51 protein-coding genes and 1 pseudogene (2 of these 52 only partly in view) are annotated in these 55,911 nt (G+C 71.4%); 24 read left to right on the plus strand and 28 right to left on the minus strand.

All coding sequences use genetic code 11. The features are described 5' to 3' along the window. The 5 genes from AS857_RS27965 to AS857_RS27980 all read right to left on the minus strand — a co-directional run. On the minus strand, nt 1–507 hold the start of the coding sequence (locus AS857_RS27965) for a peptidoglycan D,D-transpeptidase FtsI family protein (RefSeq protein ID WP_063278437.1). The gene continues 957 nt to the left of window position 1, outside the view; the window shows 507 of its 1,464 coding nt (coding positions 1–507); it begins with the start codon at nt 505–507; its stop codon lies off the left edge, out of view. Nucleotides 508–606: 99 nt separating this feature from the next. Continuing rightward, nucleotides 607–735 (minus strand): morphogenic membrane protein MmpB, encoded by a 129-nt coding sequence (gene mmpB / locus AS857_RS41990; protein ID WP_275477384.1) that lies wholly within the window; start codon nt 733–735, stop codon nt 607–609. A 72-nt stretch (nt 736–807) separates the two neighbouring features. Then, nucleotides 808–2,220: an eCIS core domain-containing protein gene (locus AS857_RS27970; protein WP_058045968.1), complete on the minus strand. Its 1,413-nt coding sequence runs from the start codon at nt 2,218–2,220 to the stop codon at nt 808–810. Nucleotides 2,221–2,290: 70 nt separating this feature from the next. Continuing rightward, nucleotides 2,291–2,500 carry an acyl-CoA carboxylase epsilon subunit gene (locus AS857_RS27975; protein ID WP_058045969.1) on the minus strand — a complete coding sequence of 70 codons (210 nt, stop codon included), beginning with the start codon at nt 2,498–2,500 and terminating at the stop codon, nt 2,291–2,293. 20 nt (nt 2,501–2,520) lie between these two features. Next, the gene (locus tag AS857_RS27980; RefSeq protein WP_058045970.1) at nt 2,521–4,110 is read right to left on the minus strand and encodes an acyl-CoA carboxylase subunit beta; all 1,590 of its coding nucleotides are present in this window, start codon (nt 4,108–4,110) and stop codon (nt 2,521–2,523) included. Nucleotides 4,111–4,275: 165 nt separating this feature from the next. Between AS857_RS27980 and AS857_RS27985 the strand changes: the two genes are divergently transcribed. The 5 genes from AS857_RS27985 to hutH all read left to right on the plus strand — a co-directional run bounded on the left by AS857_RS27985 (nt 4,276) and on the right by hutH (nt 10,439). Continuing rightward, entirely contained in the window at nt 4,276–5,142 is an 867-nt protein-coding gene (locus AS857_RS27985; protein ID WP_058045971.1) for a biotin--[acetyl-CoA-carboxylase] ligase, read from the plus strand. 91 nt (nt 5,143–5,233) lie between these two features. Further along, nucleotides 5,234–6,487 carry an adenylate/guanylate cyclase domain-containing protein gene (locus AS857_RS27990; RefSeq protein WP_107105667.1) on the plus strand — a complete coding sequence of 418 codons (1,254 nt, stop codon included), beginning with the start codon at nt 5,234–5,236 and terminating at the stop codon, nt 6,485–6,487. A 111-nt stretch (nt 6,488–6,598) separates the two neighbouring features. After that, on the plus strand, nt 6,599–7,393 hold the full coding sequence (locus AS857_RS27995) for an enoyl-CoA hydratase/isomerase family protein (RefSeq protein WP_058045973.1): 795 nt from the start codon (nt 6,599–6,601) through the stop codon (nt 7,391–7,393). 250 nt (nt 7,394–7,643) lie between these two features. Then, the gene (locus AS857_RS28000) at nt 7,644–8,759 is read left to right on the plus strand and encodes a GGDEF domain-containing protein (RefSeq protein ID WP_058047113.1); all 1,116 of its coding nucleotides are present in this window, start codon (nt 7,644–7,646) and stop codon (nt 8,757–8,759) included. Between the two features lie 141 nt (nt 8,760–8,900). Next, nucleotides 8,901–10,439, plus strand: a complete 1,539-nt coding sequence (gene hutH, locus AS857_RS28005; RefSeq protein ID WP_058045974.1) for a histidine ammonia-lyase — start codon at nt 8,901–8,903, stop codon at nt 10,437–10,439. A 69-nt stretch (nt 10,440–10,508) separates the two neighbouring features. Here hutH and AS857_RS28010 read toward each other — a convergent pair whose 3' ends face one another. Beyond that, on the minus strand, nt 10,509–10,793 hold the full coding sequence (locus tag AS857_RS28010) for a hypothetical protein (RefSeq protein WP_058047114.1): 285 nt from the start codon (nt 10,791–10,793) through the stop codon (nt 10,509–10,511). 335 nt (nt 10,794–11,128) lie between these two features. Between AS857_RS28010 and AS857_RS28015 the strand changes: the two genes are divergently transcribed. The 3 genes from AS857_RS28015 to AS857_RS28025 all read left to right on the plus strand — a co-directional run bounded on the left by AS857_RS28015 (nt 11,129) and on the right by AS857_RS28025 (nt 15,193). Beyond that, the gene (locus AS857_RS28015) at nt 11,129–12,406 is read left to right on the plus strand and encodes a L,D-transpeptidase (RefSeq protein ID WP_058045975.1); all 1,278 of its coding nucleotides are present in this window, start codon (nt 11,129–11,131) and stop codon (nt 12,404–12,406) included. Between the two features lie 136 nt (nt 12,407–12,542). Then, entirely contained in the window at nt 12,543–13,775 is a 1,233-nt protein-coding gene (locus AS857_RS28020; protein ID WP_107105668.1) for a GNAT family N-acetyltransferase, read from the plus strand. A 164-nt stretch (nt 13,776–13,939) separates the two neighbouring features. Further along, complete coding sequence (locus tag AS857_RS28025; RefSeq protein ID WP_245700557.1) at nt 13,940–15,193, plus strand: DUF2786 domain-containing protein; 1,254 nt, start codon at nt 13,940–13,942, stop codon at nt 15,191–15,193. Nucleotides 15,194–15,215: 22 nt separating this feature from the next. Here AS857_RS28025 and AS857_RS28030 read toward each other — a convergent pair whose 3' ends face one another. After that, the gene (locus AS857_RS28030; RefSeq protein ID WP_058045977.1) at nt 15,216–16,004 is read right to left on the minus strand and encodes an AraC family transcriptional regulator; all 789 of its coding nucleotides are present in this window, start codon (nt 16,002–16,004) and stop codon (nt 15,216–15,218) included. Between the two features lie 55 nt (nt 16,005–16,059). Here AS857_RS28030 and AS857_RS28035 point away from each other — a divergent pair, with 55 nt between their 5' ends. Both AS857_RS28035 and AS857_RS28040 read left to right on the plus strand, forming a co-directional pair. Then, a complete protein-coding gene (locus tag AS857_RS28035; protein ID WP_058045978.1) occupies nt 16,060–16,638 on the plus strand; it encodes a class I SAM-dependent methyltransferase in 579 nt (192 codons plus the stop codon). Between the two features lie 138 nt (nt 16,639–16,776). Then, nucleotides 16,777–17,151, plus strand: coding sequence for a DUF1330 domain-containing protein (locus tag AS857_RS28040; RefSeq protein ID WP_058045979.1), 375 nt, complete (start codon nt 16,777–16,779; stop codon nt 17,149–17,151). 189 nt (nt 17,152–17,340) lie between these two features. Here AS857_RS28040 and msrA read toward each other — a convergent pair whose 3' ends face one another. After that, on the minus strand, nt 17,341–18,000 hold the full coding sequence (msrA, locus tag AS857_RS28045) for a peptide-methionine (S)-S-oxide reductase MsrA (protein ID WP_058045980.1): 660 nt from the start codon (nt 17,998–18,000) through the stop codon (nt 17,341–17,343). Between the two features lie 37 nt (nt 18,001–18,037). Next, nucleotides 18,038–19,120, minus strand: coding sequence for a hypothetical protein (locus AS857_RS28050; protein WP_058045981.1), 1,083 nt, complete (start codon nt 19,118–19,120; stop codon nt 18,038–18,040). A gap of 143 nt (nt 19,121–19,263) precedes the next feature. Between AS857_RS28050 and AS857_RS28055 the strand changes: the two genes are divergently transcribed. Continuing rightward, the gene (locus AS857_RS28055; protein WP_058045982.1) at nt 19,264–20,409 is read left to right on the plus strand and encodes a cystathionine gamma-synthase; all 1,146 of its coding nucleotides are present in this window, start codon (nt 19,264–19,266) and stop codon (nt 20,407–20,409) included. A gap of 144 nt (nt 20,410–20,553) precedes the next feature. On the opposite strand, the gene AS857_RS28060 is transcribed toward AS857_RS28055, so the two are convergent. Next, complete coding sequence (locus AS857_RS28060) at nt 20,554–21,054, minus strand: MarR family winged helix-turn-helix transcriptional regulator (protein WP_058045983.1); 501 nt, start codon at nt 21,052–21,054, stop codon at nt 20,554–20,556. Between the two features lie 216 nt (nt 21,055–21,270). Here AS857_RS28060 and ilvA point away from each other — a divergent pair, with 216 nt between their 5' ends. The 3 genes from ilvA to AS857_RS28075 all read left to right on the plus strand — a co-directional run bounded on the left by ilvA (nt 21,271) and on the right by AS857_RS28075 (nt 24,703). Further along, nucleotides 21,271–22,563 carry a threonine ammonia-lyase gene (gene ilvA, locus AS857_RS28065; RefSeq protein ID WP_079110685.1) on the plus strand — a complete coding sequence of 431 codons (1,293 nt, stop codon included), beginning with the start codon at nt 21,271–21,273 and terminating at the stop codon, nt 22,561–22,563. Nucleotides 22,564–22,769: 206 nt separating this feature from the next. Next, on the plus strand, nt 22,770–23,846 hold the full coding sequence (locus AS857_RS28070; RefSeq protein ID WP_058045984.1) for an ATP-binding cassette domain-containing protein: 1,077 nt from the start codon (nt 22,770–22,772) through the stop codon (nt 23,844–23,846). Further along, a complete protein-coding gene (locus AS857_RS28075; protein ID WP_058045985.1) occupies nt 23,843–24,703 on the plus strand; it encodes an ABC transporter permease in 861 nt (286 codons plus the stop codon). The genes AS857_RS28070 and AS857_RS28075 overlap by 4 nt, the downstream gene beginning before the upstream one ends. Nucleotides 24,704–24,781: 78 nt before the next feature. On the opposite strand, the gene greA is transcribed toward AS857_RS28075, so the two are convergent. Both greA and AS857_RS28085 read right to left on the minus strand, forming a co-directional pair. After that, nucleotides 24,782–25,279 (minus strand): transcription elongation factor GreA, encoded by a 498-nt coding sequence (gene greA / locus AS857_RS28080; protein WP_058045986.1) that lies wholly within the window; start codon nt 25,277–25,279, stop codon nt 24,782–24,784. Nucleotides 25,280–25,469: 190 nt separating this feature from the next. Further along, on the minus strand, nt 25,470–25,880 hold the full coding sequence (locus AS857_RS28085) for a DUF4307 domain-containing protein (RefSeq protein ID WP_058045987.1): 411 nt from the start codon (nt 25,878–25,880) through the stop codon (nt 25,470–25,472). Nucleotides 25,881–26,004: 124 nt separating this feature from the next. Here AS857_RS28085 and mca point away from each other — a divergent pair, with 124 nt between their 5' ends. The 3 genes from mca to AS857_RS28100 all read left to right on the plus strand — a co-directional run bounded on the left by mca (nt 26,005) and on the right by AS857_RS28100 (nt 29,779). Next, nucleotides 26,005–26,874 (plus strand): mycothiol conjugate amidase Mca, encoded by an 870-nt coding sequence (gene mca / locus AS857_RS28090; protein WP_058047117.1) that lies wholly within the window; start codon nt 26,005–26,007, stop codon nt 26,872–26,874. A 4-nt stretch (nt 26,875–26,878) separates the two neighbouring features. Then, nucleotides 26,879–27,103: a hypothetical protein gene (locus AS857_RS28095; RefSeq protein ID WP_058045988.1), complete on the plus strand. Its 225-nt coding sequence runs from the start codon at nt 26,879–26,881 to the stop codon at nt 27,101–27,103. A 612-nt stretch (nt 27,104–27,715) separates the two neighbouring features. After that, nucleotides 27,716–29,779, plus strand: coding sequence for a thioredoxin domain-containing protein (locus AS857_RS28100; protein ID WP_058045989.1), 2,064 nt, complete (start codon nt 27,716–27,718; stop codon nt 29,777–29,779). Nucleotides 29,780–29,968: 189 nt separating this feature from the next. Here the strand turns inward: AS857_RS28100 and AS857_RS28105 are convergent, their stop codons facing one another. The 3 genes from AS857_RS28105 to trhA form a co-directional block, all read right to left on the minus strand. Beyond that, nucleotides 29,969–30,592 carry a TetR/AcrR family transcriptional regulator gene (locus AS857_RS28105; RefSeq protein WP_058045990.1) on the minus strand — a complete coding sequence of 208 codons (624 nt, stop codon included), beginning with the start codon at nt 30,590–30,592 and terminating at the stop codon, nt 29,969–29,971. Nucleotides 30,593–30,602: 10 nt separating this feature from the next. Further along, on the minus strand, nt 30,603–32,150 hold the full coding sequence (locus AS857_RS28110) for an MFS transporter (RefSeq protein WP_058045991.1): 1,548 nt from the start codon (nt 32,148–32,150) through the stop codon (nt 30,603–30,605). Between the two features lie 164 nt (nt 32,151–32,314). Then, nucleotides 32,315–33,073, minus strand: coding sequence for a PAQR family membrane homeostasis protein TrhA (trhA, locus tag AS857_RS28115; RefSeq protein ID WP_079110854.1), 759 nt, complete (start codon nt 33,071–33,073; stop codon nt 32,315–32,317). A gap of 264 nt (nt 33,074–33,337) precedes the next feature. Here trhA and AS857_RS28120 point away from each other — a divergent pair, with 264 nt between their 5' ends. After that, entirely contained in the window at nt 33,338–35,179 is a 1,842-nt protein-coding gene (locus AS857_RS28120) for a phosphoenolpyruvate carboxykinase (GTP) (protein ID WP_058045992.1), read from the plus strand. 103 nt (nt 35,180–35,282) lie between these two features. On the opposite strand, the gene AS857_RS28125 is transcribed toward AS857_RS28120, so the two are convergent. From AS857_RS28125 to AS857_RS28140, 4 genes are all read right to left on the minus strand, one after another. After that, nucleotides 35,283–35,702 carry an SCO4983 family protein gene (locus tag AS857_RS28125; RefSeq protein WP_058045993.1) on the minus strand — a complete coding sequence of 140 codons (420 nt, stop codon included), beginning with the start codon at nt 35,700–35,702 and terminating at the stop codon, nt 35,283–35,285. A 99-nt stretch (nt 35,703–35,801) separates the two neighbouring features. Next, on the minus strand, nt 35,802–37,013 hold the full coding sequence (locus AS857_RS28130; RefSeq protein WP_058047119.1) for a pyridoxal phosphate-dependent aminotransferase: 1,212 nt from the start codon (nt 37,011–37,013) through the stop codon (nt 35,802–35,804). Nucleotides 37,014–37,089: 76 nt separating this feature from the next. Continuing rightward, nucleotides 37,090–38,721: an N-acyl-D-amino-acid deacylase family protein gene (locus tag AS857_RS28135; RefSeq protein WP_058045994.1), complete on the minus strand. Its 1,632-nt coding sequence runs from the start codon at nt 38,719–38,721 to the stop codon at nt 37,090–37,092. Between the two features lie 364 nt (nt 38,722–39,085). Continuing rightward, on the minus strand, nt 39,086–40,366 hold the full coding sequence (locus tag AS857_RS28140; protein WP_058045995.1) for an amino acid deaminase: 1,281 nt from the start codon (nt 40,364–40,366) through the stop codon (nt 39,086–39,088). A gap of 227 nt (nt 40,367–40,593) precedes the next feature. On the opposite strand from AS857_RS28140, the pseudogene AS857_RS28145 reads away from it, so the two are divergent. From AS857_RS28145 to AS857_RS28160, 4 genes and pseudogenes are all read left to right on the plus strand, one after another. Then, nucleotides 40,594–41,712 (plus strand): annotated as a pseudogene (locus tag AS857_RS28145) (sugar kinase); the annotation flags it as partial. 218 nt (nt 41,713–41,930) lie between these two features. Then, nucleotides 41,931–42,692: an IclR family transcriptional regulator gene (locus AS857_RS28150; RefSeq protein WP_058045996.1), complete on the plus strand. Its 762-nt coding sequence runs from the start codon at nt 41,931–41,933 to the stop codon at nt 42,690–42,692. 7 nt (nt 42,693–42,699) lie between these two features. Further along, the gene (locus tag AS857_RS28155) at nt 42,700–43,140 is read left to right on the plus strand and encodes a RidA family protein (RefSeq protein ID WP_058045997.1); all 441 of its coding nucleotides are present in this window, start codon (nt 42,700–42,702) and stop codon (nt 43,138–43,140) included. Nucleotides 43,141–43,215: 75 nt separating this feature from the next. Then, nucleotides 43,216–44,799 (plus strand): GntP family permease, encoded by a 1,584-nt coding sequence (locus AS857_RS28160; RefSeq protein ID WP_058045998.1) that lies wholly within the window; start codon nt 43,216–43,218, stop codon nt 44,797–44,799. Between the two features lie 170 nt (nt 44,800–44,969). Here the strand turns inward: AS857_RS28160 and AS857_RS28165 are convergent, their stop codons facing one another. Then, a complete protein-coding gene (locus tag AS857_RS28165) occupies nt 44,970–46,286 on the minus strand; it encodes a M14 family metallopeptidase (RefSeq protein WP_058045999.1) in 1,317 nt (438 codons plus the stop codon). Between the two features lie 355 nt (nt 46,287–46,641). Between AS857_RS28165 and AS857_RS28170 the strand changes: the two genes are divergently transcribed. Next, complete coding sequence (locus AS857_RS28170) at nt 46,642–47,607, plus strand: trypsin-like serine peptidase (protein WP_079110686.1); 966 nt, start codon at nt 46,642–46,644, stop codon at nt 47,605–47,607. Between the two features lie 89 nt (nt 47,608–47,696). Here the strand turns inward: AS857_RS28170 and AS857_RS28175 are convergent, their stop codons facing one another. Continuing rightward, entirely contained in the window at nt 47,697–49,409 is a 1,713-nt protein-coding gene (locus AS857_RS28175) for a chitinase (RefSeq protein ID WP_420823973.1), read from the minus strand. Nucleotides 49,410–49,538: 129 nt separating this feature from the next. Between AS857_RS28175 and AS857_RS28180 the strand changes: the two genes are divergently transcribed. Then, nucleotides 49,539–49,967 (plus strand): DUF3592 domain-containing protein, encoded by a 429-nt coding sequence (locus AS857_RS28180; protein WP_058046000.1) that lies wholly within the window; start codon nt 49,539–49,541, stop codon nt 49,965–49,967. 12 nt (nt 49,968–49,979) lie between these two features. Here AS857_RS28180 and AS857_RS28185 read toward each other — a convergent pair whose 3' ends face one another. The 7 genes from AS857_RS28185 to AS857_RS28210 form a co-directional block, all read right to left on the minus strand. Further along, the gene (locus AS857_RS28185; RefSeq protein ID WP_063804376.1) at nt 49,980–50,555 is read right to left on the minus strand and encodes a hypothetical protein; all 576 of its coding nucleotides are present in this window, start codon (nt 50,553–50,555) and stop codon (nt 49,980–49,982) included. 50 nt (nt 50,556–50,605) lie between these two features. Further along, nucleotides 50,606–52,618: a hypothetical protein gene (locus AS857_RS28190; protein ID WP_216824015.1), complete on the minus strand. Its 2,013-nt coding sequence runs from the start codon at nt 52,616–52,618 to the stop codon at nt 50,606–50,608. A gap of 136 nt (nt 52,619–52,754) precedes the next feature. Then, a complete protein-coding gene (locus AS857_RS28195) occupies nt 52,755–53,363 on the minus strand; it encodes an OmpA family protein (RefSeq protein ID WP_107105670.1) in 609 nt (202 codons plus the stop codon). Nucleotides 53,364–53,367: 4 nt separating this feature from the next. Further along, entirely contained in the window at nt 53,368–53,916 is a 549-nt protein-coding gene (locus AS857_RS28200) for a hypothetical protein (protein WP_063278438.1), read from the minus strand. A gap of 108 nt (nt 53,917–54,024) precedes the next feature. After that, nucleotides 54,025–54,750 carry a pilus assembly protein TadG-related protein gene (locus AS857_RS38140; protein ID WP_079110688.1) on the minus strand — a complete coding sequence of 242 codons (726 nt, stop codon included), beginning with the start codon at nt 54,748–54,750 and terminating at the stop codon, nt 54,025–54,027. Between the two features lie 11 nt (nt 54,751–54,761). Beyond that, a complete protein-coding gene (locus AS857_RS28205) occupies nt 54,762–55,037 on the minus strand; it encodes a Flp family type IVb pilin (RefSeq protein ID WP_058046005.1) in 276 nt (91 codons plus the stop codon). Between the two features lie 221 nt (nt 55,038–55,258). Next, nucleotides 55,259–55,911, minus strand: partial view of a response regulator transcription factor gene (locus AS857_RS28210; protein WP_058046006.1) — the 3' portion only. The gene runs 235 nt beyond the window's last position; the window shows 653 of its 888 coding nt (coding positions 236–888); the start codon falls outside the window, past its right edge — the gene reads right to left on this strand; it ends in the stop codon at nt 55,259–55,261.

The raw sequence follows: 55,911 nt of genomic DNA on the forward strand, positions 1-55,911 counted from the left end.
GGCGAGGATCTTGCCGGTGCGGGGGTCGAGGGCGACGACCGCGCCCTTGTACTTGCCCAGGCCCTCGAAGGCGGCCTTCTGCGCCTTGGGGTCGATGGTCGTCACCACGTCGCCGCCGCGGGGCTTCTTGCCGCTGAGCATGTCGGTGGTGCGCTGCAGGAACAGCTTGTCGTCGGTGCCGCTGAGCAGCTTGTTGTTGACGAATTCGAGCTGGCTGTTGCCGTACAGCTGCGAGGAGTAGCCGGTGACCGGGGCGTACATCTCGCCGTCCTTGAACGTGCGCTTGTACTTGTAGTCGCCCGTGGTCTCGCTGGAGCCGGTGACCGGCTGGCCGCCGACGATGATGTTGCCGCGGGGCTGGGCGAAGGAGGCGATCTTCACCCGCTTGTTGTCCTTGTGATTGGCCAGGTCGTCGCTGCGGACGAACTGGATCCAGTTCGCCCGGACCAGTAGGGCCAGGACCAGCAATCCGACAAAGACGGATATGTGGCGCACGGGCTTGTTCATGGTGTGACGCACTCCCCGGTTCGCGGCATTTCACTAGCCATGATGAGGGATGGGGAGGATTTGGTTGCAGACGGCCTGTAACTGTGGGTTCCCTGTGGCTCAGCCCACGCCCAGGATGACGAAGGCGATCACCATGCCGATCGCGAGCACGAGACCGGCCCGGCGGAGCATCGCCTGCGCCTCGCGCAGCTCCTCGGGCGGTTCGTTCGAAGGGTCGGACCACAGCATTGCCCCCATGGTGCCGCCGGGGGGTGCGGGGGCGCCTGAGTACGCGTACTCAATCGCCGGGGGCGGGGGTGTTTACTGCTTGCGCTTCGTGGCCTGACCTGAGGCGGTCAATCGCTTGATGAGGATCTTCACTGCCTCGGCCAGGAATCCGGGCCAGTACGTCGTCCAGTAATCCCTCACCAGTCCGCCGACCTCGACGGGGTGTGTCGGTATGGCGTCGGGAAGCTTGCGCCCTTCGAAGTTCAGCTTCTTGCACGCCTCGGCGTAACAGTCGTACATCACCTTTTCCGTGAGCACGTCGGCAGCGGCGGTTGCGCCGGCGCCGAGTACGAACCCCTGTTCGGCGACCTCGCCGAGCAGCTCGCCCGTCGCGACGAGCTTGTCCGACGGCGTGAAGACGTACCGGGTGACGAAGGATTCGCCTGCGCTGCCCGATCCGGTCGTCGCATCGAATTCCCGCAGCGCGAGATTGCCTTCACTGACGTGCCCGAGCGTCGTGTGCGCCCACACCGAACCGACCTTGCCCTCGGCGATGAGCGCGTCACGGGCCACGGACGCCAGCGAACCCTGGCCGCCGGGGCGCATCGTCCCCTTCACCCAGTCCTCTTTCTCTTCATACGTCCGACCCGCATTGCAGGAGAAGAGGATGAAGTTGATGTTGGGCGCCAGCACAGGGGCGATCGACTTGAAGAGCGCTGCGGCTCCGGTCGTATTGACCGAGGTGATGCCGCACCCTTGGGGACCACCGTGGGCGAAGACCGCAAGGGTGCGTACCGTGGCCGGGCCGGTCCCCGGGGGTACGGCCGGGTCCGGCGGGGCCTTGGCGACTGCGGCCTTCAGCAGGGCGCCGATGGCTTGCACCGTGGCGCCCAAGGGGCGGTCGGTCTCCTTCATCGCCTCACCGAAGACGATGTTCGCTGCGGTGATCTGCTTGCCCTTGACCGCCAGTGCCTTCTCCGGCTCGGCCCACCTCTTTGCTGCCTTGCTGGCCTCTTCGTTGTCCACCGGCATCGGCTGGTAGAACGCCAGCGCCACCCCGTTCGGAAACTCCTTGACCAGCCGCTGCCCCAGCGCCGCCTCGGGGTCCGCCGGCTTCGCCGCCACCGGCGCCGGAGCCGCCACGTCGTCGCGCTGGACCGCCCGTACCCCCGCCGCCGACTGCTCGACGACGTGTCCGAGCTCGTGGGCGAGCAGTGCCTGGCCGGTCGCGGTGTGCGGTGCGTACATGTCGCGTCCGAACACCACGTCGTGCCCCACCGTGTACGCCCTGGCGTGCAGACCGGCAGCCAGCTCGGCCGCCTGCTCGTCGCTGTGCGTGCGGACCCGGCTGAAGTCGTACGAGAAGCGGGCGGACATGGTCCGCTGCGTCACATGGTCCAGGAGAGTGCCGGGCGAGCGGGGGAGGACGCGGGCGGGCGCCGATTCCGGGGCGGTGTGCCGCAGGGGCGCGTCCGGTGTGCGGGAGAGGAGTTCCTTTCCGCCCATACAACCGAGTGTGCGCGTAGGGGGAGCGGGCCGCGACTGCGGCCCGCTCCCTCCGTACTCGTCGTACTCGTTACGCAGGCCAGTACGTCGTGCGCCACGCCCGCGGGCCCGCCTGCGGCATGCGCGTCGCGGTCAGGCGCCGCGCCGGCGTCGACCACTCCGGGCGGGCCTCGCCCGCCTCGGGCGCGGCAGCGCCGCCCGCTGCCGCGCGGGCCTGGACCACCGCCAGGGCGGCGGCGAGCTCCTCGGGGGTCGGGTTGCCCCGGACTACCTTGATCACCTAGAGCCTCCTGGAGGGATCTAGAGGGGGATGTTGCCGTGCTTCTTCGGCGGCAGCGCCTCGCGCTTGTCGCGCAGCGCCCGCAGGCCCCGCACGACGTGCCGGCGCGTCTCGTTCGGCATGATCACCGCGTCGACGTAGCCGCGTTCGGCGGCCGCGTACGGGTTGAGGAGCGCGTCCTCGTAGTCCGCGATGAGCTTCGCCCGCAGCTCCTCCTGCTCCTCCGGGGTCTCCGCCGCGGCGATCGTGCGGCGGTGCAGGATGTTGACCGCGCCCTGGGCGCCCATGACGGCGATCTGGGCGGTGGGCCAGGCGAGGTTGAGGTCGGCGCCGAGGTGCTTGGAGCCCATGACGTCGTACGCGCCGCCGAACGCCTTGCGCGTGATCACCGTGATGAGCGGCACCGTGGCCTCGGCGTAGGCGTAGATCAGCTTGGCGCCGCGCCGGATGATGCCGTTGTACTCCTGGTCGGTGCCGGGCAGGAAGCCGGGCACGTCGACGAAGGTGAGCACCGGCACGTTGAAGGCGTCGCAGGTGCGGACGAAGCGGGCGGCCTTCTCGCTGGCGTTGATGTCGAGGCAGCCGGCGAACTGGAGCGGCTGGTTGGCGACGATGCCGACCGGCCGGCCCTCCACGCGCCCGAAGCCGGTGATGATGTTCGGCGCGAACAGGGCCTGGGTCTCCAGGAACTCGCCGTCGTCCAGCACGTGCTCGATGGCCGTGTGCATGTCGTACGGCTGGTTGGCCGAGTCCGGGATGAGGGTGTCGAGCTCGCTGTCGGTGGGCGAGATCTCCAGGTCGGCCTCCTCGGGGAAGGCCGGGGGCTCGGAGAGGTTGTTCGAGGGGAGGTAGGAGAGGAGCGCCTTGACGTACTCGATGGCGTCCTTCTCGTCCCCGGCCATGTGGTGCGCCACGCCCGAGGTGCTGTTGTGCGTGCGGGCGCCGCCGAGCTCCTCGAAGCCCACGTCCTCGCCGGTGACGGTCTTGATGACGTCGGGGCCGGTGATGAACATGTGCGAGGTCTGGTCGACCATCACCGTGAAGTCGGTGATCGCGGGGGAGTAGACCGCGCCGCCCGCGCAGGGGCCCACGATCAGGGAGATCTGCGGGACGACGCCGGAGGCGTGCACGTTGCGGCGGAAGATCTCGCCGAAGAGGCCGAGGGCGACCACGCCCTCCTGGATGCGGGCGCCGCCGCCGTCGTTGATGCCGATGATCGGACAGCCGGTCTTCAGCGCGAAGTCCATGGCCTTGCCGATCTTCTCGCCGTAGACCTCGCCGAGCGAGCCGCCGAAGACCGTGAAGTCCTGGGAGTAGACGCAGACGGTGCGGCCGTCGACGGTGCCGTAGCCGGTGACGACGCCGTCCCCGTACGGGCGGTTCTTCTCGATGCCGAAGTTCGTCGAGCGGTGCCGGGCGAACTCGTCCAGCTCGACGAAGGAACCCTCGTCCAGGAGGAGTTCGATGCGCTCGCGGGCGGTCAGCTTGCCCTTCGCGTGCTGCTTCTCCACGGCACGCGCGGAGCCGGCGTGCGTGGCCTCCTCGATCCGGCGTTGCAGATCCGCGAGCTTGCCCGCGGTGGTGTGGACGTCGTATTCCGGCTCGGACATCGGGATGCGGCTCCTGCTCGTCCAGAGGTGGGCTGGCTGAGGATGAACTGAGGCTGAGTGGGCTAACCGGTGCTACCGGTCCGTAGCGTATCCGCGCGGGTGCGCTGCGGCAGTGCGTCGTTGGCCACACCGGTTTGCCTCCACTTCCCTCCTATGGTGGCTCTTATGACGCCTCCTGAGACGCCTCCTCCTTCCGGCGGCCGCTGGTCCGATCTCGACCGGCCGCCGCTCAACGCCACCGCGCTGCGGCGCGGGCTGCTGCGGCCCGGCGCGCTGTGGACCTCGGTGGACGTGGTGGCGCGGACGGGCTCGACGAACACCGACCTCGTGGCCGCCGGCGGGCCCGAAGGGGCGGTGCTCGTCGCGGAGGAGCAGTCCGCCGGGCGCGGGCGGCTCGACCGCACGTGGACGGCGCCGCCGCGGTCCGGTCTCTTCTTCTCCGTCCTGCTGCGGCCCGGCCCGGGCGTGCCCGTGGAGCGGTGGGGCTGGCTGCCGCTGCTCGCCGGGGTCGCCACGGCCGCCGCGCTGTCCCGGGCGGCCGGCGTCGACACGGCGCTGAAGTGGCCCAACGACCTGCTCGTGACGGTCGACGGGCACGAGCGCAAGGCCGGCGGGATCCTCGCCGAGCGGACCGGGGACGCCGTCGTCGTCGGCATCGGCCTGAACGTGTCGCTGCGGGCCGACGAGCTGCCCGTACCCACGGCGGGGTCGCTGGCGCTGGCCGGAGCGCAGGTCCTGGACCGCGATCCGCTGCTGCGCGCCGTACTCCGTTCGCTGGAGGAGTGGTACGGCCGGTGGCGCGACGCGGCGGGCGATCCGGCGCAGAGCCGTCTGCAGGAGGCGTACGCCGCCGGGTGCGCCACGCTCGGGCGCCACGTGCGGGCCGAACTTCCCGGCGGCCGTGAGCTGGTCGGAGAGGCCGTCGCCGTCGACGGGGACGGGCGGCTCGTGCTCGCCACGGGCGACGGAGTGCAGCAGCCGGTGGGCGCCGGCGACATCGTTCACGTACGGCCCGCCCCGTCGGAAGAGTGAGCTACGGCACACCTGTCGTATCGTTGTGCCCAGAACCTAAGCGAGCAGTGATCGGCAGGGCAGTGCGCACGGATCGGACAGGGGGCGGGCGGTGACCGCCGACGGTGGGGGAACCCCCCGTGCCGTGAGGGCTACGGGCGAGGACGGTGCTGCGCGCGGCGGCGACGGCGCCGGCGCTGCGCCTGCCGACGGCGCTGCGCGGGCCGACGGTACTGCGCCTGCCGGCGGTGCTTCGGCTGCCGGAGGTGCTTCGCCCGCCGGCGGTGCTTCGCGTGCCGGAGTCGACGAGGAGTACGGCGACGAGCCGGAAGACGAGGGCGGAGACCCCATCGCGCTCCGCCTCGAAGCGCTGATCCTCGGCGCCGAGCGCCGCTACACCCCCTTCCAGGCCGCCCGCGCGGCCGGCGTCTCCATGGACCTCGCCTCCCGCTTCTGGCGGGCCATGGGCTTCGCCGACATCGGGCAGGCCAAGGCGCTCACCGAGGCCGACGTGCTCGCGCTGCGGCGGCTCGCCGGTCTCGTGGAGGCCGGGCTGCTCAGCGAGCCCATGGCCGTGCAGGTCGCCCGGTCCACCGGGCAGACCACGGCGCGCCTCGCCGACTGGCAGATCGACTCCTTCCTCGAGGGCCTGACGGAGCCCCAGGAGCCCGGCATGACGCGGACGGAGATCACGTACCCGCTCGTCGAGCTGCTGCTGCCGGAGCTGGAGGAGTTCCTCATCTACGTGTGGCGGCGGCAGCTGGCGGCCGCCACCGGCCGGGTCGTCCAGGCCCAGGACGACGCGGAGATGGTCGACCGGCGGCTGGCCGTCGGGTTCGCCGACCTCGTGGGCTTCACCCGTCTGACGCGGCGTCTGGAAGAGGAGGAGCTCGGCGAGCTCGTCGAGGCCTTCGAGACCACTGCGGCCGATCTGGTGGCCGCGCACGGAGGCCGGTTGATCAAGACGCTGGGTGACGAGGTTCTGTACTCGGCGGATGACGCCGGGACCGCCGCCGAGATCGGGCTGCGGCTCATCGAGACCATGACGCACGACGAGACGATGCCCGAGCTGCGGGTCGGCATCGCCTTCGGGACCGTGACGACGCGCATGGGCGACGTCTTCGGCACGACGGTGAACCTGGCGTCGCGGCTGACGTCGATAGCGCCGAAGGACGCGGTGCTCGTCGACCAGGCGCTGGCGGAGGAGCTGACGCGCAACGGCGACGCGCCGAAGTCGGAGGCGGACGTGGGGGAGGGTGAGGAGGCGGCCGCGGGGTACCGCTTTGCGCTGCAGCCGATGTGGCAGCGGCCGGTTCGTGGGCTGGGCATGGTCGAGCCGTGGCTGCTGTCGCGGAGGGGTGGCTGACCGGCGTCGTCGGCCGCACGCCCCCGTTTTCGGGTATGGCCGTGCCGGGCGGGTGCAGGGCATGATCGGGTCTCCGCACGTTTACAGGCGTTAACCCGAAGGGTGAGGGCGATGAGCGAGCAGCGTTTCGGAGAGTGGGTCGCGGTCCGGCGGCACGGCCACGTGGCCGAGCTCGTACTTGACCGGCCCAAGGCCATGAACGCCGTGTCCAGTGAGTTGGCCGCTCGGCTGGCCGAGGCGACTCGGGCTCTTGGTGAGGACGATTCCGTGCGGGTTGTCGTTCTTACCTCTACGCATGAGCGTGCTTTTTGTGTGGGGGCCGACCTCAAGGAGCGGAATTCCTTTACGGATGCCGACCTGAGCCGGCAGCGGCCGCACGCTCGTGCCGCCTACACGGGCGTGCTGGAGCTGCCGATGCCCACCATCGCCGCGGTGCACGGGTTCGCGCTCGGCGGCGGGTTCGAGCTGGCTCTTTCCTGCGACGTGATCGTGGCCGACGCCACGGCCGTGGTGGGGCTGCCGGAGGTCTCGGTGGGGGTCATCCCCGGCGGTGGCGGGACGCAGCTTCTGCCCCGGCGGGTGGGGGCGGCCCGGGCTGCCGAGCTGATTTTCAGTGCGCGGCGTGTGGAGGCCGAGGAAGCGCAGGCCCTGGGGCTTGTCGATCAGCTTGTTCCCGAGGGGCAGGATCGCGTGGAGGCTCTTGCGCTGGCCAGTCGTATTGCCGGCAACTCTCCTGTCGGTCTGCGGGCCGCCAAGCGGGCGCTGCGGCTGGGGCACGGCCTGGACCTGCGGGCCGGGCTGGAGGTCGAGGACGCGGCGTGGAGGTCCGTCGCCTTCTCCGGCGACCGGGCCGAGGGCGTGGCGGCCTTCAACGAGAAGCGCAAGCCCGAGTGGCCGGGGCACTGAGCACGTCGGCCGGGTGCCCCCGCCTCTAACCGGCTGTGCGCAGCGAGTCGTTCGTAGTGCCTTGTCGCCCGGGGTCATCCCCGAGAGAGAAGTGACAGGAGGGTGCTACGGCCGTCATGCGGCGGAATGCGGCCGACATTCTTAGGCTGGAGTGCAGAATCTGCGCTCAGCAACGGAATGTGAGGCTCGGGTGGCAGCAGGCGGGGAGTGCGACGGTCGGCTGCGCGCTGTGGTGGAGCTCGCGCAGTCGATGGCGGCCGCGCGCACTCCGCTGGAGACCGTGTCCGCCGCCGCGGAGCGGGTGATGTCCGCCCTGGAGGGCAGCTTCGCCGCGGTCTCCGTGTGGGAGCGCGAGCGCGGCCGGCTGCGCGTCCTGGTCAACGCGGGGGAGCTGACCGCGGGCGAGGAGCGCTTCCCCGAGGACGAGTCGTACCCGGTGCACGACTTCCCCGAGATCGTGGAGTTCCTCCACGAGGAGTGGGTCGGCGGCGGCGCCGAGCCCCGCGCCTGGGTCGAGAACATGGACGGCGCCGCGGAGCAGGGCGCCGCGGGCCCGGGCGCCTACCGGCACGAGCGGGTGGCGGCGCTGCGCCGCCGGGGCCGGGGCTGCTGTGTGGTCGCCCCCGTCGTGCTGCACGGGCGGGCGTGGGGCGAGCTGTACGTGGCCCGGCCGCCCGGAGCGCCCGCCTTCGACCGCACGGACGCCGACTTCGCGACCGTCCTGGCCTCCGTCGCGGCGGCGGGGATCGCCCAGACCGAGCGCCTGGAGGAGGTCCGCCGGCTCGCCTTCACCGACCCGCTGACCGGGCTCGCCAACCGGCGCGCGGTCGATGCGCGGCTGGACGAGGCCGTGGAGCGGCACCTGGCGGAGGGTGTCGTCGTCAGCCTGGTGGTCTGTGATCTCAACGGCCTCAAGCGCGTCAACGACACCCTGGGGCACGCGGTCGGCGACCGGCTGCTGGAGCGGTTCGGCTCGGTGCTGTCGCTGTGCGGCGCCATGCTGCCGGGGGCGCTGGCGGCGCGCCTGGGCGGCGACGAGTTCTGTCTGCTGACGGTGGGGCCGGCGGCGGACGAGGTGGTGCGCGTCGCGGGCGAACTGTGCCGCAGGGCCGCCGCGTTGGAGCTGGGGGAGGGCGTCGCGTGCGGCGTCGCCTCCACCGGGGACCCGATCGGGTCGGTGGGCACGGCCCGCCGGCTCTTCCGCCTCGCGGACGCCGCGCAGTACCGGGCGAAGGCGGCGCGCGCGGCCGAGCCGGTCGTCGCCGGGCGCGCCGGGGGGCCGGCCGACCCCGTGGTCCGGCTCGCGGATCACCCGCCGACCGCGCCGGTGGCCGAGCGGCGGCGCTTCCGGGGGCGGCGGCCGTGAGGGAGGCGGGAATCCGTTCCGCGCGGCGGATCACGGCCCCGGTCCGGCATGCGGAAGGGGTCCCTACGCGTTGTACCTGACAGGCCACCCATCGGCTATGTACAGGCAGCGATTCAGTCTCTAGGGTGCCTGAATATGGATATGCACACTGTGGTGGTGGGGACGGCCGGGACGACCGCGGAAGACGTGATCGCCGTGGCACGGGGCGCCGCGCGCGTCGTCGTATCGGAAGAAGCACTGGCCGCCGTCGCCGAGTCGCGCCGCGTCATCGACGACCTCGCCGCCAAGCCCGACCCCGTCTACGGCGTCTCCACCGGCTTCGGAGCCCTCGCCGTCCGCCACATCAGCCCCGAGCTGCGCGCCCAGCTGCAGCGCAACATCGTGCGCTCGCACGCCGCCGGCATGGGCCCGCGGGTCGAGCGCGAGGTCGTCCGCGCACTGATGTTCCTGCGCATGAAGACCCTCGCCTCGGGCCGCACCGGCGTGCGCCCGCTCGTGGTCGAGACCATGGCGGCGATCCTCAACGCCGGCATCACCCCCGTCGTGCACGAGTACGGCTCCCTCGGCTGCTCCGGCGACCTCGCGCCGCTGTCCCACTGCGCGCTCACGCTCATGGGGGAGGGCGACGCCGAGGGCCCCGACGGCACCGTCAAGCCGGCCGGCCAGCTGCTCGCCGAGCAGGGCATCGAGCCCGTGAAGCTGCGTGAGAAGGAGGGCCTCGCCCTCCTCAACGGCACCGACGGCATGCTCGGCATGCTGGTCATGGCCTGTGCGGACCTCGGCAGGCTGCTGACCTCGGCCGACGTCACCGCCGCCCTGTCGCTGGAGGCCCTGCTCGGCACCGAGAAGGTGCTCGCGCCCGAGCTGCACGCCATCCGCCCGCACCCCGGCCAGGGGGCCAGCGCCGACAACATGCTGCGCGTCCTCGCCGGCTCCGGGCTCACCGGGCACCACCAGGACGACGCGCCGCGCGTCCAGGACGCCTACTCGATCCGCTGCGCCCCGCAGGTCGCCGGCGCCGGCCGCGACACCCTCGCGCACGCCCGCCTGGTCGCCGACCGCGAGCTCGCCTCCGCCGTCGACAACCCCGTCGTGCTGCCCGACGGCCGCGTGGAGTCCAACGGCAACTTCCACGGCGCCCCGGTCGCGTACGTCCTGGACTTCCTCGCGATCGCCGCCGCCGACCTCGCCTCCATCGCCGAGCGCCGCACCGACCGGCTGCTCGACAAGAACCGCTCGCACGGCCTGCCGCCCTTCCTGGCGGGCGACGCGGGCGTCGACTCCGGCCTGATGATCGCGCAGTACACGCAGGCCGCCCTCGTCAGCGAGATGAAGCGGCTGGCCGTCCCCGCTTCGGTGGACTCCATCCCGTCCTCCGCGATGCAGGAGGACCACGTCTCCATGGGCTGGTCGGCGGCGCGCAAGCTGCGCACGGCCCTGGGCGCCCTCGCGCGCGTCATCGCCGTCGAGCTGGTCGCCGCGACCCGGGCCGTCGAGCTGCGCGAGGGCCTGACGCCGTCGCCCGCCACGCAGGCGGTGCTGAAGGCCGTGCGCGCCGCGGGCGTCGAAGGCCCCGGCGAGGACCGGTTCCTCGCCCCGGACCTGGCCCGGGCGGAGGAGTTCGTACGGGCCGGGAAGCTCGTGGAGGCGGTTGAACCCGTAACGGGTCCGCTGGCGTAGCCACGTTGGGCCGGAGCGGCGGCCTCCAGGCCGGCTTCGGGCAAAGAAGGTAAAGAAGGTAAAGGTTGGTCAGCGGTCCGCCGTGCGCGTCCTGCGCACGGCGACCGTCACCAGCGCTCCGCCCGCCGCCACGAGGGCAACTCCCCCGAATACGTAGGGAGTGGTGTCGGCACTGCCCGAGGCGGCGAGGGAAAGCTGCTGCTCAGAGCCCTGCGCGGGGGGTGTCGCGAGGCGGGCTTCCGGGGCGGGTCGGTCCGTCCGTTCGACCGTCGCGTTCGCGGTCGGCATGAACCACACCGCACACAGGAGCGACCCTGCGGCGACGGCGGTCAGCAGCGGTCGGCGTGCGGTCACGGACGAATCCCCCTCGGCGCGGCGGAGTTCGGGGGCACGGCACGTCCACCGCTCCCGGGCTGACTGGATGTCAGTGACCCGATGGTAGTGATACGAACGCCCCTGAGGAAGCCACGGGTTTCCGGCGGTCACCGCCACCCCGCGCGCCGCAACCGCCCCCGCCTCTATCAGGACCACCGCTATCATGGCGCCCCTCCGAGGGGCTCTGCAGGCGTGGCCTTCCCCACATTCTCCAAGGGTGTGGAACGGACGAACCGGTGCAGGCGTTCCTTGAAGTAGTAGCCGGGAATCGTGCTGCCCCACGGTTCGGCTCGGGGATAGGGGCCGCAGGAGCAATGGAGAAGCGTGTGATGACGTACGGCAAGCGCCGCAAGGCTCTCGTGGCCGCGGCCGCTGTGCTCGGCGGTGTACTGACCCTCGCCGCCTGCGGCGGTGGCGACGACGACGGCGGCAAGAGCAGCTCCAGCAGCAGCGGCAAGGAGCAGAACAAGGTCGACGCCGCGGCCGCGAAGGAAGCCTCCAAGGCGCAGATCAAGATCGCGCAGAAGGACGGCTCCGCCAACGCGGGCATCGCGGCGGACAACGCCAAGGTCACCGTCAGTGACGGTACGCTCACCAGCGTCAAGATGACGACGGACAAGGGCACCCCGGTCGAGGGCACGATATCGCCGGACAAGACGTCCTGGCAGCCCAAGGCGCAGCTCGAGCGCTCGACCAAGTACAAGATCGTGGTCGAGGCGGTCGACTCCGACAAGCGCAAGGCCACGGAGAACTCCTCGTTCACCACGGTCTCGCCGACCAACAGCTTCATCGGCTCCTTCACGCCGGAGGACGGCTCGACCGTCGGCGTCGGCATGCCCGTGTCGATCAACTTCGACAAGCCGATCAAGGACCGCAAGGCCGTCCAGTCGCACATCGCGGTGAACTCGAGCAGCGGCCAGAAGGTCGTCGGCCACTGGTTCGGCGACCAGCGCATCGACTTCCGCCCCCAGGACTACTGGAAGGCCAACTCCCAGGTCACCCTGAAGCTCGACCTCGACGGCGTCGAGGGCGCCCCGGGCGTCAAGGGCGTCCAGAAGAAGACCATCTCCTTCAAGGTCGGTCACGCCCAGGTCTCCACGGTGGACACCAAGACCCACCAGATGACGGTCGTCCGGGACGGCAAGACCATCAAGACCATCCCGATCTCGGCCGGCAGCCCCGAGAACCCCACGTACAACGGCAAGATGGTGATCTCCGAGAAGTTCAAGGAGACCCGGATGGACGGTTCCACCGTCGGCTTCACCAAGGGCGACGGCAAGGGCGAGTACGACATCAAGGACGTGCCGCACGCCATGCGCCTGTCCACCTCCGGCACCTTCATCCACGGCAACTACTGGGGCAGCGGCATCTTCGGCACGGCCAACACCAGCCACGGCTGCATCGGCCTGCAGGACAAGCAGGGTGCCGACGACCCCAACACCTCGGGCTCCTGGTTCTTCAGCAACACCCAGATCGGTGACGTCGTCGAGGTGAAGAACTCGCCCGACAAGACCATCGCCCCGGAGAACGGCCTCAACGGCTGGAACATGGACTGGAACGCGTGGGTCGCGGGTAGCGCCACGGGTTCCTGACCCTCAGGAGTCCGGCTTCTGCCGGGCCTTCGACCGCCGGACGCCGGGCGGGCTGGTTTCCCAGCCCGCCCGGCGTTTGCGTTGCGGCGGCAAAAACCGCACGACAACCCCGGGTGGGGTACGTAGCGTGCGCTGGATGAGCGAACTTCTGCGATCGGGCGTCGAGCGCTCGAACGACGCGCGTGTGGGTGGCGAGCGCGTGGGTGGCGAGCGTGTGAGGAATGAGCGCGTGAGCGTCGAGCGCTTGGGCGCCGCCCCCTCCGAGGAAGAGATCGACGCCTGGCACGCCGTCGTCACCGCCGCGCACGCCCACGACATGCCCGCCGGGGTGCCGGGGCCCGGGCGGGTGGAGACGGCCGGCCAGCTGCGGATCCCCGCGTCGCGCAGCAGGATCGTCCGGCTGGTGGTCCCGCTGCCCGGCGGCGGGTCCGGTTACGCGGGCGTCGCCCTCCTGCGGCTCTTCGAGGACGACCTGAACCGCGCCACCGCCTGGATCGGGCGGCTCGCCGTCCGGCCCGACCAGCGGCGGCGCGGCATCGGCACGCTGCTGTGGCAGGAGATACAGGCCGTCCTGGAGTACGAGCAGCGGCAGTCGGTGAGCGTGGAAGTCGAAATCGGCGGCGAGGGCGAGCAGTTCGCCAGGAACCGCGGGTTCGCGTGCGGGCTGCAGCTCGTCCTGTACGTCCAGCGGATCGCCGACGAGGTCGCCGACGAGGTTGCTGACCAGGTTGCGGACCAGGTCGCAGGTGAGAGCGCCGGTGCCGCCCTCGATGAGGCCGCCGGGCCGGAGCTGCCCGACGGCTACCGCTTCGTGGAGTGGACGGGCGCCGTGCCCGCCGAGTACGCCGCGGCGTTCGCCGGCGTCAGGAACGCCATGGCCGACGCCCCGATGGGCGAGCTCGACCAGGAGCCCATGCGGTGGGACGCGGAGAGCGTCACCGCCGCCCAGAGCGCGTACGGGGAGCGCGGGGGCGTCCTCTTCACCGTCGCCGTCGAAGCTCCCGACGGCACGTACGCGGCCCTCACGGAGGTCGGCCGGCGCTCGCCCGGCGACGTCCGCGCGCAGCAGTACGAGACCGCCGTGGCGCCCGCCCACCGGGGCCTGGGCCTCGGCCGCGCGGTCAAGGTGCGCATGCTGCGGCTGCTGCGCGAGCAGGAGCCGCCCGTGCGAGAGATCGCCACGCACGTCGCCGACGACAACGGTCCGATGCGCGCCGTCAACAAGATGCTGGGCTACCGGCCGGAGCGGTCCGTCGGGATCTTCCAGGCGCGGGTGCCGGACGCGGTGCTGCAGGCGCTGCGGGACGGTGCGGGGGCTGGTGCGGAGGTTGGTGCGGAGGACTCCCCGGGACAGCCCGCGGAATGGTAGCCTCCGCGCGCTGACCTGGGCGGTAACCCCCGGCGACACGGCTGTCACGGACAATGTCACGGACAATGGGCCGTACCGGGGTACCGCCGTAGCGCCGTACGCCGTATCGCTGCGACCCCTCCGTCGCGGTGATCCGTCGTGCGTCATGCAAGGAAGAGGGTTCCGTGGCCGAACGCAGGAAGCAGCAGCAAGAGCGGCAGCGCGAGCGGCTGGAGGACACCGCCCTCCTGGAGTCCGTCGAGGCGGCCCTGGCCTCCCTGCGCACACACGGCCCCGACACCCTCGACGACGCCGTCTACGCCGCCGCCTCCGCCCTGAGCGCCGCCCCCGCCGGCTGGGAGGCCCTCAGCCGCGCCGTCGTGCGCACCGCCTCGGCGACCATACGCGGCTGCTGGGAGCGCGGCTGGCAGCCCGCCGACGTGATCCGGCTCGCCCGGCGCGAGCTCACCCCCGTCGAAGTGCGCTTCGCCGTGGCCGCGCTGGCCGCCGAGGCGCGCCGCTACGCCCCCGACACCCTCGGCGCCCGCTGGACCGCGCAGCTGCGCGAGCTCCAGGCGCGGGTGTGGTGGGACGACGACGCGGCCTTCCTGGAGGGCTTCGCGCAGCGCGAGCGCCTCAGCCGCTTCGAGACCGTCGCGTGCGCGCTCGGCGCGCTGCGGCTCGCCGCCGGGCTGCCGCGGACCGGGGCGGTCGGTCCGATGCCCGGCGCCGCGTACACCCGGCCCGGCGTGCACGTCGAACCGCGCGTCCTGGGCCGCATCCGCGCGCTGCTGGCCAAGGCCGAGTCCACCGACTTCCCCGAGGAGGCCGAGGCGCTCTCCGCCAAGGCCCAGGAGCTCATGGCGCGGCACTCCATGGACGAGGCGCTGCTGGCCGCCCACGCCGACGGGGCCGCCGCCGACGGGCCCGGGGCCTGCCGGATCGGCGTCGAGGGCCCGTACGAGTCCGCGAAGGCGCTGCTGCTGGACGCCGTGGCCGGCGCCAACCACTGCCAGGCCGTGTGGTCCGCCGACCACTGCTTCTCCACCGTCGTCGGCTTCGACGCCGACCTGGAGCTGGTGGAGCTCATGTACACCTCCCTGCTGGTCCAGGCCACCACCGCGATGCACCGCGCGGCCGACGCCCACCACGCGGGCGGGCGCTCGCGCCGCACCCGCGACTTCCGGGAGTCGTTCCTGATCGCCTACGCGTCCCGCATCGGCGAGCGGCTCGCGGCGGCCGTGCGCGACGCGACGGCCGAGGCCGTCGCGCAGGAGGCGCGGCCCGAGGTGCTGCCCGTGCTCGCCGCGCGCGACCTGGCGGTCGGCGAGACCGCCGAACGGCTCTTCCCGCAGACCACCTCGCACCGGCTGAAGGGGCGCGACGCGGACGGCTGGGCGCGGGGGGCGGAGGCGGCGGACGCGGCCGAGCTGGGGTGAGGCGAGCCGGGGTGAGGCCGGTTCACGGGCGGGGTTCCGCAGGCGCGAAATAGGCGCCCGGCGGCACCCCCACACCCCGCCGGAACGCCGCCACGAAGGCGCTCGGCGACCCGTAGCCGACGCGCCGCGCCACGGCCGAGACCGTCGAACCCGCCGCCAGCATCGGCATCGCCGCCTGCAGGCGCAGCTGCGTGCGCCACTGCCCGTAGGTCATGCCCGTACCGGAGACGAAGGCGCGGGCGAGCGTCCGCGCGCTCGCGCCCACGGCCTCGCCCCACTGCGCCAGCGACCGGCCGTCGGAAGGATCCGCCCGCAGGGCCTCCGCGACGCGGCGGGCGCGGGGGTCGGCGGGCATCGGGGCGCGCACGGTCGTGACGGACACCGGGTGCAGGAGGTCGAGAACGACGTCCTCCGCGCGGTGGCGGGCCTCCGGGCCGAGGACCTCCGGATCCTGCGCCAAGTAGTCGATCAGCTCGCGCAAGAGGCCGGAGACGGGGACGACTTGGGGCTCGTCCCAGGTCAGCGGGCAGCGGTCCGGCCAGAAGTAGAGGCTGCGCAGGAGCGCGGACGAGGTCGCGCCGGTGGCGTGCGGGACGCCCGCCGGTATCCAGAGGGCGACGGTGGACGGCAGCACCCACGTACGGCCGGAGGCGCGCACGGCCAGGACGCCGTGAGGCGCCCACGCCAGCTGGTGCGCGGCGTGCTGATGGCGGCCGAACCACTCGCTGCCGTCGAGGGGGAAGCTGCCGACGGCGACGGCGGCGCCGGGGGGAGCCACCAGATGGGAAGCGGGTTGTCCGTCTGACGACATGGGTTGACCTCCTGGCCCGTATGCGACACCGTCCCCTCCTTCCTAGCCTCGAACCATGCCGATGAACCTCATCCACCGCCGCCTCTGCTCCTCCGACCGCTGGGCCCGCGCGATCCGGGACGAACTCCTGCCCTGGGCACTGGAGGACGTCCCGCTGGGCACCGACTGCCTGGAGATCGGGCCGGGTTACGGGGCCACGACGCGCGTACTGGTGCGCGAGGTCGAGAAGCTGAGCGTGGTCGAGGCGGACGCGGAGTACGCGGCGCGGCTGCGGCTGCTCTTCGGGGAGCGGGTGGACGTCGTGTACGGCGACGGCGCCGACATCCCCTTCCCGGAGGCCCGGTTCGACTCGGTCGCCTGCTTCACGATGCTCCACCACGTACCGTCCCTCACCGAACAGGACCGCCTCTTCGCCGAAGCCCACCGGGTCCTCCGCCCCGGCGGCGTCTTCACCGGCTGCGACGCCCTGAGCAGCCGCGGCTTCCGCCTGATCCACCTCGGCGACACGTGCGTACCGGTCCCACCGGAAACCCTGGAGGCCCGGCTGCGGATGGCGGGCTTCGCGGAGTGCACGGTGACGGTGGGGAAGGGGAGTTTCCGCTTTGTGGCCCGGCGGGGGCGGGCCGAGGGATGAGGGTGATGACCTGAGAGGTAATCGACCGGTCCGGGATGTCAGGGGAGACTGAAGCCCACTGAAACCTACGACAGGCCAAGGGAATTACCCGGGTCCCCCGGAGGGAACCCCCGGCCCCCACCTTGAGAGCGAGCCACCATGACCGCGTACGCCCTGGGCAGCTTCCGCGACATAGCCCCGCACGCCGCCGGCGGCACCCACCGCGACATCCTCGAGTACATCGAACGCATCCAGGCCACCCTCGACCCGTTCGGCGGCCGCTTCCTCGTCCACGGCGCGGAGGTCCACGTCGCGGAGGGCACCTGGCCCGGCAACATGGTCCTGATCGCCTTCCCGGACCTCGCGGAAGCCCGCGCCTGGTACGCGTCACCCGCCTACCAGGCCCTGATCCCCCTGCGCGCGGAACACGTGGAGGGCGCGATCATCTTCGCCGACGGCGTCGCCCCGGGCTACGACCCGTCGGCCCTGGCGGCGAAGCTGCGGGGACCGGAGGACGGCACGCCGGGGGCATGAGCTTTCCGCCGGTGGCGCCCTGCGCCTCGGAGCGCAGGCGGCGATGACCAGCCCCTCTACAAGTCCTGGAACGGCGGCACGATGCGGACGATCACGATCAGACGGTCCTTCGGCGCCACTGGGAAGCAAGGCGCGGCTGCCGCTGGATGTGGACGTACACGGCCCACTGTGCGATGAGGGAGAAGCGGTTCAGCTCCCTCCGGGCGTGATTCCCGTCGGGCACGAGACGCCCGTGCCGCCGATTCCGCAATAACCCGCCGGGTTCTTGTCCAAGTACTGCTGGTGATACGCCTCCGCGTACCAGAACGGGCCCGCCGGGAGGATTTCCGTGGTGATGTCGCCGTAGCCCGAGCCGCGCAGGACCTGTTGGTAGGACTCGCGGGACGATTCCGCTGCTGTCTGCTGGGCAGGGGAGTGGGTGTGGATCGCCGAGCGGTACTGGGTGCCGCGGTCGTTGCCCTGGCGGAAGCCCTGGGTGGGGTTGTGGGATTCCCAGAAGAGCTTCAGGAGGGCGGCGTAGGGGACGACCGCCGGGTCGAAGACCACGCGGACGACCTCCGTGTGGCCGGTCAGGCCGCTGCAGACCTCTTCGTACGCGGGGTTCGGGGTGTGGCCGCCCTGGTAGCCGACGAGGGTGGTCCAGACGCCTTCCGTCTGCCAGAACTTGCGCTCCGCGCCCCAGAAGCAGCCCAGGGCGAAGTCCGCCACCTCCAGGCCCGCCGGGTAGGGGCCGCCCAGGGGCGTGCCCAGGACCGTGTGGCGTTCCTGGAGGGGGAATTCCGGCTCCGGGCGGCCCTTGAGGGCCTCCTCGGGGGTGGGGAGGCGGGGTTCTCGGGTGGGGAAGAGCATGGTGGCGGCCTCCGGGAGTGGTGGGGAAGATCCGGTGTCAGGCCCAACGGTTCGCCGCGCCCGGCGATTCCCCGCCCGCCACCGCCAGCTCCCGGTACACCGTGTACGCCGCGACCGGATCCGCCTCGTACGACCACGGGACCGCGCCGATGTGGCCGTCGACGCGGCGCAGCTGCTCCAGGGCCTCCGGATAGCGCTCGGCGTTGACCAGGAACCACACCAGCAGGTGGCGCACGTGCGGCAGCACGGGGTGGGTGCCGGGGGCGTGGGCGGCCGCGTACTGGGCGGCCTGGATCGCGCGGGTGACGACCTCGCCGCGGTAGAGGCCCTGGACCAGATTGACGTCCGGCAGGTGGTCGTGGACGGCGAAGAGCGGCAGGGCCGGCAGCAGGCTGCCCTGGGGCGCGCCCGCGGCGGCGCGCTGCGCGAAGGCGTCGGCCTTCTCGCGGGAGCCGTGCCACTTCGCGCTCCAGTAGCGCAGCGCGGCCAGGTGCGCGCCCATGTGCTGGGGGGCGCGGGAGACGACCCGCTCCCACGCCGACTGGAACTCGGCCTCGCCCGCACCCGTGCCGCGCGCCACGCCCAGCTCGACGATCAGCGGCACCACGTCCTCCGGCGCCAGCCGGGCGGCCTCCGCGCAGACCGTGCCGGCCTCCTCCAGAATCATGCGGTAGTCCTCGGAGGAGGGGTCGCGCAGCGCCTGCTGGACGAGGAATTCGGCCTGGACGGCCGCGCCGCCCGCATCCTCGGGCGCCACCACCCGCCAGTGCCGCAGCCACACCCCGCCCGTGCCGGGCGCCTCGGCGAGCTCGCGGACCGCCGCGCCCGCCAGGGTCTGCACCCGCTGCCAGCGCTGCTCGGGGTCGTGGGTGCGCGAGAGCAGCTCGGCGGCCGGCTTCCAGTCCTGGGTGCGGCGGGCCTCCTCGACGGCGGAGAGCAGCTCGGGGTCGGGGCCGGGCAGGCGGACGTCCAGCTGCTCGGGCGGCAGGAAGCCGTACGACGCGGCCGTCGCGCCGGGGGCGGTGGTCAGGCCCGCGCGCGCCCGCCTGCGGCGCAGCGCCGGCCCGGCGAGGACGGCGCAGATCGCGAGGACGGCCAGCAGGATGAGCAGAAACTCCATGATCGGTCCTGAACGTGGGTGGGGCAGCTTAGTGCTACGAGTAGGGCTGTGTGAGGAACAACGCGCGGGGTCCGCGGATCGTTCATGCTCCGGTTACAAGTGAACACGGGTGTTCGGGTGTGCGGAGTACTAGGCTCGGGAAAATGAGCGATCAGCATGCATTCGAGACCCTCGCCATTCACGCCGGGCAGGAGCCGGACCCGCTGACCGGGGCTGTCGTGCCGCCGATCTACCAGGTGTCCACGTACAAGCAGGACGGCGTCGGCGGCCTGCGCGGCGGTTACGAGTACAGCCGCAGCGCCAATCCCACCCGTACCGCTCTGGAGGAGAACCTGGCGGCGCTGGAGGGCGGTGTCCGCGGCCTCGCCTTCGCCTCCGGCCTGGCCGCCGAGGACACCCTGCTGCGTACGCTGCTGGCGCCCGGTGACCACGTGGTCATCCCGAACGACGCCTACGGCGGCACGTTCCGCCTCTTCGCCAAGGTGATCAGCCGCTGGGGCGTGGAGTGGTCGGTCGCCGACACCTCCGACCCGGCCGCCGTGCGCGCCGCCCTGCGGCCCACGACCAAGGTCATCTGGGTCGAGACCCCGTCGAACCCGCTGCTGGGCATCAGCGACATCGCCGCCCTCGCCGAGGTCGCGCACTCGGCCGGCATCCGCCTGGTCATCGACAACACCTTCGCCAGCCCCTACCTGCAGCAGCCGCTGGCGCTCGGCGCGGACGTCGTCGTGCACTCCACCACCAAGTACATGGGCGGTCACTCCGACGTCGTGGGCGGTGCGCTGGTCACCGCCGACGCGGCCCTGGCCGAGGAGCTGGCCTACCACCAGAACGCGATGGGCGCCGTCGCCGGCCCCTTCGACTCCTGGCTGACGCTGCGCGGCATCAAGACCCTGGCCGTGCGCATGGACCGGCACAGCGCCAACGCCGAGCGCGTGGCCGAGCTGCTCGTCTCCCACCCCAAGGTCACCCAGGTCTACTACCCGGGCCTGCCCGAGCACCCGCTGCACGAGGTCGCCGCCAAGCAGATGAAGGCCTTCGGCGGCATGGTGTCCTTCCGCGTCGAGGGCGGCCAGGAAGCGGCCGTGGAGATCTGCAACCGCACCGAGGTGTTCACCCTCGGCGAGTCCCTCGGCGGAGTGGAGTCGCTGATCGAGCACCCGGGCCTGATGACGCACGCGTCGACCGCCGGCTCGCAGCTGGAGGTCCCCGCGGACCTGGTGCGCCTGTCGGTGGGCATCGAGTCCGTCGACGACCTGCTCGCCGACCTCACGCAGGCGCTGGGCTGATCCCCCCCCGCACCTGCAACTGCTGTTGTGCGCCGGGCGGGCCGGTTCTTCCGGCCCGCCCGGCGCAGCTGTTTCTGGGGGTTTTCAGGTGGTTTCCCGGGTTTCCCCGATGTTTCCGGTGCCTCCGGTGATTCCCCGGGCCGGTCAGGCCGTCGGCGTCACCGGCGGCAGTGCGTTGTGCACCTCGGAGAGGGCCGTGTTGAAGCGGGTCAGCAGGGTGCAGAACGCGTCCCGCTCGTCCTCGCTCCAGCCGTCCGTCACCAGCGCCATCAGCGCGCGCCGCGAGGCCCGCACCTCCTCCAGGCGGGCCTTGCCGCGCGGGGAGAGCTGGAGGACGACGGCACGGCCGTCCTCGGGGTGCGAGGTGCGCTTGACCAGGCCGGTGTCGACCAGCGGCGCCACCTGGCGGGTGACGGTCGAGGAGTCGATGCCCATGCCGGCGGCGAGCGCCTTCACGCCCATCGGACCTTCCTGGTCGAGGCGGTTGAGCAGCAGATAAGCGGCGCGGTCCATCGAGTTGCGGACCTGGCCCACGCCGCCGAGCCGCGTCTGTTCGGCGCGGCGTGCGAAGACGGCCACCTGGTGCTGGAGCGCGTCGAGGACACCTGGGGCGAGGTCGGTCGTCATGTCCGAAGGGGTGGGCATGGCCTGGGGCTCACTTCGTGCGTCGGGCAGGGAAGATTGGGGGACAGAGTACGCGGCCCGGAGGGTGCCTGGGCCGGTGCCGGGCAATCCGCTCCGCCGGTACCGATCAATCCGCTCGGTATGCATCGATATGCACTGCCATGCGATCCGGAATCGTCCGGGCGATATGCGTCCGTTGCGACGGTCGTTACGCAAACGAGCTGCAAGACTGGCCTTATGGCCGCACGCGCAGCGGACGGAACGGATGCGGCGGACAGGGACGTACCGGATGCGCCGGACGGGGTCCGTCCACCGGCGGAGCCCCCTCGCGCGGTCACCCTCGACGACGTCCTCGGCGCCCGGAAGATCCTCTCGGGGGTCGTCCGCACCACGCCCCTGGAGGGCAGCCGCCACCTCTCCGGCCTGATCGGCGCGCCCGTCCACCTCAAGTGCGAGAACCTCCAGCGGACCGGCTCCTTCAAGGTCCGCGGCGCGTATACCCGGATCGCGGGGCTGTCGGGGGAGGAGCGCGCGGCGGGGGTCGTGGCCGCCAGCGCGGGCAACCATGCGCAGGGCGTGGCCCTGGCGGCCGCGCTCCTGGGCGTGCGCGCCACGGTGTTCATGCCGGTGAGCGCGCCCCTGCCGAAGGTCGCCGCGACCCGCTCGTACGGCGCCGGGGTGCGGCTGCACGGGCAGGGGCTGGACGAGGCGCTGAGCGCCGCCCGGCAGCACGCGCACCGGACCGGCGCCGTCCTCGTCCACCCCTTCGACCACCCGGACGTCGTCGCAGGTCAGGGCACGGTGGGCCTGGAGATCCTGCAGCAGTGCCCCGAGGTGCGCACCATCGTGGTGGCCATGGGCGGCGGCGGGCTCGCGGCGGGCACCGCGGTGGCGGTCAAGGCGCTGCGGCCGGACGTGCGGATCGTGGGCGTGCAGGCGGCCGGCGCCGCCGCGTACCCTCCGTCGCTGGCCGCCGGGCGCCCCGTGACGGTCGCGGAGCCCGTGACGATGGCCGACGGCATCCTGGTGGGCCGCCCGGGCGCGGTGCCCTTCGCGCTGGTCCGGGAGCTGGTGGACGAGGTACGGACGGTCTCCGAGGACGCGCTCGCCGCGGCGCTGCTGCTCTGCCTGGAGCGGGCCAAGATGGTCGTGGAGCCGGCCGGGGCCGCGCCGGTGGCGGCACTGCTCGCGGACCCCGACTCGTTCGAGGGACCACTCGTCGCCGTGTTGTCGGGCGGCAACGTCGACCCGCTGCTGCTGCAGCGCGTCCTGCGGCACGGCATGGCGGCCGCCGGCCGCTATCTGAGCCTCCACCTGCGGCTGACCGACCGGCCCGGGGCGCTCGCGGCCCTCCTGGAGGTGCTCTCCGCGGCCGACGCGAACGTCCTGGACGTCGGCCACGTCCGCACCGACCCGCGGCTCGGCCTGACCGAGGCGGAGGTGGAGCTGCACCTGGAGACCAAGGGGCCCGGGCACTGCGCCGCGGTACGGGAAGCCCTGCGGGCGGCGGGGTACCGGATGACGGCCTGATCGCCGCGAACGCCGCCCGGGCACGCGGAAACGCCGGAAGGCCGCTCCACCGCCGAAACGCCGCTCCACCGCCGAAACGCTTCCCCACCTCCGCGAACGCCGCCCCGGGCGGCCGCCTACGGCAAGCGGGGTGCGGCATTCACAGGGCGCAACGGCTGCACCGAACGTAAAATCGGGCAGTACGTCACCAAGCGGGGAGTACTTCCATGCCAGGCGCCATCTATGCCGAAGGCCTGGTGAAGACCTTCGGCGACGTCAGGGCTCTGGACGGGGTCGATCTCGATGTGCCGGAAGGAACCGTTCTGGGGCTGCTCGGCCCCAACGGCGCCGGCAAGACCACCGCCGTACGCGTCCTGACCACTCTGCTCAAGCCCGACCGCGGTTCGGCCTTCGTGGCCGGCATCGACGTCCTCAAGAAGCCCGACGCGGTCCGCCGCTCCATCGGGCTGTCCGGCCAGTTCGCCGCCGTCGACGAATATCTGACGGGCCGTGAGAACCTGCGCATGGTCGGCCAGCTCTACCAGATGAGCGCCCGCGACGCGAAGGCCCGTGCGGGGGAGCTGCTGGAGCGCTTCGACCTCGCGGAGGCCGCGGACCGCATCGCCAAGACCTACTCGGGAGGCATGCGCCGCCGCCTCGACCTCGCCGCGGCCCTCGTCGTCAGCCCGCCCGTGATGTTCATGGACGAGCCCACCACCGGCCTGGACCCGCGCAACCGGCAGGGCCTGTGGGAGGTCATCCAGGAACTGGTGGCCGGCGGCACCACCCTCCTGCTCACCACCCAGTACCTGGAGGAGGCCGACCACCTCGCGCACGACATCTGCGTGGTCGACCACGGCAAGGTCATCGCACGCGGCACCTCCGACCAGCTCAAGGCCCGTACCGGCGGCGAGCGCGTCGAGGTCGTCGTGCGCAACCCCGAGCACATCGCCACCACCGACGAGGTCCTGCGCGGCTTCGGCAAGGGCGCGTCCTCGATCGAGAAGCACACCCGCAAGGTCACCGTGCCGGTCTCCGGCGGAGCGAAGCTGCTCGCCGAGGTCATCAGAGAGCTCGACGCCCGCGGGATCGACATCGACGACATCGCCCTGCGCCGCCCGACGCTGGACGACGTCTTCATCTCGCTCACCGGCCACGCCGCGGAGACGGACGCCGCGGGGAACGGCGAGGCGGGCAACGGCGAGGCAGGGAACGGCGACGGCGGGGCCGCCGGTTCCGCCGGGCCCCCCGGTTCCGCCGGAGCGGCCGGGGACGCCGGAGCGCAGCAGGAGGTCAGGCCATGAGCGTCGTCGGAAGCGCCGCCTCCAGGGAGGCGGCCCTGCGGGTGCATGGCGGCATCGGCCGCTCCGTGCGCGACTCCCTGGTCGTCGCCAAGCGCAACCTGATTCGCATGGCGCGCATCCCCGAAGTGGTCATTTTCGGGCTTATTCAGCCGATTATGTTTGTGGTGCTGTTCAGTTACGTCTTCGGCGGCTCCATCGCCGTCGGCGGCAGCACGGACCCGGACACCTACCGGCAGTTCCTGATGGCGGGCATCTTCGCCCAGACCGTCACGTTCGCCACCGCCGGCGCCGGGGCGGGCATCGCCGACGACATGCACAAGGGGCTCATCGACCGCTTCCGGTCCCTGCCCATGGCCCGCGGGGCCGTCCTCACCGGCCGTACGCTCGCCGACCTCGTCCAGACCGCGCTCACGCTCGTCGTGCTCGCGATCGTCGCCGTGATCGTCGGGTGGCGGGTCTACAACGGCATCCCCAAGGCCCTCGCGGGCTTCGCCCTGCTGCTCCTGCTCGGCTACGCCTTCTCCTGGATCGGCGCGCTGATCGGGCTGTCGGTGCGCACCCCGGAGGCGGCCACCTCGGGCGGGCTGATCTGGCTCTTCCCGCTCACCTTCATCTCCAACGCCTTCGTGCCCGCCGACAACATGCCGACGGTGCTGCGCGTCATCGCCGAGTGGAACCCCTTCAGCGCCACGGTGCAGGCCGCCCGGCAGCTCTTCGGCAATCTGCCGGAGGGCTATCCGGTGCCGGACGCCTGGCCGATGCAGCACCCGGTGTGGGCGTCGCTGATCTGGTCGGTGCTGATCATCGCGCTGTTCCGGACGCTGTCGGTACGGAAGTTCCGGTCGGCGACGGCCTGAGGCGCGTTCACCGCCCGGAAAGCACCGTGCCCCGTACTCCCGGGAAGGGAGTACGGGGCACGGTCACGTCCGCGGGCCTCAGCCGGTGTACGGCTTGGCCTCCAGGATGCGCACCATGGCCTTCTTGCCGTTCGGCAGCTCGTACTGGGCGTCCTCGCCGATCTTCTTGCCGTTGACGCCGGAGCCCAGCGGGGACTGCGGCGAATACGTCTCGATGTCCGAGCTGGCGTACTCGCGGGAGGCGAGGAGGAAGTCCAGGGTGTCGTCCGGGTCGCCGTCGAAGGCGATGGTCACGACCATGCCGGGCGCGACGACGCCGGTGGCCGCCGGGGCCTCGCCGACCTTCGCGCTCTCCAGCAGCTGGGTGAGCTGGCGCACGCGGAGCTCCTGCTTGCCCTGCTCCTCCTTGGCCGCGTGGTACCCGCCGTTCTCTCGCAGGTCACCCTCCTCGCGGGCCGCCGCGATCTTGCCGGCGATCTCGGTGCGAGCGGGACCAGACAGGTACTCCAGCTCGGCCTTGAGCTGGTCGTACGCCTCCTGAGTCAGCCAGGTGACGTTGTCGCTGGTCTGGGTCACAGGTGCTCCTCGTCGGTACTGGGGAATGCTTGGGGATACATCGCGATAACAAATGAACGCCCTACTCAGAAGGGTGCACCTTCAAAGCGGGGCGAAACCACGAGCCTAACAATTCCGTCCGGAAAGGGGGAAGAAGTAAACGGGAGAAATTACGCAAGCACCACGTCGGTGCAGGTCAGCGCGGGGCGGCTCAGCGGCCGGCTACGCTGCGGCAGCCCTCGAGGTCGGTGGCGGCCGCGTGCGCCGTGGTGCGCAGGACGACCGTCTCGGTGAAGTGGTCCTCGCGGCGGTCCAGCGTGACGTCCTTGCGGCCGACCTCGGCGCCGTCCGCGCCCAGGGAGCGCAGGGTGCACACCGCGGTGCTGTCCTTGTCCTTGCGGACCTCGATGACCGCCTCCACCCTGTCGTCCGACACGGGCTTCGAGCGGAGGAGCTGTCCGGTCACGTCGGACTTGGTGATGTAGTGCACACCGGACCAGGCGATGACGCCGAGCAGGCCCGCGCCCAGCACCGCGCCGACGATCTTGAGCTTGCGGTCGGCGCGGGCGTCCGCCGAGCGGCCGTAGCGACCGTCGGGCAGGCCCTCGCGTGCCGCAGCCATGATCTTCCTCCGGGTCGGTGCTGGTCGGGAGAACAGGAATGAAACGCCTCCCGCTTCGGTCACTATAGGAGGCGCCCCGACACACCGATAAGACGGGCCATGACCAGTGACCGAGGACGAAGTCTTGACTGAGCAGCTGCGACTGATGGCCGTGCACGCCCACCCCGACGACGAGTCGAGCAAGGGCGCGGCCACGATGGCCAAGTACGTGTCCGAGGGGGTGGACGTGCTGGTGGCCACCTGCACGGGCGGCGAGCGCGGCTCCATCCTCAACCCCAAGCTCCAGGGCGACCCGTACATCGAGGAGCACATCCACGAGGTCCGCGCCAAGGAGATGGCCGAGGCGCGCGACATCCTCGGCGTCAAGCAGGAGTGGCTGGGCTTCGTCGACTCCGGCCTGCCGGAGGGCGACCCGCTGCCGCCGCTGCCCGAGGGCTGCTTCGCCCTCCAGGACGTGGACGAGGCGGCCGGGCGACTGGTGAAGCTCATCCGCGAGTTCCGTCCGCACGTCGTCACCACGTACGACGAGAACGGCGGCTACCCGCACCCCGACCACATCATGACCCACAAGATCTCGATGGTGGCCTTCGAGGCGGCCGGCGACCCCGGCCGCTACCCCGAGGCCGGCGAGCCCTGGCAGCCGCAGAAGCTCTACTACAACCAGGGCTTCAACCGCCAGCGCACGCAGGCGCTGCACGACGCCCTGCTCGAGCGCGGCATGGAGTCCCCCTACGGGGAGTGGCTGGAGCGCTGGCACACGATGGGGCGTGAGCGCCACCTGACCACGTTCGTGCCCTGCGGCGACTTCTTCGAGATCCGCGACAAGGCGCTGATCGCACACGCCACGCAGATCGACCCGGACGGCGGCTGGTTCCGCGTGCCGCTGGACCTCCAGCGCGAGGTCTGGCCCACGGAGGAGTACGAGCTGGCGAAGTCTCTCGTCGGCACGTCCCTCCCCGAGGACGACCTCTTCGCGGGCATCCGCAACAATTGACCCCATGATGAGCTCCCTCGCCGCCACCCAGCTGGTGCCGCTCGCCGAAGAACTCGACAAGAACAAGGTCACCCCCGGTGTCCTCGGCTTCATCGTCTTCGCCGTCATCGGCGTGGCGGTGTGGTTCCTGATGAAGAGCATGAACAAGCACATGAAGCGCGTGGACTTCGCCGAGGAGCCGGACGCCTCCGGCGCGGCACCGGTCGCCTCCGGCGAGGGCCGGGGCTGACACTCGCGGTTCGCCCCCGGGCGGAGCGGTCACCCCGTAGCCGGGGTGGGCTCGGCACCGCCGGTGGCGGTCGTCGGGCGTCTCGCCGTTGCGGCGGAGGAGTTTTCCCGCCGCGGCGGTGATCAGCCATGCTGATGCGTTCCCGGCGGTGCCGGACTGGCTTCGGCTGTCGGTGTGGGCTCGGCGCGGCCGGTGGCCGTGGTCGGGCGTCTCGCCGTTGCGGCGGAGGAGTTTTCCCGCCGCAGCGGTGATCAGCCATGCTGATGCGTTCCCGGCGGTGCGGGACTGGCTTCGGCTGTCGGTGTGGGCCCGGCACCGCCGGTGGCCGCCGTCGGGCGTCTCGCCGTTGTGGCGGAGGGGCTTTTGCCGCCGCAGCGGTGATCAGCCACGCGACCGCGTTCCGGCGGTGCCGGACTGGCTTCGGCTGTCGGTGTGGGCTCGGCGCGGCCAGTGGCCGTGGTCGGGCGTCTCGCCGTTGTGGCGGTGATCGGCCACGCCGATGCGTTCCGGCGGTGCCGGGCCGGCTTCGCCGGAGTTGTGCTGCTCCGGGACCGGTGGCGGACACGGGGCCGCCGCCGCCCGGCAGGGAAGCCCGTGCGCAAGGATGGGCGTATGCCGAATCGACTGGCGCACGAGACGTCCCCCTATCTCCTCCAGCACGCCGACAACCCGGTCGACTGGTGGCCGTGGTCGGCCGAGGCCTTCGCCGAGGCCCGGCGCCGGAATGTGCCGGTGCTGCTGAGCGTCGGCTATTCGAGCTGCCACTGGTGTCACGTGATGGCGCACGAGTCCTTCGAGGACGACGCCACCGCGGCCCTCCTCAACGAGCACTTCGTCTCCGTCAAGGTCGACCGCGAGGAGCGGCCGGACATCGACGCGGTGTACATGGAGGCCGTCCAGGCCGCCACGGGCCAGGGCGGCTGGCCGATGACGGTCTTCCTCACGCCCGAGGCCGAGCCGTTCTACTTCGGTACCTACTTCCCGCCCGCCCCCCGGCACGGCATGCCGGGCTTCCAGCAGGTCCTGGAGGGCGTGCGGGCGGCGTGGCGCGACCGCCGCGAGGAGGTCGGCCAGGTCGCCGGCCGCATCGTGCGGGAGCTGTCCGAGCGCACGCTCGCCCTGGGCGTCGCCGGGGAGAAGGGCGCCCCGCCGCAGCCGCCGTCCGCCGAGGACGCGCACGCCGCGCTGCTGGCGCTCACCCGTGACTTCGATGCGGTCCGCGGCGGGTTCGGCGGGGCGCCGAAGTTCCCGCCGTCCATGACGCTGGAGTTCCTGCTGCGCCACCACGCCCGTACGGGCTCCGAGGGCGCCCTGGAGATGGTGCAGGCCACCTGCGAGGCGATGGCCCGGGGCGGCATCTACGACCAGCTGGGCGGCGGTTTCGCCCGCTACTCCGTCGACGCGGAATGGGTGGTCCCGCACTTCGAGAAGATGCTCTACGACAACGCCCTGCTCTGCCGCGTCTACGCGCACCTGTGGCGGGCAACCGGCTCGGAGCTGGCCCGCCGCGTCGCCCTGGAGACCGCCGACTTCCTGGTCCGCGAGATGTGCACCGACCAGGGCGGCTTCGCCTCGGCCCTGGACGCGGACAGCGACGACGGCACCGGGCGGCACGCCGAGGGCGCCTACTACGTGTGGACGCCGCAGCAGCTGCGCGACGTGCTCGGCGAGGAGGACGCGCTGCTCGCGGCGGCGCACTTCGGCGTCACCGAGGAGGGCACCTTCGAGGAGGGCGCCTCCGTCCTCCAGCTGCCCGACTCCGAGCAGCTCCTGGACGCGGGCAAGCTGGACTCCGTGCGCCGCAGGCTCCTCGCGGCGCGCGAGCAGCGGCCGCGGCCGGGCCGCGACGACAAGGTCGTGGCCGCCTGGAACGGGCTCGCCATCGCCGCGCTGGCGGAGACGGGCGCCTACTTCGACCGGCCGGACCTCGTCCAGGCCGCCACCGACGCCGCCGACCTGCTGGTCCGTACGCACATGGACTGGCACGCCCGGCTCTTCCGCACCTCCCTGGACGGCACGGCCGGCGCCCACGCGGGCGTCCTGGAGGACTACGGCGACGTCGCCGAGGGCTTCCTCGCGCTGAGCGCCGTCACCGGCGAGGGCGTCTGGGTGGACTTCGCGGGCCTGCTCCTGGACACGGTCCTCACCCGCTTCACCGGCGCGGACGGCACGCTCTTCGACACCGCCGACGACGCCGAGGCGCTCATCCGCCGCCCGCAGGACCCGATGGACAACGCCACCCCCTCCGGCTGGACCGCCGCCTGCGGAGCGCTGCTGACCTACGCCGCGTACACCGGCAGCACCACCCACCGCGAGGCGGCCGAGCGGGCGCTCGGCGTCGTCCGGGCGCTGGGCCCGCGGGCGCCGCGCTTCATCAGCTGGGGCCTGGCGGTGGCCGAGGCCCTGCTCGACGGGCCCCGCGAGGTCGCCGTCGTGGGCCTGCCCGACGACCCGGCCACCGCGGCGCTGCACCGCACCGCCCTGCTGGCCACGGCCCCCGGCCTGGCCGTCGCGGTGGGCGGGCCCCCGCCGGCGTCCGAGCCGGCCGCGGTCGAGGTGCCGCTGCTCGCGCACCGGCCGCTGGCCGACGGGCGTGCGGTGGCGTACGTGTGCCGCGGGTTCACCTGTGACGCGCCGACGACGGATCCGGAGGCGCTGGCGGAGAGCCTGCGCTGAGCCCGGCCGGGCAGGCGGGCACCGGCTGACGTGACACCGGCTAACGCGACACCTGTGGCAGGGACACCTGTGGCCGGGATACCGGGTGACGTGACACCTGTGGCCGGGACACCGGCTGACGTGACACTTGCGGCGCCGGGACATCGCGCGGCGCCGGACATCGGCCGGCGCCGCGCCGGCCGGTGGGCGTCAGAGCGTCAGACCGCGCGCCAGGACGTCCAGCGCCCGGCCGATGAGCGCGATGAGGTCGTCCGTCTGGCCCTGCTCGACCCAGCACATGAGGGCCTCGTTCATCGCGGCGAAGACCGCGCTGACGACGATGCGCAGCTCGATGTCGTCGGCCGGGCGCCCGGTGCGCTCGGCCAGGACGGTGCAGAGCATGTGCGCCGACTCCGTCATGCCCTCGGCGGCCCGGGCGCGCAGGGCGGGCACCTCGCGCATGAGCCGGGTGCGCTGGCGGAGCTCGCTCAGGTCGTGGTCGATGATGTGCTGCATCGAGTCGACGACGCCCTGCCGGATGGCCTCGACCGGGGTCTCCTCCGCCGGGCGGGCCCGGATGGCGGCCTCCAGCACCGGGTCGTACTCGTCCGTGAGGACGATGTCCTCCTTGGTGGGGAAGTACCGGAAGACGGTGCTGGGGGAGACGTCGGCGGCTTCCGCGATCCGGTCGACCGGCGTCGCGTCGTAGCCCTGCTGCTCGAAGAGCCGGTAGGCGGCGCGGCGGATCGCCTGACGGGTCTGGATCTTCTTCCGCTCGCGCAGACCGAGCCGGGGCCCGGCCTGTGCGACGGAAGGTGTTTCTGCGGAGGCCATGCCTGCATTCTCAGGCATCGGCCTTCCGCGGAACCACTTCCCGGGCCTCCGCGGGCCGCGCCGCCCCGGCCGCCCCGGCCGGCCTGCCGGGCAGGAAGGCGGCGGTGAGGGCCGCGGCGGCGATGGCCGCGATGCCGCAGGCCAGCAGGGCGAGGTCCATGCCGTGGACGAAGGCGGCGTCCGCGGACCGGGCGAGTGCCGCGTCCCCGAGCCGCGCGGCCACCTGGTGCGCGGCCACCACGGAGTCGCCCGCGGCGCTCGCCGCGGCGGGGGGCAGGCCACCGGTGTCGAGGCGGTCGGCGAACGAGCCGGCGATGAGGCTGCCGAGCACCGCGACGCCGACGGCCCCCGCGACCTGACGCAGCGTCATCAGCAGTCCGGAGCCGCTGCCCGCCCGGTCCCGGGGCAGGGCGCCGAGCGCGCCGTCCATGGCCGGGAGGATCCCGAAGCCGAACCCGAAGCCGGCGAGCGTCAGCCACAGGGCGGTGAAGCCGTAGCCGTCGCCGACCTCCGTACGGCTGCCGGTCAGCGCGGCGGCGGCGAGCACGAGCAGGGCGCCGGGGATGACGACGCGGGAGCCGAAGCGCTTGGCGAGGGGCCCGGCGGCGCGCGAGGCCACCAGCAGGCCGCCCATCATCGGCAGCATCCGCAGCCCGGTGCCGAAGGCGTCCTCGCCCTGGACGGTCTGCAGGTGCTGGGGGACGACGAACAGCAGGCCGGTGAGGGCGAAGGTCACCAGGGCCGCGGCCAGGGTGTTCCAGCGGAACGCCCGGTTGCGCAGCAGGGTCACGTCCAGCACGGGCCGGGCCGAGCGGCGCTCGCGCAGCACCAGGGCGGTGAGCAGGAGGACGGCCGCGGCGAGCGCGCCGAGCACGAGGGGCGAGGACCAGCCGCGCGCCGGGCCCTCGTTGACGCCGGTGACGAGGGCGGCCAGGCCGGTGACGGTCAGGGCGGTGGACCGGAGGTCCACCTTCGGGGACGCGGGATCCCTGGTCTCGGGGAGCAGGAAGAGGCAGGCGGCGATGCCGAGGGCCACGAGCGGGACGTTGACGAGGAAGACCGACCCCCACCAGAAGTGGTCCAGCAGCCAGCCGCCGACGATCGGGCCGAGCGGCAGGCCCAGCGCGGAGGCGGACGAGACGGCGCCGAGCGCCCGGGAGCGCTCCTCGGCGGGGAAGAGCGACGGCAGCACGGACAGGGCGAGCGGCATGATCAGCGCCCCGCCCGCGCCCAGGACGACGCGGGCGGCGACGACGAGCCCGGGGCTGGTGACGAACGCGCCGAAGAGCGATCCGGCGAGGAAGATCCCAAGGCCGGCCAGGAGCATCCGGCGGCGCCCGAAGCGGTCGCCGAGCAGGCCCGCGGGGAGCATCAGGGCGGCGAAGACGACCAGGTAGGAGTCGGCGATCCAGGTCTGTTCGGCGCTGTCGGCGCCCAGCTGGGCCGCCATCTCCGGCAGGGCCACGTTCAGGATCGTGCCGTCGAAGCCGAGGACGAGCATGCAGGCGACGAGGGCGCCGAGGGCCCACCACCGGCGCGGGTCGGGACGGGTGCTCATGGGCACACCTCCGAAAGAGAGTTGAAGTCAAATGACAGTAACTCTCAAAAGATTGACACTGTCAATCGGGGGAGGGGGTCAGGCGAAGGGGTCCGGGCATGAAAAAACGGCCGCGACCTCTGCGGTCGCGGCCGTCCTGTGAAGGCGGGGAGGGGGTGGCAGGCTCAGGCGTGGGTGTAGGCCACCAGGGAGATGCCGACGTAGTGCACGATGAACGCCGCCAGCGTGAGCAAGTGGAAGACCTCGTGGAAGCCGAACCAGCGCGGCGAGGGATTCGGCCGCTTGATCCCGTAGATCACGCCACCGGCGCTGTAGAGCAGCCCGCCGACGACCACCAGGACGAGGACGGCGATGCCGCCCTTGCGCAGGAAGTCCGGGAGGAAGAAGACCGCGGCCCAGCCCATGGCGATGTAGCAGGGGGTGTAGAGCCAGCGCGGGGCGCCGACCCAGAAGACGCGGAAGGCTATGCCCGCCGCGGCGGCCGCCCAGACGGCCCACAGCAGCACTTGTCCGCGGCCGCCGGGGATCAGCAGCATCGTCAGCGGGGTGTACGTGCCGGCGATGATCAGAAAAATGTTCGCGTGGTCGAGGCGGCGCAGGACGGCGTTGGCGCGCGGGCTCCAGTCGCCCCGGTGGTAGAGGGCGCTGATGCCGAACAGCGACCCCGCGGTCAGGACGTAGACGGCGCAGGCGATCCGGCCGCGCGTGCTGTCGGCGAGGGCGGTCAGGAAGACGCCGGCGATCAGCACGGCGGGGAACATCCCTGCGTGCAGCCAGCCGCGCAGGCGTGGCTTCACGGGGACCGGCGGGTCGGCGGGCAGGGTGGCGGCGGAGGGTGCGGCCCCGGCGGGGAGGGCTGCTGCGGCCGCGGCGCCGGCGGGCGCGGGGAGCGCGGAAGGCGCTGCGTCGGGCGCGGGAGTCATGGCCGACATGCTACCTACGCCACCGTAAGTTACGGATCAGTATCGCGTGGCGATGGTCACGGGGGCGCCCCCTGGACAGAATGTCGGCGGAGTCGGATGATCAAATGAGTGCGGGCGGCACCGGATGAGCAGTCACGAAGCATCTGGGTCGCAGCCCCCAAGGGGCATCCATCCAAGAAGCGGACTTCGCGGGCGAAACGGGCGAGTCCGTCAACCCTCAACATCTACGCCGGCCAGTGTGGATTCCGGCGGGACGGAGCGATCGTGGCGCGCAGTGATGCGGCTCCCACCACCCCCACCCAGCACCAGGAGCTGATCTCCTGGGTCGACGAGATCGCCGCCCTCACCCAGCCGGACCGCGTGGTCTGGTGCGACGGTTCCGAGGCGGAGTACGAGCGCCTGAGCGAGGAGCTCGTCCGCAAGGGCACCTTCAGGAAGCTCGACCCGGTCAAGCGCCCCAACTCGTACTACGCCGCCTCCGACCCCAGTGACGTGGCACGCGTCGAGGACCGCACGTTCATCTGCTCCGAGAAGGAGGAGGACGCCGGCCCGACCAACCACTGGAAGGCCCCCGCCGAGATGCGGGAGATCTTCCGGGGCAAGGACGACCAGGGCGGCATCTTCCGCGGCTCCATGCGCGGCCGCACGATGTACGTCGTGCCCTTCTGCATGGGCCCCGTCGGCTCCCCGCTGTCCGCGATCGGCGTCGAGATCACCGACTCGGCCTACGTCGCCGTCTCCATGCGCACGATGACCCGGATGGGCCAGGCCGTCCTCGACGAGCTCGGCACCGACGGCTTCTTCGTCAAGGCCGTCCACACCCTCGGCGCACCGCTCGCCGAGGGCGAGGCCGACGTCCCGTGGCCGTGCAACACCACCAAGTACATCTCGCACTTCCCCGAGGACCGCGAGATCTGGTCCTACGGCTCCGGCTACGGCGGCAACGCCCTGCTGGGCAAGAAGTGCTACGCCCTGCGCATCGCGTCCGTCATGGCGCGCGACGAGGGCTGGCTCGCCGAGCACATGCTCATCCTCAAGCTCACCCCGCCCCAGGGCGAGTCCAAGTACGTCGCCGCGGCCTTCCCGTCCGCCTGCGGCAAGACCAACCTCGCCATGCTGGAGCCCACGGTCTCCGGCTGGACCGTCGAGACCATCGGCGACGACATCGCCTGGATGCGCTTCGGCGAGGACGGCCGCCTCTACGCCATCAACCCCGAGGCCGGCTTCTTCGGCGTCGCCCCCGGCACCGGCGAGCACACCAACGCCAACGCCATGAAGACCCTCTGGGGCAACTCCGTCTTCACCAACGTCGCCCTCACCGACGACGGCGACGTGTGGTGGGAGGGCATGACCGAGGAGCAGCCCGCCCACCTGACGGACTGGAAGGGCAACGACTGGACCCCGGCCTCGGGCACCCCGGCCGCCCACCCCAACGCCCGCTTCACCGTCCCCGCCTCGCAGTGCCCGATCATCGCGCCCGAGTGGGAGGACCCCAAGGGCGTGCCGATCTCCGCGATCCTCTTCGGCGGCCGCCGCGCCTCCGCCGTCCCGCTGGTGACCGAGTCCTTCGACTGGCAGCACGGCGTCTTCCTCGGCGCCAACGTCGCCTCCGAGAAGACCGCGGCCGCCGAGGGCAAGGTCGGCGAGCTGCGCCGCGACCCCTTCGCCATGCTGCCCTTCTGCGGCTACAACATGGGCGACTACATGGGCCACTGGGTCAAGGTGGGCAAGGCTGCAATCTCCAAGGGGGACCAGTCCAAGCTTCCGAAGATCTACTACGTCAACTGGTTCCGCAAGGACGCGGACGGCCGGTTCGTGTGGCCCGGCTTCGGTGACAACAGCCGCGTCCTGAAGTGGATCGTCGACCGGCTCGACGGCCGCGCCGAGGGCGTCGAGACCCCCATCGGCGTCCTGCCGACCCGCGAGGCGCTCGACACCGAGGGCCTGCGGATCTCCGACGAGGACCTCGACCTGCTGCTGACGGTGGACGAGGAGGTCTGGCGCGAGGAGGCCGCACTGATCCCCGAGCACCTGAACACCTTCGGCGACCACACCCCGAAGGAGCTGTGGGACGAGTACCGGGCGCTGGTCCGGCGCCTGGGCTGATGCCCTGACGGCCTGATGCCCTGACTGGTCTGACGCTCCGCCGCCCCGGCGCGCGGGGCGTCCTCCGGGCCCGGTACCCGCCGGGCCCGGCGCCCTCCCGCGACTACTCCTCGTCGGGGATGCCGAGCGCCGCCGCGTGAGCGCGGAGGCGCTCCGCCGCGAGGGCCTCGCCGCGGTCGTCGCCCGCGGTCGTCGCGACGACCAGGGCCTGCCCGGCGAGCGTGTGGGCGCGCTGGTGCAGGGCGGTGATGCGGGCGGGGGAGGCCTCGCCCGTGGAGGGGGCCGCGCGGAGCGGGTCGTGGCCGCGCATGCGCGTGATGCGGTCGGCGAGCCGGTCCGCGGCCTCGTCCAGTGCGCCGGAGGGCGCGAGGGCGCGCAGCTCGTCGGTCACGGTCAGCAGCGCGGTGAGATGCCCCGCCAGACGAATGTCCAGCTCCTCCTCGCGGGAGCGGTGCAGGCCGCGCATGCTGCAGTTCTGTGCGGCCATGGTGTGGACCGATTGCGTCCGGATCGGCTCGTACATGGATGGCCTCCTGGAATGCCTCAGAAGGCCATCCTAACTTAGACGGCGTCTAAAGTTGTCTTCTCTATAGAGAACCGGTCCGCCGACCGGCTACGGCTGCTACGGCTGCCCGTAACCGTCGAGGAAGTTCCCGATCCGCGTCACCGCGTCCGCCAGGTCCTTGGTGCTCGGCAGCGTGACCAGGCGGAAGTGGTCCGGCTCCGGCCAGTTGAAGCCCGTGCCGTGCACGACCATGATCTTCTCGGCGCGGAGCAGGTCCAGCACCATCTGCCGGTCGTCCTTGATCTTGTAGACCTTGGGGTCCAGCCGCGGGAAGGCGTACAGCGCGCCCTTCGGCTTCACGCACGTCACGCCCGGGATCTGCGTCAGCAGCTCGTGAGCGACGTCGCGCTGCTCCAGCAGCCGGCCGCCCGGCAGCACCAGGTCGTTGATCGTCTGCCGGCCGCCGAGGGCCGTGGCCACCGCGTACTGGGCGGGCATGTTGGCGCACAGGCGCATGTTCGCCAGGATCGTCAGACCCTCGATGTAGCTCTCGGCGTGGGCCTTGGGGCCGCAGACCGCCAGCCAGCCGCTGCGGTAGCCGGCCACCCGGTAGGCCTTGGACAGGCCGTTGAAGGTGAGCGTCAGCAGGTCCGGGGCGATGGCCGCGGTGGGGGTGTGGGTGACGCCGTCGTAGAGGATCTTGTCGTAGATCTCGTCCGAGCAGACGATCAGGTTGTGGCGGCGGGCGATCTCGGTGAGGCCGCGCAGCATCTCGTCGTCGTAGACCGCACCCGTGGGGTTGTTCGGGTTGATGATGACGAGGGCCTTGGTGCGGTCGGTGATCTTGCGCTCGATGTCCGCGAGGTCCGGCATCCAGTCCGACTGCTCGTCGCAGCGGTAGTGCACGGCGGTGCCGCCGGCCAGGGAGACCGAGGCCGTCCACAGCGGGTAGTCCGGGGCCGGCACGAGGACCTCGTCGCCGTCGTCGAGCAGGGCCTGCATCGACATCTGGATCAGCTCCGAGACGCCGTTGCCGAGGTAGACGTCCTCGACGGACAGCTCGATGCCCTTGGTCTCGTAGTGCTGCACCACCGCGCGGCGGGCCGAGAGCAGGCCCTTCGCGTCGCCGTAGCCGTGGGCGTCGCCCACGTTGCGCAGCATGTCCTCGAGGATCTCCGGCGGGCACTCGAACCCGAAGATCGCGGGGTTGCCGGTGTTGAGCTTGAGGATGCGGTGACCTGCCGCCTCCAGCCGCATGGCCTCCTCGAGCACCGGGCCACGGATTTCGTAGCAGACGTTGGCGAGCTTCGTTGACTGGATCACCTGCATGACGGCCACCATACGGGGGCTCCGGACGGCGTGCGCGCCGTTTCCCGGTCCGCCGGTGCCGCCGCGAAGCGGCCGATCACGCCGCCGCGGTGCGCCGGACGGCCCGGCCGGCCAGGACGTCCGTCCGCCGCCCGTCTTCCATCACAAAGCGTCCCGCAATCAGGACATAAGGAATGCCGGTCGGAAGGGTCCGGGGGGCTTCGAAAGTGGCACCGGCGGCCACCGTCTCCGGATCGAAGAGCACGAGGTCGGCGCGGTGCCCGACGCGCACGAGACCCCGGTCGGGCAGCCTCAGACGCGCCGCGGGGCGCGACGTGAGATGCGCCACGCACTCCTCCAGGGAGAGCACGCCGAGCTCCCGCGCGTACCGGCCCAGGTAGTGCGGAAACGTGCCGTACGCGCGCGGATGCGGCTTGGCGCCGTGCAGGATGCCGTCGCTTCCGCCCGTGTGCACGCGGTGCCGCATGATCGTGCGGACGTTCTCCTCGTGGCCCACGTGCTGCAGGATCGTCGGCCCCAGCCGGTCCGCGATCAGCAGCCGGCGCGCGGTCGCCCACGGCTCCTCGCCGCGCTCGCGGGCGGCCTCCGCCACCGTCCTTCCGACGTGCGCCGCGGCCAGGGCAGGGTCGGATGCGCCCGAGATCTCGATGGCGTCCCAGTCGATGGGCACCCCGTGGCAGCCGTCCGCGCCCTCCACCTCCATCGCGTACCGGATGCGCCCGGCCGTCGCGTCGTCGCGAAGACGCGCCAGCACCGCCTCCGGGCCGCCCTCGCCCGCCCAGCTCGGCAGCATCGCGACGAGCGTGGTGCAGCCGGGGGTGTAGGGGTAGGTGTCGAGCGAGATGTCCGCGCCCGCGGCGAGCGCGGAGTCGAGCAGGGCCAGCAGCTCGGGGGCGCGGCCCTCGTTCACCCCGAAGTTCATGGTGGCGTGGGCCAGGTGCAGGGCGCAGCCGGCGGCCCTGCCGAGGGCGATCATCTCCTCGTACGCGGCGAGGGCGCCCGCGCCGTACGAGCGGTGGTGCGGGCAGTAGTAGCCGCCGTACGAGGCGACGACGCGGCAGAGCTCCGTCAGCTCGGCGTCATCGGCGTACATGCCGGGCGTGTACGTCAGCCCGGACGACAGCCCGACCGCGCCCTGCTCCAGCCCCTCGGCGACGAGCCGCTTCATGCGGCCGAGCTCGGCGGCCGTGGCGGGCCGGTCCTCCCAGCCGACGGCGAGCGCGCGGACGGTCCCCTGGGGGACGAGGTAGGCGGCGTTGACGGCGATGCCCTCGCCCAGGCCGTCGCCGGCGAAGCCGTGGTCGAGGCGGTCCAGGTACTCGCCGACGGTGCGCCAGGAGAAGTCGACGTCCGAACCGTCGCCGTTCCAGCCGGTGATCTGGGCGCGGACCCCGGCGAGCGTGCGGTCGTCGACGGGCGCGTACGACAGCCCGTCCTGGCCGATGACCTCCAAGGTCACCCCCTGCGCGGCCTTCGCCTCGTGCGCGGGGTCGCGGAGGAGGGCCAGGTCGCTGTGGGCGTGCATGTCGATGAAACCGGGGGAGAGGGCGAGGCCCGTCGCGTCGACGACGCGGGGGGCGGTGGGGCGGGGGCCCTCGCCCGGGCGCCGGATCTCGGCGACCCGGCCCCCGGCCAGACCGACGTCGGCCCGGTAGGAGGGCCCGCCGGACCCGTCGATGACGCGCACGTTGCGGAAGACGGTGTCCATGAGCGGGTCCCTTCGGCAGTGGGTTGGGGGCTCGGTGACAGTCGGTAGGGGGCGGCTGTCGCGACGGTCGGTTCGGCACCGCCGGGATACGCCGTCGTGGCCGGTCGCCGCCGCGGCGGCGGGAGCTTTGCCTGGCGGCAGGGAGAGGCGAGGGGCTGGGCCTCTCCCTGCCGCCGCGGCGGTGATCAGCCACGACGGTGCCGTCCGGGGGTGCCGTCCGGGGGTGCCGTCCGGCGGTGCCGGGACGGGCCTCGTGCGGATCGGCCCGGCACCGACGGGCACACGCGGTGGCCGGCGCGCGGCGGACACCGGGGCCCGGGCGGAGCCTGGAAACCCGGGCGGAGCCTGGAAGCCCGGGCGGGGCCTAGAAGAACGTACGGACGTAGTCCGTGACCGTGCCGTCCTCCGTGGCGAGCGGAATCAGCTGCCACTTGTCGAACACCGTGCACGGGTGCGACAGCCCCAGCCCCACCCAGTCCCCGACCTCCAGCTCCACGCCCTCCGCCAGTTCCATGAACGCGTGCTGGTCGGCCAGCCCGATCACGGTCATGCCCTCACCGCCCCGCACCGAGCCGTCCCGTGCCGAGCGCACCGCCCGTACCACCGGCAGGTCCAGGTCGTAGGGGACGTCGCGCTTGCCCGCGTTGAGGTAGGCGCGGCCCGGTTCCGGGCGGGAGACGACCTGGGCCCAGAGGCGGAAGGCGGGGCGGAGCTCGCCTTCCTCCGGGTGCCGGTTGAAGGGCGTCTTCTTCCGGTACGCGACGTCGTCGTGGGTGATGTACGCACCCGACCGCAGCAGCTTCAGCACCGGCGCCGACAGCTCCGGCAACTCCGCGAAGACCTCGGCGACCGCGTCGAACCACGCGCTGCCGCCCGCGCTGACGACCACCTGCTCCACACCGGCGAACCGGCCCGCCTTGTCGAACTCGACGGCCAGCGCGGTCAGCCGGCGCAGCCACGCGCGGACGAGTTCGCCGTCGGCGCCCGGGATCTCCGCCTCGTACCCGCCGACCCCGGCCAGCCGCAGGGTGCCCACGGAGGCCACGGCATCGGCCACGGCCGTGCACTCGGCCTCGGTGCGGGCGCCCGTGCGGCCACCCGCGGCACCCAGCTCGACGACGACGTCGAGCGGGCGGGAGGCCCCGGCCTCGCGGAGCGCGGCGTCCATCAGCTCGACGCCGCGCACGGAGTCGACGTAGGTGAAGAGGCGGAACTCCGGGTCGGCGTCCAGCTCGGCGGCCAGCCAGCGCAGGGCGGCGGCGTCCACGACCTCGTTGGCGAGGAAGACGCGGCGTATGCCGAAGGCGCGGTAGACACGGACCTGGGAGACCGTCGCGGCGGTGATCCCCCAGGCGCCGTGCGCGATCTGACGCTCCAGCAGCTGCGGGGCCATGGTGGTCTTGCCGTGCGGGGCGAAGGCCAGGCCGTGGCCGGTGGACCAGCGCTCCATGAGGGCGAGGTTGTGGTCGAGCGCCTCCGCCGAGAGGGCGAGCACGGGCGTGGTGAAGCCGCCCGTGAACAGCGAGCGGCGCTCAGCGGCCAGCGCACCGACGGTCAGGCCCTCGGCGTCCGGGGGCAGGCCCTTGAAGCGGTGGTCGACGCGGGTGTCCGCGAGGCGGGCGACGGCGTCGGTGGTGGCGGCCATGGAGCCTCCCGGGGAGTGGTGTGTACGTACATCGCGTGTCGGGTTGTTGCGCACTGTGCAACGCCCATTGCGTAGAGCGCTGGCTGCTGTCTAACATCCCGCCAAGTACGGGGTCAACGGTCATCTCGCGTCCTGAGAGCGACCGTGACAGGACGCGTACACAAGAGGCGTGCACAGGACGCGTACACAATGCGCGTACACAACCGGACCGGGGAGCGAGGCCGACCGTGACCGCAGCCGACGTCGTGTGCCTCGGCGAGTCGATGGTCGCGTTCCGTCCCGCGCGGCCGGAGCCGGGCCCCCTCGCCGGTGTCGCGTCCTTCGACCGGGGCATCGGGGGAGCGGAGTCCAACGTTGCCTGCGCACTGGCCGCCGCCGGGCACCGGGCGAAGTGGGTGAGCCGGGTCGGCACGGACGCCTTCGGTGACCACCTGGTGGCGGCGGTCGCCGCGTACGGCGTGGACGTATCGGCGGTCCAGCGGGATGCCGGGCGGCCCACGGGCGTGTACTTCCGCACGGCGGGGGAGCGGGGCGTGGGGCTTCCCGGGAGTCCCGGACCCGCCTCCTCCGCCCCCCTCTCCGAAGTCCTCTACTACCGCGCCGGGTCCGCCGCCTCCGCCATGTCGCCGGCCCTCGTCCGCCGCTCGACCGCGTGGTCCGGCCGCATCCTGCACCTCACCGGCATCACCGCCGCGCTCTCCGCCGGCTGCCTCGCCCTGGTGCGCGACCTCACCGAGCACCGCCCCGGCCGCCCCCTCGTCTCCTTCGACGTCAACTACCGCCTGGCGTTGTGGCGGGATGCCCCCGATGGGCCCGATGCCCCCGCCGGGTCCGAGGCCTCCGCCGGGTCCGGCGCCTCCCACGGACCCGCCGTCCTGGCCGCACTCGCCCGCCGGTGCGACCTCGTCTTCGTCGGCGAGGACGAGGCGGAGGCGGCCTGGGGCGTCCGCGGCGCCGCGGCGATACGGGCCGCGCTGCCCGAGCCGCGGGTCCTCGTCGTCAAACACGGGGCCGCGGGGGCGACGGCGTACGTACGCGGCGCCGCCGCCGGCGCTCCCCACGCCGACGCAGCCGTCTTCGTCCCCGCCCTCTCCGTCGACGTCGTCGCGCCCGTCGGCGCCGGGGACGCGTTCGCCGCCGGTTTCCTCTCCGGCACGCTGCGCGGGCTGACCGTCGAGCAGCGGTTGCGCCACGGCCATCTCATGGCCGCCGCCGCGCTCACCTCCCCCGGCGACCTCGCCGCCCCGCCCCGGCGCGACCTCGCCGACCGGCTCGCGGCCCTCGGCGCCGAGGAGTGGGGGAGGCTGCGTCTCGGCCCGGGCTGGACGGAGACGGCGGCTGCGGATTCGACCGTGGCCGTGACCGCGGCCACGGCCACGGCCACGACCGTGACCGCGGACCCGGCGGTGGGCCGGGAGGCAGGTCAGGCGGCAGGCCAGGCAGCGGGTCAAGCCCAGGCAACTGCACTCCCCGAGCCCACTGACCCCACTGACCCCACCGAGTCCGCCGAGTCCACCGGGGCCACCGGACCCGGCCCCGGGCCCGCCCCCGCGAAGGAACGCACATGAGCCAGACCGTCGACCGCGCCCTGCGGATCCTGCCGCTGCTCGCCGAGGGGCCGGCCAACCTGGAGCAGGTGGCGGCCCGTCTCGACGTCCACAAGTCGACCGCGCTGCGCCTGCTGCGCACCCTCCACGAGCACGGCATGGTCTACCGGCAGCAGGACCAGCGCTACCGCCTCGGCACCCGCCTGTTCGCCCTCGCCCAGCAGGCCGCCGAGAACCTCGACGTCCGCGAGATCGCCCACCCGCACCTCGTCGCGCTCAACGAGCGGTGCGGGCACACCGTGCACCTCGCCGTGTACGAGGACGGCGAGGTCCTCTACATCGACAAGGTCGAGAGCCGCTACCCCGTACGGATGTACTCGCGCATCGGCAAGCCCGTCGCGATCACCGTCGCCGCCGTCGCCAAGCTGCTCCTCGCCGACCTGCCCGAGCCCGAGCGCCGCGCCGTCGCCGAGCGCCTCGACTACCCCGCCTACACGGCCCGTTCGACGCCGGACGCCGCCGCCTTCCTCAAGGAGCTCGCGACCGTGCGCGAGCAGGGCTGGGCCACCGACTTCGGCGGCCACGAGGAGTCCATCAACTGCGTCGGCGCACCGGTCCGCGGCACCGACGGGCGCGTCGTCGCCGCCTGCTCGATCTCCGCGCCCAACGTCGTCGTGGGCACGGGCGAGCTCCTCGAACTCCTCCCGCTGCTGCGCCGCACCGCGGAAGCCATCAGTGCGGAGTACTCCGGCACCACACCGCCGCCTATCAGGAAGTAGTCACGCCATGACCGAGAACACCGAGAACGCCGGGAACACCGGGAACACCGGGAAGATCGCCATCACGCCGGCCACCCACACCACCCCGCCCGCGAAGTTCTCGCATGGTGTGAAGAAGGGCAACATCCTGCAGGTCGCCGGGCAGGTGGGCTTCCTGCCGGCGGTGGAAGGGCAGCCGCCGACGCCCGCCGGGGACACCCTGCGCGAGCAGACGCTGCAGACCCTCGCCAACGTCAAGGCGGTCCTGGAGGAGGGCGGCGCGACCTGGGAGGACGTGATCATGATGCGGATCTACCTCACGGACACCGCCCACTTCGCGGAGATGAACGCGATCTACAACGAGTACTTCGCCGACCTGAAGTCGGTCCCCGCGGCCCGTACGACCGTCTACGTCGGCCTCCCCGCCGGCCTGCTCATCGAGATCGACGCGCTCGCCGTCCTCGGCTGACGGCCGTACCGGGGCCGGGGGGTGCTCGTCGTGTCCGTCACGTCCGCCATAGCCGTTACGCCCGCTGCATCGGTCATGCCCGTCACGTACGCGGCCGAGGGCCGCACCGGAGGGCTCCTGGCCCTCGTGCCCGGCACCGCCGGTCTGCTGACCGTCGCCGCCCTCGGCATCGCCCTGCTCCTGCTCCTGATCATCAAGGTCAGGCTGCAGCCGTTCGTGGCCCTGCTGGCCGTCTCGGTCGCCGTCGGCCTCGGCGCCGGGCTGTCCGTGACGGAACTCTTCGGCACGGTCCAGAAGTCCGGCGCCGTCCCGCTCGTCGAGGCGGGCATGGGCGGCACCCTCGGTCACATCGCCGTCATCATCGGGCTCGGCACGATGCTCGGCTCGGTCCTGGAGGTCTCCGGCGGCGCGGAGGCCCTCTCCGCGCGGCTGCTCGCCCTTTTCGGCGAGCGGCGCGCGCCCCTCGCGATGGGGGTGACCGGGGTGCTCTTCGGCATCCCGGTCTTCTTCGACGTGGGCATCTTCGTCCTCGCGCCGATCGTGTACGCGGCCGCGAGGCGCAGCGGGAAATCGATTCTGCTGTACGCGCTGCCGCTGCTGGCCGGGCTCTCCATGACCCATGCCTTCCTGCCGCCCCACCCGGGCCCGGTGGCCGCGGCCGGACTGCTGCACGTGGACCTCGGCTGGGTGATCCTCATGGGCGCCGCGGCGGGCGTGCCGGCGGTCCTGGCGGCATGGGGGTACGCGGCGTGGATCGGCCGCCGCGTCTTCGTCCCCGTACCGGCCGACATGGCCGAGGCGGCGGAGGAGGCGAAGCGGGCGGTGGCCGCGCAGGGCCATGCGCCCAGGGAATCCGGGGAATCCGGGGAATCCGGGGAACGGGCCGGGCCGGAAGGACGGGCCGCGCTCGGGGAACGGGCCGCGCCCGGAGGACGGGATGCGCCCGAGGGGCGGGCCGGGTCCGAGAACCCGGCCGCGCCCGAGAAGCCGGTTGCGCTCGGCACCCTGCTCGCCGTCATCGGTACGCCCCTCCTCCTCATCCTCCTCGCGACGTTCTCCTCCGTGGCGTTCGCACCGAGCACGGGCCGCTCGGTGGTGGAGTTCTTCGGCCACCCCTTCGTGGCGCTGACCATCGCGCTGCTCCTGGCGTACTGGCTGCTGGGCCTGCGGCGCGGCTGGTCCCGCGCGTCGCTGGAGGCCGTCTCGACGGCGTCGCTGAAGCCGGTGGGGAACATCCTGCTCGTCGTCGGCGCGGGCGGGATCTTCGGCGCGGTCCTCAAGGGCAGCGGGGTGGCCCGGGCCCTGGCCGGCACGTTCGACGGCGCGGGGCTGCCGGTCATCGTCCTGGCCTGGCTGCTCGCGGTCGTACTGCGGGTGGCACAGGGCTCGGCGACGGTCGCGATCGTGACGACGGCGGGCATCGTCGCCCCGATGCTCTCCGGCAGCGACTCCTCCCAGGCCCACCTGGCGCTGGTCATCGTGGCGGTCTCGGCGGGCTCGATCTTCGCCTCGCACGTCAACGACGGCGGCTTCTGGATGGTGGCCAAGTACTTCGGCATACCGGAGCGGGAGACGCTGAAGTCGTGGACGGTGCTGGAGTCGGTGCTGTCGGTGGCGGGCTTCGCGGTGGCGGGGGCACTGAGCATCGTGATCCCGTGACCCTCGTGATCCAGTGACCCTCGTAACCCCGTGACCCTCGTGATCCCGTGACCTCCGTGATCCCGTGACCTCCGTGGTTCCGTGCCCCCCCGGTGGTTCCGTGATCCGACGATCCCGTGACGCGGCCCCGCGGGCCTCTTCCGGCCCGGCGGGGCCGCCCGTACCGCGGGCTACTGCTTGCAGTACTGCGCCTCCTTGCCGATGACCCGGTACATGCAGTCCGACGCCTCCAGCAGCTTCAGCACCGCGTCGCGGTTGCGTGCGGTCTCGCGGCCGATGACCTCGTCGGGCGGGTAGAAGCCGCCGCCCGCCCCGCTCTCGTTCGGATACATCTCGAAGGTGTACGAGAAGATCCGCTGGTCGCCCCAGAGCCAGTCGTCGATCGTCCCGTCGGTGACGTAGAGGTCGCTGGACTGCTCGGGCGTGTAGCCGTTGCTGGCGGCCATGGACTTGCCGAGCGTCGCGTAGACGTCGTGCTCGTCCTGGGTCATGCCGGGGCCGGTGTCGCTGTACGTGTAGCCGAACGGCCACAGCACCAGCTCGCTGTACGTGTGGAAGTCGATCCCGGCCTTGATCTGCTGCTTGCCGCCGACGATCCGGCTGCGCGCGAAGTCGGCGACGACCTTCACCTCGGGCGCGGACTCGGGGGCCGAGCCGCGGTAGGTCTCGGAGCCGGTGCTGCCGGAGGAGCCGTTGCAGCAGCCCCACTTGAAGTTCCAGTTGCGGTTGAGGTCGGTGCCGGTGCTGCCGGATCCGGCGTTGGGCTGGCGGTTCTTGCGCCAGCTGCGGTACGAGCCGGTGGCGATGTCGTATTCGCCGCCGTCGGGGTTGACGTCGGGCACGACCCAGATCTCGCGGCTGTCGACCATCTTGGTGATCCGCGGGTCGCTGCCGTACTTGGAGCCGAACTCCTTGAGCAGGTAGAGGGCCATCTCGACGGTGAGGTGCTCGCGCGCGTGCTGGTGCGCGGTGAAGAGAACCTCGGGTTCGTCCTCGTCGGCGGCCACGTTGTCGCTGATCTTGACGGCGACGATCTCGCGGCCCTCGTGCGACTTGCCGATGACTTTCTTGCTCATGACCGCCGGGTACTTGGCGACGCCGGCGTCGATCTCCGCCATCGCCTCCCGGTAGTTGTGGAATCCGGCGTCGGCGGGCGGGAAGTCGTACGGCTCGGGGGAGCGGCCCTCCGTGCGGTCCGGCGGCCCGGGCAGACGGCTGACCTTGTAGCCCATACGGCGGATGCGCTCGGCCTGGGCGGCGTCCGCGGTGATCACGACGGAGCCGTGGCGCACGGCGTCGATGGCGGCGCCGGTCGCGGCCACGGCGGTGCGCTGGGCGGCGGTACGAGGGCCGGTGACCTCGTACGCCTGGGACCTTCCCTCGGTGGTCTTCTCCTCCGTGTCCCGCGAGGCGGCGGGGACGGCCAGGGCCAGGGTGAGCACGGCGGCGAGGGCGGTGGCCCATCTGCCGTGCGAGCGGGGTCGCATGCGGTCTCCTGGGGGGTTCCGGTAGTGCGACGGGTGGGGGGTGTGCGCGGGTGGAGCAGGTCGTGCAGGGCATGCGTGTGGTGCGTGGCCCGCGGGTGGTGCATGGCGTGCGGGTTCTGCGGGGTGTGCGTAGGGTGCGGGTAGTGCCCGGGGGCGCGTGGTCAGTGTCGGAGGATGTCATGAACTGGTCAACGCGTCCGAACGGGAGATTCAGGCCAACTTCCCTTTCACTTGCGACCGGTTGATTGCGCGCGCCCTCAGGGGCACCAACAATGCACACGTCAAAACCGAACGGAACTTCGGCCCGGATCCGGCCCGGGCGGCCCGGATCCGTCTCAGAGAGGAACCACCCCCCATGAGAAGACCTCTCGTCGGCGCGCTCACCACCACCCTCCTCCTCGCCGGGGCCACCGTGGCCGGCACCGGAACCGCCACCGCCGTTTCCCCGGACGGGGGCGCGGCCGCAGCCGCAGCCGCAGCCGCGGCCACGAGCGCGAGCGTGAGCGCGAGTACGGACGCCGGCGCGTATGTGTCCGCGAACGCGTACGCGAACACGTACGCGAGCGCGAACGCCAAGGGCACGCCCAAGGCGGTCGACTTCGCCGGCACCGTGGCGCTCAGCAACTGCTCCGGCTCCCTGATCCGCCTGCCGAGCTCGTCCGACAACGACCCCGGCCTCGTCATGACCAACGGACACTGCCTGGAGACCGGCATGCCGGGCCCGGGTGTCGTCTTCACCGACAAGCCGTCCACCCGCACGTTCAGCCTGCTCGACTCCAGCGCGAACAAGGTCGCCACGCTGCGCGCGACCAAGATCTCGTACGCGACGATGACCGACACGGACGTCACGCTGTACGAGCTGAACACAACATATGCCCAGATCAAGCAGCGCTACGGGATCAACGCGCTCAGCCTGTCGGCGGACCACCCGGTGAGCGGTACGCCGATCAAGGTCGTCTCCGGCTTCTGGAAGCGGATCTACAGCTGCAACGCCGACGGCTTCGTCTACCGCCTGCGCGAGGCCGACTGGACCTGGAAGGACTCGCTCCGCTACACCCCGTCGTGCAACACGATAGGCGGCACGTCCGGCTCGCCGGTGATCGACGCGAACACCGGGAAGGTCGTCGCCATCAACAACACGGGCAACGAGAGCGGCGAGCGCTGCACGATGAACAACCCGTGCGAGGTCGACGAGAACGGCCAGGTCACCGTGCGGAAGGGCATCAACTACGCCCAGGAGACGTACGGCATCGCCAAGTGCGTCAAGGCCGGGAACAAGGTGGACCTGAGCCTGCCGGGCTGCGCGCTGCCGAAGCCCTGACCGTCCTTCGCACCCCCCTCCCTGTTGCCGGACGGGCCTGCGGGCCCGTCCGGCAACAGGGGACGCGCGGGGCAGGGCGCCGGGAGGGCCTACGGCAGCCCGTGGACGTGCGGCCCGACCGCACCGGACCAGGCGTTGCCGGCCGCGGCGTCCCAGTTCGTCGACCACGTCATCGCCCCGCGGATCCCGGGATACGTCCTCGACGGCTTGAACGCACCGCAGCCCGTTCCCTTCGCCAGGCAGTCCAGGGCGTTGTTGACGACGGACGGCGACACGTACCCGCCGCCCGCCGCGCGCGGAGAGGCCGGCAGGCCCAGGCCGACCTGCGAGGGGTCGAGGCCGCCTTCGAGCTGGATGCAGGCGAGCGCGGTGAGGAAGTCGACGGACCCCTGCGCGTAGACCTTCCCGTCGCAGCCGTTCATGGAACCGCTGTTGTAGTACTGCATGTTGACGACCGTCAGGATGTCCTTGATGTTGAGGGCCGTGCGGAAGTAGCCCGCCGACGTCGACTGCATGTCGATCGTCTGCGGCGCCATGGTGATGACGAGCTTGCTGCCCGCCTTCGCCGAGAGCGCGCGCAACGCCTGGGTCATGTAAGTCGGGTTGAGGCCGTTCTCGAGGTCGATGTCGACGCCGTCGAACCCGTACTTCTGCATCAGGGCGAAGACGCTGTCCGCGAAACGGGCGGCGGAGGACGCGTCGTTGACGGTGACCGTGCCGCGCTCGCCGCCGATGGAGATGACGACGCTCTTGCCGGCCGCCTGCTTGGCGGCGATGTCGGCCTTGAACTGCGCCTCGGAGTAGTTCAGCGCGGGATCGAGCCGGAAGTCGACCGCGCCCGGCGTCGCGGTCGCGTCGGCGAAGGCGACGGCGATGATGTCGTACTGGCTCTGCACGTCGCTGATCTTCTGGACGGTGGCGCCGTTGCTGAAGTTCTGCCAGTAGCCGGTGACGGCGTGCTTGGGCAGGGAGGGCCCGGGTCCGGGCCCCGGATCGCCGCCGCCCGGGCTCGTCGTGGCCGTCACCTCGCCCGACTTCGGCGACTCGCCCGCCGCGTTGGTGGCGGTGACCTGGAACCGGTACGAGGTGGAGGCCGCGAGCCCGCCGACCGATGCCGAAGTCCCCTCGGTCGAAGCGACCTTGGCGCCGTCACGGTAGACGTTGTAGCCCGTGGCCCCGGCGACCGCGTCCCAGGACAAGGACACGGAGGAGGCCGTCACGGCCCCGGCCTTGAGCCCGCCCGGAGCACCCGGCACCGGCTCGCCGGGCTCGCCGCCGGGCCCCGTGAGGGTGATGTCGTCGGCGAAATAGGCGGCCTGTCCGTACCACCCATGGGTGTAGACGGTGACGGAGGTGGTGCCGGGGCCCGTGGTGAAGGAGGTGGAGAGCTGCTGCCAGGAACCGGCGGACGGCGTCCACGTCGAAACGTCGGTGGTCCCGGTCCCGCTCGCGCCGAGGTACACGTAGGAGCCCTGAACCCATGCGCTCAATGTGTACGAAGCGTTGGGCTGCACCGCGACGGTCTGCGCGCACCGAGCCTTGTCCGCCCCGGCCGGAACGGCCTTGAGCGCGCCGCTCCCGGTGTGCGCGGGCGAGCCGACGACGGCACCGCTGCCGCCGGAACACGTCCAGCCGTCCAGGCCGGACTCGAAGCCGGGGTTCTTGGTGAGGTTGCCGTCACCCGCGGCCCGCGCGGGCCCCGCGCCGAGGGCGGGGAGGCCGGCGAGTGCGAGGCCCGCGGCCAGGAGGGTGCAGAGGCGGGCTGTGCGGCGTCTGTGGCGGGGCAGGCGTGAGTGCTCCACTGGTGCCTCCGGTGGGGAGTGGGAGAACAGATCCGGGTGGTGTGGGGGACGGCGGCCGCCGTGGCGTACAAGCTGGTCCAGACCATTTGCCGTGTCAAGAGTCCCGGCAGCCATTACTAGGCTGAGGACATGACAACCCTGATTGTCCTTCTGCTCTTCGTGGCGGGAACCGCGTGGGTCCTCTACAAGTGCGTGCGTGAATTCCTCACGGCGCTGAGGTCCGTCTTCTTCGGACAGCGGGCGGAAGGCCGCTGCGTGCGCAGCTACGGGACGGAGGGGTCCGACGGCTTCACGCGCATGCACCACGTCTACGGCTTCACCACGGCCGACGGCCGGGCGGTGGAGTTCGAGGAGCCCACCATGCTCATGAGAGAAGGCAAAAAGGTCACCGTCCGCTACCGGGCCAAGGACCCGGAGCGGACGGCAACCGTCATGGGACTGCGCACCATTTCCCCATTGCTCGGGGGCCTTTTCGGGATATTGGTGAGCGGTTCCTTCTTTCTGGTCAGCCTGGTGGTTCTCTGGATATACGTGACGGAGGAGTGGCTCAAGCACTAGCGGACAGGGATGTCAGCCGGTCACCTTGATGGACTTCAGGATCTCGTCCAGGTCGGCCTGGGAGAGCTTCCCCTTCGGCGCGGTGATCCGTACGACCCAGGGCTTGTCGTTCTTGTCCATGCCGACGATGTCGACGGCGGTCATGCCGGTGCCCCGAGGAGGGGACCCGCCGGCACCACTGGACTCGAACTCGTGGTCGATCCGCGTGGCCCGGCTCGTCCCGGAGACCTTGATGTCCTCCTTGCCCTTGGCAGCGCCACCGAATGTGTACTGGGCGTCCGCGCCCGCCACCGCCAGGTCCAGGTCACTGGTCTTCATGAACTCGACCTGCGCGATGATACGGACGACGGTCTTCCCGCCTTCCACCAGGTCCGCCTCCGCCGTGGCCGACTTGGGCAACCTGTCCTTGGCCAGTTCCTTGAACCCCTTCGGGTAGGCGACGCTGACCTGCTGTGCGTCCAGTGTCTGCCATCCCTCCGGGAGGGCCGCCCCGCCGCTCTTCGCGCTACCGCAGCCGGTCATGAGGAGCCCTGCGAGGGCAGTGGTCGCAGCGGCTGCAGCGGCGCGGCGTACGGTAGTGCTGATCATCGAGTCTCACCCTCTGTGCGACTGTCCGGTAGTGGTATCACTTGATGCTGCTACTTTGAGCAGAGTGTCATCGGAAGGTAACTCCGCTTTCCGTCCCGCGGGGCGCCGAGGAACTCCGCGTCCTTCTGGCGGACCTTCTCCTTGCTGGCTTCGAAGTTCGCGGTGTAGCCGAAGGAGGCTACGCCCAGGTTGAGCTCGGCACCGAATTCCCCGGCATCGGTCACACCGTCATAGGTGAGCCGACTGGACCTGCCGTCGTCGAACAACAGCTGACCGAACTTGTCGTCGTCGCCGGGCCGGTCCGTGGGGGCCTTGTCGGAGGCCAGCAGTGCGAAGGGCGACTTGTACTTACCGTTCCCCTTCAGCCAGTTCTCGGCGATTTCCCGCTGTCCGGGGGTGCTGATGTCCAGTGTGGTGGTGACGACCTCGGTCACGCTCTCCTTGCCCGATCCGCTGAGCGACCCCTTGCCCCTGGATTTGCCGGCGTTCCTGTTGTCCTTGCCCTTGCGGTTTTTGTCCGGGACCTTCTCCTCGTCCGCGGCCTCCTGCTTGGCACCGCCCTTGCCGGAGTCCTCCTGGGTACGAGTCATGATGATCCGTTTCAGGTGGTTGTTCTTGTCGCGGGTGACCGTGATGGCTCCGGTGATGCCGAGCCCGTACTCTGCCGAGACCTTGGTCCCCTCCACGCTGGCTTCTCCACCCGTGCTGCCTTCCACCTTGAATGCAAAGGTCTGGGACGTGGTGTCGTTGATGCCGTCCTTGGTGATCGTTACGGTGGGGGCGACCTTGACCTTGCCGCCGAGCTTGGCCGTGGTCTGATCGTCGATCGAACCGGAGATCTTGAGTTCGCCAGATCCCTCAAGACCGATCGAGCTGTACGAGAGATGGCCCGCGTTGACCGTGTTGTTGACTTCCTTCTGCAGCTCCCCGTAGTGCTTGGCGGAGTTTCCGGCAACCAGAGGCGAATCCCTGGCGTACTGCATGCCGGCCTTGGCGCTGTCCAGTTGCTCCAGCTTCTCGCGGAACTTGTCGGCTTCCTCCTGGCTGTCGAACTGCCAGGTGTCGCCGCCCGTGACCTTTACACCACCGGCAATTTCGACCTCGGACGAACCTTCCTCGTCGAGCTTGCCCACCTTGGCGCCCCACTTGGGGGTCAGGGTGATGCCTGCCTTACCGGCGTCGCTGAACGTGAGCCGGACCTTGTCCTTGTACACGGGCTTCCCGTCCTTGCCCACGACGGGATTCCCGTTCTTGTCGACCTCGCGGACCTTGAACTTCTGCTGCTGGAAGCCGTACTCGTTGCCGAACTTGAACCAGGCGATCTTCACTTCCTGGCCCGCCATGCTGCTGGTGTTGGCGGTGTTGCACATCGTCGGCTCGAAGTAGGAATCGGGTTTCTTCGCCTCTTCGATCTCGCGAGGCGTCTTGCAGTTGCCGCCGACCGCCTGGCAGATCTTCGCCTTGATGGTGTCGGCGACTTCCTTGACCACACCGGTGGCGACCAGGCTTGCCACCACCGCCACGACCACCACGACCGTGCCGATGTATTCCGTCGCGGTCACGCCCGAGTCGTTCCAGGGGTAGTCGTCCCTGCCTCCGCTCGACCGGCCAAGCCGTCCGAGCACGAGCCCGGCAGTGCCGCCCAGGACGAAGGCGGCGGCCGCCATGCCGATGCCCTCGGCCACGAGGAGGTCCCACCCCTCGACGAGGGCCCGGGTGCAGGTGATGGCCGGAACTCCCAGTGCCGCCAGCAGGTATACCGGTACGGAGTCCCTGTGCGGCTCGGGAAGGAGGCGCCCCGCCGCCCAGACCGCCAGCGTGACGTACAGCGTGTTGGGAACGTAGATGACGGCGACCCGCCATCCGAAGGAGGCGAGCCGCTCTGCAGTCGCGAGTTCGTCGAGGATCGCGGCATTGAGCAGCAAGCCGGTCGCGAAGAGGACGACGACCGCCGCCGCCCAGGAGCGCATCAGGGCGAAGAGGACGTTGGACTTCTGCCGGGGTGGAGTCCCGTAAGAGCCGTATGTCTGACTGGAGCCGTATCTATTGCCTATGCCGCCCATTCCCCCGAGCCCTCTGTTCTTGATCGTTTGGGCTCACGTTAATCGGCGGTGATCAATGGGTCGTGGGCCCGTGGGCCCCATTCGGGGCCCAACGCGACGTGGGATTCGGGTACCTCGGGGTGCTTGTGGGCGGCACTCAGTTGGCGCGCGGGAAGGAGACCTCCACGCGTCGGTTCTGCTTGCGGCCCTCTTCCGTGTCGTTCGACGCGACCGGAGCGTCCTCGGCGTAGCCGCGGATCTCGTAGCGCACCTCGGAGCCGAGCGACTTGGAGAGCTCCTTCTGCACCGCGTCCGCACGCTGCTTGGAGAGCTCCATGCCGTGCTCGTGCGTACCGAGGTTGTCGGTGAAGCCGAACACCTGGACCTGGCGGGCGTTCTGCTTCTTGATCTCGTCCGCGATGGCCCTGATGCGGTCGTTCGCCTCGGGGTTGAGGTCGGCGCTGTCCTTGCCGAAGAGGACCTCGGCCTGCAGCTGGAACTTCACGTCGGAGTTGGTGTCCTGCCGCTGTTCCTGGCCGCTCTCGTCACCCACGATGCTCTTGATGTCCAGCACCTTGGGCGGCCCGAGGGTCCTGCCCGGCTCCAGCTTGAGGCCGGGGTCCTTGGGGTCGATCTTTCCGGCGAAGGCGGAGGGGGCGTAGGTCACTTCGTCTGCCAGGGCAACAGGCGCGGCGGCGGCCGTCAGGCCGACCGCGAGGGTGACGGAGACGACCCAGACCGAGCCCCGGCTGTGGAGCCTCTTCATGCGCTCACCCATCCGTCAGCGTCAGGGCGACGGACTGGAAGGTCGGGATTTGCAGGGCCACCTGGGTCGTGGACTTCGGGGGCGCCGGGAACTGAATGTAGACCTTCTGCTCCGACTTTTCCTCAATGACGGGAATGCCCGTCGTGGCCAGCGGCCGGTCCTCCGTGTCCCGCAGCGTGTAGTAGCGCTTCTTCTCCTTCTCGTCCACGAGCGTGGCCCCACCGAGGGAGCTGCCGCCGGCCCCTCGGATCACGTTCAGCTCCGGCCCTGACCACACCTGCGTGTCATAGAACTTCTCATCCGCCGTGTTCTTCAGGTTGCCGTTGAGCGTGACGAACCCACCTGAACTGCGCGTCACCGAAGTGATGTCGAGGACGATGCCCTTCGGGCCTTTGAGCGTGGCGATCACCTTGGTGTCGTCCGGCCGCTCGGCCTGCGTCTCCTGCTTGGCCCGACCGTCCTGCCCACCCGGGTCGGCACGCTGGGCGCTCTGGTCGGCCTTCGGCTTCTCTTCCTTGTCGTCACTGCCGCAGGCGGACAGCGTCAAGGCCATTGCCGCCACCAGGGCGGCACCCGCAACAGTCCGAGGTGCCCGGGCACGTTGCCACACGCTCATCACTCATCGTCCTCTGGTTGTCGTTCGCAAACCGGCGCGCATGTATCAGTCGGCAAGTCTGACGGAGAACAGGTCTGTAACTCCAGGGAGGTTCCCCGGCTCGCCGGGGTTCTTGGGGTCGATGTCCCAGGTGCGGCCATCGGAGCAGTGGAGTCGCAGTGGCTTCGGCTCCGGCTCCTTGCTCGTTCCCGGAGCCGGCGTCCCGCTCGGCCCCGGGTCTTTGCTTGTTCGCGGCTTCGGCGTCCGGCCGGCCTCGGGTGCGCCGGTGGCTCCGGGATCCTCCACTGGTCGCAGCGCGCACACCCGCGGCACGATGACCGCGGTGGCGGTCGCCTTCATGTGCCGTTTCTCCGTACCGGGGACGACGGAGCCCCCGATGGACTTCTTGGACTGCAGACTGACGGTGAAGCCCGTACGCCCGTCGTTGAGCGGTCGGCAGCCATCTGGACCGTTGCCCATCTCGGCTTCATTGCTTTCTGCGAAGCGCCTCGCCGCCGCGCAAGCCCTCTCGGTGAAGACGTTTCTGCCGTTGAGTGCGCGTTGCCAGGTTGCTGGATCGCTGAGGGAAGCGAGCAGGCCTGCGCGGAGTTGCTCCCGGGCATCCCGTGCGGCCGCCAGTGCCGCAGCGTCCGCCGCAGACTGTGCGCCGTTGCGGGACACGGCGGCATGACCGACCGCGACATAGGCGAACGCGAGGAAGAGCAAGCCCGCCACCACCGTGATGTAGATGGGGAGAGCCTGCCCTGCCTCGCGATGCGGCCGCGCAGCCAATCGAATCGGAGCTACTTGTTGGTTTCCTCCGGCTTCTTGGGCTCCTTGCCGATCTTGTCGGTCCCGTCGATTGCGCTCATGATCTTCTTCTTGATGCTGGTGCCGATGTCCGTGAAGCCGACGATGGCAGCCAGGATCGCCACCACGACGACGATCATGCCGATGTACTCCACCGCGGTCTGCCCCTTGGACCGCTCGCGACGGAACATCCGGTCGATGACGGTGTCCCGCCACTCCACCACGTGCACTTTGGTGTCGACGGCCGCCTTCAGCAGCATGTCGTTCATGGTCTTCCCCTCCGGCCTCAGCCGGCGCCATGCCGGCTTCTACGTCAGTCCTGGTTCCATCAGCGCCTCCGGTCGCCACCTGACCGGCCTCCCCGACGGCAGCAGAAACGTACGCCGGAACCCCACGTCTGAACATGGGTCCCAAGACCCAAACTCGGGCCCAAAGGCGTGCACCGCCCACCCGCCCGTTCACGTGGGCCCCCTTCACCCACCGCTGTGCGTCAGCCATGCGCTCTTCCTCCCCCGCGTGTCGTCCCGAGCCAGAGGGCGATGGCCTGACTCCGGTTCTCGGTCCGCAACTTGGTGAAGATGCGGTTGATGTGGTTCTTGACCGTCTTCTCGCTGATGAAGCACGTCGCCGCGATCTCGGCGTTGGTCATTCCCGCGGCGATGAGGTCCATGACCTCCTCCTCCCGCCGGCTCAGCGCGTACTGGGCGGGTTCGGGCGGCGGCGCAGTGGAGCGGGCGTGGTGGTGTTCTGCGGCGGAAGCGCCCCTCCCAAGCCCGTCCGGCAGCTCGGGTGCACCGTTGCCCCGGTTGGGCGCTCCCCGCACGTGGGCGAGCAGGGCCGTGGAAGCCGTGGCAGTGAAGTGCGCCCTGCCCTGCTTGATGTTGCGTATGGCCATGACGAGTTCGTCGGCGGTGAACTCCCCGTGGACGAGGTAGCCGCCTGCCCCCAGACGCAGCGCCTCGTGCACGATCTCGGCTTCCTGGCTGTACGTCAGCATCAGCACGGTCGTCAGCTGCACGAGGTACGGGAGCGCCGAGATGCCGTCCACCTCGGGCATCCGGACGTCCAGCAGGACGACGTCCGGGCGGAGCCGGTAGGCGGCGTCATACGCTTCGCGGCCGTTCCCCGCCTCCGCCACGACCT

The sequence above is a fragment of the Streptomyces roseifaciens genome (assembly GCF_001445655.1).
In the GTDB taxonomy this organism is placed as follows: domain Bacteria; phylum Actinomycetota; class Actinomycetes; order Streptomycetales; family Streptomycetaceae; genus Streptomyces; species Streptomyces aureoversilis.

What these genes read in the sequence shown, in the direction of transcription:
- mmpB (WP_275477384.1), bottom strand. Translation starts at nt 735, where the DNA reads ATGCTGTGGTCCGACCCTTCGAACGAACCGCCCGAGGAGCTGCGCGAG.
- AS857_RS27970 (WP_058045968.1), bottom strand. Translation starts at nt 2,220, where the DNA reads ATGGGCGGAAAGGAACTCCTCTCCCGCACACCGGACGCGCCCCTGCGG.
- AS857_RS27980 (WP_058045970.1), bottom strand. Translation starts at nt 4,110, where the DNA reads ATGTCCGAGCCGGAATACGACGTCCACACCACCGCGGGCAAGCTCGCG.
- AS857_RS27985 (WP_058045971.1), top strand. Translation starts at nt 4,276, where the DNA reads ATGACGCCTCCTGAGACGCCTCCTCCTTCCGGCGGCCGCTGGTCCGAT.
- AS857_RS27995 (WP_058045973.1), top strand. Translation starts at nt 6,599, where the DNA reads ATGAGCGAGCAGCGTTTCGGAGAGTGGGTCGCGGTCCGGCGGCACGGC.
- AS857_RS28000 (WP_058047113.1), top strand. Translation starts at nt 7,644, where the DNA reads ATGGCGGCCGCGCGCACTCCGCTGGAGACCGTGTCCGCCGCCGCGGAG.
- hutH (WP_058045974.1), top strand. Translation starts at nt 8,901, where the DNA reads ATGCACACTGTGGTGGTGGGGACGGCCGGGACGACCGCGGAAGACGTG.
- AS857_RS28015 (WP_058045975.1), top strand. Translation starts at nt 11,129, where the DNA reads ATGGAGAAGCGTGTGATGACGTACGGCAAGCGCCGCAAGGCTCTCGTG.
- AS857_RS28020 (WP_107105668.1), top strand. Translation starts at nt 12,543, where the DNA reads ATGAGCGAACTTCTGCGATCGGGCGTCGAGCGCTCGAACGACGCGCGT.
- AS857_RS28030 (WP_058045977.1), bottom strand. Translation starts at nt 16,004, where the DNA reads ATGTCGTCAGACGGACAACCCGCTTCCCATCTGGTGGCTCCCCCCGGC.
- AS857_RS28035 (WP_058045978.1), top strand. Translation starts at nt 16,060, where the DNA reads ATGCCGATGAACCTCATCCACCGCCGCCTCTGCTCCTCCGACCGCTGG.
- AS857_RS28040 (WP_058045979.1), top strand. Translation starts at nt 16,777, where the DNA reads ATGACCGCGTACGCCCTGGGCAGCTTCCGCGACATAGCCCCGCACGCC.
- msrA (WP_058045980.1), bottom strand. Translation starts at nt 18,000, where the DNA reads ATGCTCTTCCCCACCCGAGAACCCCGCCTCCCCACCCCCGAGGAGGCC.
- AS857_RS28050 (WP_058045981.1), bottom strand. Translation starts at nt 19,120, where the DNA reads ATGGAGTTTCTGCTCATCCTGCTGGCCGTCCTCGCGATCTGCGCCGTC.
- AS857_RS28055 (WP_058045982.1), top strand. Translation starts at nt 19,264, where the DNA reads ATGAGCGATCAGCATGCATTCGAGACCCTCGCCATTCACGCCGGGCAG.
- AS857_RS28060 (WP_058045983.1), bottom strand. Translation starts at nt 21,054, where the DNA reads ATGCCCACCCCTTCGGACATGACGACCGACCTCGCCCCAGGTGTCCTC.
- ilvA (WP_079110685.1), top strand. Translation starts at nt 21,271, where the DNA reads ATGGCCGCACGCGCAGCGGACGGAACGGATGCGGCGGACAGGGACGTA.
- AS857_RS28070 (WP_058045984.1), top strand. Translation starts at nt 22,770, where the DNA reads ATGCCAGGCGCCATCTATGCCGAAGGCCTGGTGAAGACCTTCGGCGAC.
- AS857_RS28075 (WP_058045985.1), top strand. Translation starts at nt 23,843, where the DNA reads ATGAGCGTCGTCGGAAGCGCCGCCTCCAGGGAGGCGGCCCTGCGGGTG.
- AS857_RS28085 (WP_058045987.1), bottom strand. Translation starts at nt 25,880, where the DNA reads ATGGCTGCGGCACGCGAGGGCCTGCCCGACGGTCGCTACGGCCGCTCG.
- AS857_RS28095 (WP_058045988.1), top strand. Translation starts at nt 26,879, where the DNA reads ATGATGAGCTCCCTCGCCGCCACCCAGCTGGTGCCGCTCGCCGAAGAA.
- AS857_RS28100 (WP_058045989.1), top strand. Translation starts at nt 27,716, where the DNA reads ATGCCGAATCGACTGGCGCACGAGACGTCCCCCTATCTCCTCCAGCAC.
- AS857_RS28105 (WP_058045990.1), bottom strand. Translation starts at nt 30,592, where the DNA reads ATGGCCTCCGCAGAAACACCTTCCGTCGCACAGGCCGGGCCCCGGCTC.
- AS857_RS28110 (WP_058045991.1), bottom strand. Translation starts at nt 32,150, where the DNA reads ATGAGCACCCGTCCCGACCCGCGCCGGTGGTGGGCCCTCGGCGCCCTC.
- trhA (WP_079110854.1), bottom strand. Translation starts at nt 33,073, where the DNA reads ATGACTCCCGCGCCCGACGCAGCGCCTTCCGCGCTCCCCGCGCCCGCC.
- AS857_RS28125 (WP_058045993.1), bottom strand. Translation starts at nt 35,702, where the DNA reads ATGTACGAGCCGATCCGGACGCAATCGGTCCACACCATGGCCGCACAG.
- AS857_RS28130 (WP_058047119.1), bottom strand. Translation starts at nt 37,013, where the DNA reads ATGCAGGTGATCCAGTCAACGAAGCTCGCCAACGTCTGCTACGAAATC.
- AS857_RS28135 (WP_058045994.1), bottom strand. Translation starts at nt 38,721, where the DNA reads ATGGACACCGTCTTCCGCAACGTGCGCGTCATCGACGGGTCCGGCGGG.
- AS857_RS28140 (WP_058045995.1), bottom strand. Translation starts at nt 40,366, where the DNA reads ATGGCCGCCACCACCGACGCCGTCGCCCGCCTCGCGGACACCCGCGTC.
- AS857_RS28150 (WP_058045996.1), top strand. Translation starts at nt 41,931, where the DNA reads ATGAGCCAGACCGTCGACCGCGCCCTGCGGATCCTGCCGCTGCTCGCC.
- AS857_RS28155 (WP_058045997.1), top strand. Translation starts at nt 42,700, where the DNA reads ATGACCGAGAACACCGAGAACGCCGGGAACACCGGGAACACCGGGAAG.
- AS857_RS28160 (WP_058045998.1), top strand. Translation starts at nt 43,216, where the DNA reads ATGCCCGTCACGTACGCGGCCGAGGGCCGCACCGGAGGGCTCCTGGCC.
- AS857_RS28165 (WP_058045999.1), bottom strand. Translation starts at nt 46,286, where the DNA reads ATGCGACCCCGCTCGCACGGCAGATGGGCCACCGCCCTCGCCGCCGTG.
- AS857_RS28170 (WP_079110686.1), top strand. Translation starts at nt 46,642, where the DNA reads ATGAGAAGACCTCTCGTCGGCGCGCTCACCACCACCCTCCTCCTCGCC.
- AS857_RS28180 (WP_058046000.1), top strand. Translation starts at nt 49,539, where the DNA reads ATGACAACCCTGATTGTCCTTCTGCTCTTCGTGGCGGGAACCGCGTGG.
- AS857_RS28185 (WP_063804376.1), bottom strand. Translation starts at nt 50,555, where the DNA reads ATGATCAGCACTACCGTACGCCGCGCCGCTGCAGCCGCTGCGACCACT.
- AS857_RS28190 (WP_216824015.1), bottom strand. Translation starts at nt 52,618, where the DNA reads ATGGGCGGCATAGGCAATAGATACGGCTCCAGTCAGACATACGGCTCT.
- AS857_RS28195 (WP_107105670.1), bottom strand. Translation starts at nt 53,363, where the DNA reads ATGAAGAGGCTCCACAGCCGGGGCTCGGTCTGGGTCGTCTCCGTCACC.
- AS857_RS28200 (WP_063278438.1), bottom strand. Translation starts at nt 53,916, where the DNA reads ATGGCCTTGACGCTGTCCGCCTGCGGCAGTGACGACAAGGAAGAGAAG.
- AS857_RS28205 (WP_058046005.1), bottom strand. Translation starts at nt 55,037, where the DNA reads ATGAACGACATGCTGCTGAAGGCGGCCGTCGACACCAAAGTGCACGTG.